Raw genomic sequence first — 55342 nt, 5'->3', positions numbered from 1 at the left:
CGCCAAACACATCGTCGCCCAGCGGCGCCGCCAGCATCGCCGCGCGCATCGCCGCGGTGGGCTGCGTGACCGTATCGCTGCGCAAATCGACTGTTTTATGCATGATTTAGGTCTTTTGCGCATACTGCACGGTCGCAAGCAGCTATCAAATAAATAGCATTCTTCATGCCCGCTGTTCCAGGAAGTTTTTCAGCATCGCATGGCCGTGCTCGGTCAGGATGGATTCTGGGTGAAATTGCACGCCCTGGATAGCCAGCGTTTTATGCCGCACGCCCATGATTTCGCCGTCGTCGGTCCAGGCGGTGACTTCGAGCACGTCGGGACACGTCGATTTTTCAATCGCCAGCGAGTGGTAGCGGTTCACGGTGAACTGCTCGGGCAGGCCGGCGAACACGCCCTGCTGCGTGGTCGTGATGACGCTGGTCTTGCCATGCATCAGTTCCTGCGCCCGGATGATCTTGCCGCCAAAAGCGCTGCCTATCGCCTGATGGCCCAGGCAGACGCCCAGAATCGGCAGCTTACCGGCAAAGTGCTGGATCGCCGCCACCGAAATCCCGGCCTCGGCTGGCGAGCACGGGCCGGGCGACACCACCAGCCGGTCGAGCTGGCCCGCGTCGAGTTTGGCGGCAATCCCGGCCACGGAAATCTCGTCGTTGCGAAACACCTCCACCTCGGCCCCCAGCTCGCCAAAATACTGGACGATGTTGTAGGTGAAGCTGTCGTAGTTATCGATCATCAAGAGTTTCATGCGTGACATGGTTCAGCCTTCCTGGCGCAGGCGCTGGAATTCGCCGCGCTCAAATTCGATGGATGCGTCGATCATGGCGCGGTAGGCGGCCTCGATCACGGACTCTGGCGCGCCCTGCGCGGCCGCCATGGCCGTGACCCGCTCGACGATGAAGTCGATGCGCGCCTGGTCATGCACCTGATCAGCGCTTTGCTTGATGCGCGCGGCCTGGGTCATGTAGCCGCTGCGCTCGGCCATCAGCGCGACGATGCGCTCGTCGAGCGCGTCGATATGGCGGCGCACATCGGCCATGGTGTGGCAATGCGCCACCTTGTGAATCAGCGTTGTCATGGCTTACTCCAGCCCTTCTTCAACCAGTTCGCTGGCGCGCAGCAAGGCGCGCGCCTTGGCTTCGGTTTCTTTCCATTCCAGTTCAGGCACCGAGTCGGCCACCACGCCGGCGGCCGCCTGCACATAAAGCATGTTGTCCTTGATGATGCCGGTGCGAATCGCAATCGCAACATCCATGTCGCCGGCATAGCTCAGGTAGCCGCAGGCGCCGCCGTACAGGCCGCGTTTGGTCGGCTCCAGCTGGTCGATCAGCTCCATCGCATGCACTTTCGGCGCGCCGGTCAGCGTGCCGGCCGGAAAGGTGGCCTTGAGCACATCCATGCTGGTCATGCTGTCGTTCAAAATGCCCTCGACATTGCTCACGATGTGCATCACATGGCTGTAGCGCTCGACGGCGAAGGCTTCGGTCACCTTGACCGTGCCGGTTTGGGCGATGCGGCCGATGTCGTTGCGCGCCAGGTCGATCAGCATGACGTGTTCGGCGCGCTCTTTCGGGTCGTTGATGAGTTCGTGCTCGGCGGCCTTGTCGGCTTCCAGCGACGCGGCGCGGGGCCGGGTGCCGGCCAGCGGGCGGATGGTGATCTTTTGCCCCTCTTCCACCTGCTCCTGGCGCACCAGAATCTCGGGCGACGCGCCGACCACATGGAAGTCGCCGAAATGGTAGTAATACATATAGGGCGACGGGTTGAGCGAGCGCAGCGCCCGGTACAAACTCAGCGGCGACTCGGTGTAGCGCTTCCTGATGCGCTGGCCGACCTGAACCTGCATGAAGTCACCGCCTTCGATCAGCTTCTTGGCGCGCTCGACGGCGGCGATGTAGTCGGCCTTGGCGAATTCGCGCTCGGCCGGGTAGCCTTGACTCGGCTTGACGATGGGCGCGCTGACCGAATACTTGAGCTGCTCTTTCAGCTCGCGCAGGCGTTTCTTGGCATTCGCATAGGCTTCGGGCCGGGCCGGGTCGGCATAGACGATCAAATACAGCTTGCCCGACAGGTTGTCGATCACCGCCAGTTCCTCGCACTGCAGCAGCAAAATGTCAGGGCAGCCCAGCGTGTCGGGCGGGCAGGTGCTTTCCAGCTTTTTCTCGATGTAGCGCACCGCGTCGTAGCCAAAGTAACCCGCCAGGCCGCCGCAAAAGCGCGGCAGTCCGGGCCGCAGCGCGACCTTGAAGCGCTTCTGGTAGTCGCTGATGAAGTCGAGCGGATTGACTGTTGAGGTTTCAACCACCTGGCCATCGGTCACGACCTCGGTCAGCACGTCTGCGCCAAAGCCCGACGAGCGCAGCAGCGTGCGCGCCGGCAGGCCGATAAAGCTGTAGCGGCCAAAGCGCTCGCCGCCGACCACCGATTCGAGCAAAAAGCTGAACTTGCCGCCGTCCTTCGCATGGGCCAGCTTGAGGTAGAGCGACAGCGGGGTTTCCAGGTCGGCAAAGGCCTCCAGCATCAGCGGAATGCGGTTGTAGCCTTGCACCGCAAGGCTCTTGAATTCAAGTTCGGTCATCACTGTATGTCCTTTTCCGGAAAAAGCGCTGCGTGTCAGAAACGCGGTCTTCCGTGATTCAAATACCCCGGAGTTTGGGGCCGAAATACTCTTGCGCAGGGCAGGAGCGCATCAACTCAAGAGGTGGCAGCGGTGCCGGAGCAATGCGCAGGCTCGGGGCAATGAGCGGAGCGCGCCTCAGGCGTGCCGTGAACGACAGGGGCGCCAAAGCCAGGCTCCCCGGCTTGTAAAAGCTGTTTGAACGATGCGTTGGATGGACATGTTGGCCAAAGTGTAGCAAACAGCCACAGACCCCGGTCAAGCGTTAAAAAAGTCACAGGGCCGCGCTGCGCGATCAGCCATAGTCATGGCAAACCCTTCTTGCCGACAGGCTGGCCCGAGCCGCACAATAGCCTCGCAAGCGAACGATCGTTCTATTCATAATTCTTAGGGGACTCTTCATGACTTTGACCAATCGATGCCTGGCGGGCCTGGCCGCTTTGATGATGTCGGCAAGCCTTCTGGCGGCCCCGGTGGAGGTATCAAGCATTAAGCTGGCCGATCCGGTGGAACTGGCGGGCTCCAGGCTGCAACTCAATGGCGCCGGCATTCGCTACAAGGCCGTCTTCAAGGTCTACGTCGCGGCGCTGTACCTTGAAAAAAAGGCCGCCACCCCGGAGGAGGCCTTTGCGGTCCCGGGCGCCAAGCGCATCAGCATCACACTGCTGCGCGAGATCGATTCGAATGAACTCGGCAAGAGCTTTACCAAGGCGTTCGAGGAAAATGCCCCCAAGACGGAGATGTCCAGGCTGATTCCGGGCCTGCTCAAGATAAGCCAGGTGTTTTCAGACCAGAAGAAAATGCTGCCGGGTGAAAGCCTCACCATCGACTGGATCCCCGGCACCGGCACGGTGTTCTCGGTCAAGGGCAAGCCGCAGGGCGAGCCGATCAAGGAGGTCGAGTTCTACAACGCCATGCTGCGCATCTGGCTCGGGCCCAAGCCGGCCGACTGGAAGCTCAAGGACGAACTGCTCGGCAAGGCGGCCTGAAGCCGCTTGGCTCCGGCGGTCCTGAAAGCTCAGCGCCGTCCGGACAGTTCAGCCAGCGAATTGACAAAGCCGTCAGCATCCACGCCGCGCACCGGCGCGCCATGGTTGTAGCCGTAGGTTACCAGCAGCACCGGACAGCCAGCCGCCCGCGCCGCCCGGGCGTCGTTGCTGGAGTCGCCAATCATCAAGGTGCGCGCCGGCAGCGTTCCCAGAAACTCGCAGGCCTTGCGCAGCGGCAGCGGGTCGGGCTTTTTGCGCTCGAACGAATCACCGCCAAAGACTTCGCAAAAAAATCCGTCCAGTTTTTTGAGCCTGAGCAGGGAACGGGCAAAGGCCAGCGGCTTGTTGGTCAGGCAGACGAGCGGTAGACCGCTCTTTTGCAGGCTGTCCAGGCCTTCGAGCACTCCCGGATAAAGCGTTGAATGCTGGCCGTTGATGGCCGCATAGTGGCGCTGGTAGCTGGCCTGGGCGCAGTCGTAGATTGCTACTGAATCAATAGCCGCATCCGCCCGCCCTGATTGCGCAAACACATGATTTAGCACTGATTTCACAAGGTGCTCGGAGCCTTGGCCGACCATGCGGCCTACGGCGGCGGCATCGAGCGTTTCGCCGGCCGATTCCCAGGGCAGCACTTCGGCCAGCATCAGCCTGAGCGCCACCACGAAGTCGCCCAGGGTGTCGACCATCGTGCCATCGAGATCGACGATAGCCGCATCAAGCTGGCCGAAGTGCAGGCGAACAGGTTTCGTCATGGAGAAAAATGAGGGTTTGAGGTGAGGGCTGATTGTGCCCCCCGCTTGAGGCCGCGATGCACCGGCCGGCGCTTTAAAAGCGCTCCTTGACGCCGGTGAACATCGCCCGGATCAACCGGGTTCGCTCCAGGCGGCCCATGACAATCGCGGCCAGGGCATGCAGCGTTGCCAGACCAATCAGCAGGTTGCCCAGCACTTCGTGGACTTCCATCAGCAGCTCGTCACCCCAGAAGGCGTCCAGCGTCTGCATCCATCCGGTGACGCCCAGCCCCAGCACCAGGCTGATCAGGGCCAGAATCATCAGCGCGCCCACGGGGTTGTGGCCCCAGTGCATCTCGGGCTTGCCGGACTTGAGCTGGCGAATGTGCCGCCCCAGCCGGGCGGGCGTGGGAAAAAAGCTTGAAAACCGCGCGTAGCGAGAGCCGATAAAGCCCCAGACGATGCGCGCCAGCACCAGCGCCAGTGCCAGATAACCGACCCACTGGTGCAGCGCCTTGCCGTCGCCCAGCACGAAGTAGTTCACCAGCACGCACGAAACCAGCGACCAGTGAAACACCCGCACGAAGCGGTCCCAGACGGGCTGGGCCGCCCCCTGCATGCTCACTTGCTTTCCATCGGGGTGCCGGTGGCTGGATCAAAGTAGATTTCAACCTTTTTGCCAGCCTTGTCGAGGCCGTAGATTTCGTAGCATTTGCCCTTGCTGACCTTGAAGGTCTTGATCTGGTAGCCCTGCACTTCAAGGTTTTTCTTGAAGTCGGCCTCTTTCATCCACTTGTCCTGGGGGACGCTGCAGGTCGGACCGGCGAATGCGACGCTGGACAGGGCAATCAGAAGGGGGGCGAGAAAAATGGATTTCATGGGGTGCTCACTGGTAGGTTGAATGCCAGCACTTGCTGACCCCTCGTATTTCACGCCAGCCAGATTAAGGGTTGCTGAAGGCCGCCCTTCAGCCCTTGAGCGCGGCCCGCATCGCGTCGATCACCGCCCGGTAATCGGGCTTGCCGAAAATCGCGCTGCCCGCCACAAAGGTGTCGGCGCCGGCATCGGCCACGCGGCGGATGTTGTCAATCTTGATGCCGCCATCGACTTCCAGGCGAATGTCGCGGCCCGAAGCCTCGATGCGCTTGCGCGCCTGCTCGACCTTGCGCAGCGCCGAGTCGATGAAGCTCTGCCCGCCAAAGCCGGGGTTCACGCTCATGATCAAAATCAGGTCGATGTCGTCGACGGTCCAGTCGAGCACGTCCAGCGGCGTCGCCGGGTTGAACACGAGGCCGGCCTTGCAGCCCTTGGCCTGGATCGCCTGCACGCTGCGGTGGACATGGCCGGATGCTTCGGGGTGAAAGCTGATCAGGTCGGCGCCGGCATCGGCAAAGGCGGCGGCCAGGGCGTCCACCGGCTGCACCATCAGGTGTACATCAATCGGCACGGCCGAGCCGTCGGCGCGCACGCAATGGGGCTTGAGCGCCTGGCAGACCATTGGCCCGAAGGTCAGGTTGGGCACGTAATGGTTGTCCATCACGTCAAAGTGAATCCAGTCGGCGCCGCCGGCGATGACGGCTTTGAGCTCGTCGCCCAGGCGGGCAAAGTCGGCGGACAGCAGGGACGGGGCGATGCGGTAAGTGGGCGTGGTGTTGGGCATGCGCCGGATTGTCGCAGCAAGCAGGAGCGGCGCCCCGAGGGCAAGGCCGGCGGCCTGACAGCGTCACACCGGGCGGTTAACATCACGGCCAACCGATGTTTCTGCTGCCAACGCCATGCCCAAATACCAATTTTCCTGCCAAGTCACCCCCCAATACCTGCCTGAACAGTCAGCGCCGGAACAGGGAATCCATGGCTTTTCCTACACCGTGACCGTGACCAATACCGGCGAGGTCGCGGCCCAGCTGATTTCACGGCACTGGATCATCAGTGACGCCAACGGCCATACCGAAGAGGTCAAGGGCCTGGGCGTGGTCGGCCAGCAGCCGCTGCTCAAGCCCGGCGAGTCCTTCCAGTACACCAGCGGCTCGCGCCTGCGCACCGCCACCGGCACCATGCACGGCAGCTATTTTTGCGTGGCCGAGGACGGCGAGCGCTTCGAAGCGGCGGTTTCGCTGTTTGTACTGGAAGCCATCGACGACAACGGCCCTGCCGGGCGCGTCCTGCATTGACCGGATGGCAGCGGCGCCTGCAATGAAGGACCTGACCCGGCTGCTGGGAGCGCTGGACCCGGCCGCCGGACTGGCTGACCGGCATGTCTGGCTGATCAGGCTTTTCGTATGGATTCGCGGCGACCGGACCTCGGTCCAGACTGCCGTGGCGCGGGTGCAGGCCTTCATCGACGCGGTGCAGCGGCAGCCGGAACTTCAGACCCGCCTGCAAGCCTGGTGGGCAACCTTGACCCGCACGGTGGACATCACGCCGCTGCTGGCGGATTTCGGCTTTGCGCCACGCACCGCCTTTGTCAGCGAACTGGCCGAGCGCCTGCGCCGCAAGCTGCTGCCCGGCACCCCGGAGACGCTTGACGCCTCCGAGCTGTTTCCACTGGTGGCGACCGCGCGCTTTGATGTCCAGTGGATGAGCGCCCTTGAAGAGTCGCAGGTCGACCAGCTCACCGCGCTGCTGTCGGCCGACCCGGCGCGGGACACGCTGGACTGGCACCACAGCCTGATGGACGCGCTGACTTACTGCACAGCGCAGATCCGCGCCACCGGCTTTGCGCCGGAATTGCGGCTTCGCATGAACCGGGCCAGCCCGCATGCCAGAGCCTTTCACGCCCTGCCCGCCGATGTGCAGGAGCTGCGCACGGCCTTTTTCCAGCCCGCGCCTAGCGAGGCTGCGCTGCAGCACGCCGTCAGGCAATACCGCGAACGGTTAGACGCCTGCCGCCAAGCCGTGGGCAGCATTTATGCGCATCTGGAGGAAAACGGCATTTCCCTGGGCATGGTGTTCCGGCTGCGCCAGCTGCGCGCCCGCATGCTGCGCCAGCGCGAACTGCTCGAAGCCCTGCTGTCGGCCAAACCGGCGATGGCCGCGCTCAAGCTGCTGGCGCGCCGCGTCACGCTCGCGCAGGAAAGCAAGAGCATCGGCGCCTTGATCAGCGCCAATTCGACCCTGCTGTCGGCCAAGATGGCCGAGCGCAGCGCCGAGACCGGCGAGCACTACATCACGCGCAACCGCGCCGACTACAAGGAAATGCTCGGCAAGGCGATGGGCGGCGGCGCCGTCACCGCGCTGACGACGCTGCTCAAGTTCATGGTCGTGGCCATCGGACTGTCGGCGTTCTGGAGCGGCTTCTGGTCGGGCGTGGCCTATGCCGCCTCGTTCATCCTGATCCAGCTGCTGCATTTCACGCTGGCCACCAAGCAGCCGGCCATGACCGCGCCGGCCATGGCCGCCAAGCTCAAGAACATCGACTCGGACGACTCCGTCACGACGCTCGAAGACTTCGTTGACGAGGTCACGCACCTGGTGCGCTCGCAGGTGGCGGCGGTGTTTGGCAACGTCTTCATGGTGGTGCCGGCGGTGCTGCTGGTCAATGTGGCGATCGAGCTCGCGCTGGGCCGACCGATGATCGGCGCGGACAGTGCCCGGCATGTGCTGGAATCGCTCACGCTGCTCGGCCCGACGCTGCTCTGGGCGGCGTTCACCGGCGTGGTGCTGTTTTCTTCGAGCATGATTGCCGGCTGGGTCGAGAACGGGTTCGTGCTGCACCGCCTGGACTCGGCGATGCGGCACAACCCGCGCTTTACCGCCGTGCTGGGCAACGAGCGCGCGGCCCGCTGGTCGATCTTCATGCGTGAACATATTTCGGGCTTTGCCTCGAATATTTCCCTGGGCTTCATGCTCGGCCTGATTCCGGCCTTCACCGGTTTCTTTGGCCTCGAACTCGAATTGCGCCATGTCACGCTCTCGACCGGGCAGCTGGCCGCCGCCGGCGCGTCGCTCGGGCTGGAGGCGTTCCGGCAGACGGCTTTCTGGTGGAGCGTGGCGTCGATTCCGCTGATTGGCGCGCTCAACCTGGGCGTGAGTTTTTACTTTGCCTTCCGGCTGGCGCTGCAGGCGCACAACGTCAGCAAGCTCGACCGTGCCCGCATCCGGGCGGCCATTCTGGCGCGCTGGCGCCGCCATCCGCTGAGCTTTTTCATCCCCCGCTGACCCAGGTGTTTTCATCCTTTTCCTACATGAAAATTCGGCAAAGGACGGTAAATTCAAGAAACATCGTTGTTTCTCCCCCCGGCACAAACCAATTTTTTGCCCGGCTTGAGGCCTTTCCAAGACCGGGCCTGCCGTCGGCCACCCGCCCTACCCGGGCAGTTCGGCCCCAATCCTCGCGTGGAGACATCACCCTATGAATGAACTCATGGCCATATGGGCCGAATGGATCAAGCCTTCGGCCGGGCTGCCCACCGTGCAATGGTCCATCCTGCTGGCGCTGGCCGCCGCCGCCGGCCACCTGGTCAACCGCTATACCGGCCTGCCCAAGGTCATCGGCTATTCGGCCGTCGGCACCTTTGCCGGCCTGGCCGGCTTCACCGGCGCGGCCTGGCCGCTACAGGGAACAGGCCTGTTTCTGCTTGAACTGGGCGTGGCGGTGGTGCTGTTCGAGGCCGGCGGGCGCATCTCGCTGCGCTGGTTTCGCCACAACCCGATGCTGCTGGTGCAAAGCGTGGCTGAGTCGGCGTTGACGTTTTTTGGCGTGCGCTGGCTGCTCAGCCTGCTCGGCATGCCACCGGTGGTGGCCGAGTCGCTGGCGCTGGTGGCCATGGCCGCGTCGCCTGCGGTGCTGTCGCGCGTGGCCATCGACACCCGGGCCGCCGGGCCTGTCACCGAGCGGGCGCTGGCGCTGTCCACGCTGAGCAGCCTGTACGCGCTGACGCTGTGCAGCGCCAGGGCCGGCATGCTGCCGCGCGGCGAGGCCGGCCTGTCGAACACGCTGCTGCCGGTGATGGTGGTGCTGGGCCTGTCGGTGGTGGTCGGTGCGGTGCTGGCGCTGGTGCTGCGCGCAGCCTTGCGGGTGATGAGCCCGACCAGCGAGAACACCGCCATCTTGCTGCTTGCCGTGATTGCCGCCGGCGCTGCGCTGGCGGCCAACTTTGGCGGCTCGGCGCCGCTGGCGGCGCTGCTGGGCGGCATGCTGCTCAAGCAGCTCAACCCGCGCCCCTGGTCTTGGCCCCGGCAGATGGGCACCGCCTCGTCGATGCTCACCATGCTGATGTTCGTGCTGGTGTCGGTGGTGGCCGCGCAGGCCGACTGGAGCCGGCCGGTCGCCGGCCTGGTGATGGGCCTGGTGCTGATGCGCATGATCGCCAAGGTGGCCGGCGTGTCGCTGGGCAATGCCGGCAGCGGCGCCAGCTGGAAGCAAGGGCTGTGGGTGGGCTGCGCCATGTCGCCGATGTCGTCGGTGTCGCTGCTGCTGGTGTCGCAGTACGTCGCCGCGTCCGGCCCCATTGGCGGCCAAGTCGCCATGGTCGCGCTGCCGGCTATTCTTTTGATGGAAATACTCGGCGCGGTGCTTGCCACGCTGGCGCTGTACCGCGCCGGCGAATGCTCCCGGCCCTGGGCGCCGGTGGTGCGCGGCGCTTCAACCGGACCTGTCCATGAGTCTTGAACATTTCGAAAAATCGGCCGCCCTGTCGCTGGGCGTGGAGCTGGAAATGCAGCTGGTCAACACCCACGACTACGACCTGGCGCCCTACGCCGAGGACATGCTGCGGCTGATGAGCAAGATCCCGCTGCCCGGCGCGGTGGTACCCGAGATGACGTCAAGCATGATCGAGGTCTCGACCGGCGTGTGCCATTCGTCCTCCGAGGTGCTGGGCCAGCTCACGCAGATCCGCGACGCGCTGGTCAAGAGCGCCGACAAGCTCAACATTGCTATCGTCGGCGGCGGCACGCACCCGTTCCAGCAGTGGCACGAGCGGCGCATCTACGACAAGCCGCGCTTTCGCGAGCTTTCCGAGCTCTACGGCTACCTGTCCAAGCAGTTCACCATCTTCGGCCAGCACGTGCACATCGGCTGCCCTGACGCTGACACCGCGCTGCTGACGCTGCACCGCATGTCGCGCTACATCCCGCACTTCATCGCGCTGTCGGCGTCCAGCCCCTACGTGCAGGGCCAGGACACGGCGTTTGACTCGGCGCGCCTCAACTCGGTGTTCGCCTTTCCGCTGTCGGGCCGCGCGCCGTTCGCGCTGACCTGGGACGAGTTCACGGTGTACTTCAACAAGATGGCGCGCACCAAGGTGGTCAAAAGCATGAAGGATTTCTACTGGGACATCCGGCCCAAGCCGGAATTCGGCACGATTGAGATCCGCGTTTTTGATACGCCGCTGACCATCGAGCGCGCCACGGCGCTGGCCGGCTATGTGCAGTCGCTGGGCTGCTGGTTCATGAACGACGAGACCTTCATGCCGGCGGAAGACGATTACCTGGTCTACACCTACAACCGCTTCCAGGCCTGCCGTTTCGGGCTGGACGCGGTGTATGTCGATCCGGCCACCGGCGGCCACATGCCGCTGCGCGAACACATCCTCATGACCATGGACCGCATCGAACGCCACGCCGCCAGCGTGGGGGCCAGCGCGTCCATCGACCTGCTCAGGCGCAGCGTCGAGCACGGCGACAACGACGCGCGCTGGCTGCGCGAGCGGCAAGGCGAGGAGCGGCTGCTGGCCGAGGTCATCCGGCAGGCGGCCGAACGCTTTCGCGGCGGCGTGGGCCATGCGCCGGGCTGATTTTTCGTAACTGTTTGGGGTTCTGGGTTTTGCTTGGCTTTGGTTGGCTTTGGTTGGCTTTGCTGGGTTGGGCTGGCCGGGGGTTGCCCGGCGGCAAGTAACTTTCTTTTGCTGCGCCAAAAGAAAGTCACCAAAGAAAAGGCGACCCGACTGTCTGGGTCCCTGCGCTTCGCTTCGGGTAACCTGTGCTGGCTGGCAAAAGCGGGGGTCGGCGCAAACTCGCTTCACTGCGTTGCGCTCAAACAACGCGCCGCCCTAATCCCGCTTTTGCCAGCCATCACAGGCCCAGCCAGAACGGGACTTGCGGGAACGGATTCGGGGACAGATGCGGTCACTTATGCATCAAAAGTGACTCTTGCGCTTGCTACGCCTGCGTGAGCAGCTATTTAATTAGTAGCGTTTGTTATTTAGAACTCGGCGCGGTGGCTGTTTGGCTGTTTGGCTGTTTGGCTGTTTGGCTGTTTGGCTGTTTGGCTGTTTGGCTGTTTGGCTGTTTGGCTGTTTGAATTTTCATTCCCCGCCTGTCCCGTTCTGTATGGGCCTGCGCTGCCTGAGAAAAATGAGATCAGGGCCGCGCGCTGTTTGAGCCGCAGGCGAGTTTGCGCGGACCCCCATTTTTCTCGGGCAGCGCAGGTCGCCCGAAGCGAAGCGCAGGGACCCAGACAGTCGGGTCGCCTTTCTTTTGCTTACTTTTCTTTGGCGAAGCAAAGAAAAGTGAGTTGCCGCCGGGCAACCCCCGGCCAGCAAAACCAAGCAGAGCCAACCCAGCCACAGATATCGCAAAACCCAAGCAGCAGCAGCGCAAGCGCTATGCTAGCCATCATGGGTGAATTCGACTTGATCGCGCGTTATTTCACGCGCCTCGCCGCAAGGGCGGTACTTGGCGTGGGCGACGACTGCGCGCTGCTCCAGCCCGCGCCCGGAACGCAACTGGCCATTTCCAGCGACATGCTGGTCGAAGGCCGGCATTTCTTCGCCGATGTCGATCCGTTCACACTCGGCCACAAGGCGCTGGCGGTCAACCTGAGCGACCTAGCCGCGTGCGGCGCCACGCCGCTGGCCTTCACGCTGGCGCTGGCGCTGCCCCGCGTGGACGAGGCCTGGCTGCAAAGCTTTTCGCAGGGACTTTTCAAGCTCGCCGACGCCCACGGCTGCGAACTCGTCGGCGGCGACACCACGCGGGGGCCGCTGAACATCTGCATCACCGTGTTTGGCGAAGTGCCGGTGGTCCATGGCAAAAGCCAGGCGCTGCTGCGCTCGGGCGCCCGGGCCGGCGACGACGTGTATGTCAGCGGCACGCTGGGCGATGCCCGGCTGGCACTCGAAGCGCTGCGCGGCAGCATCGCCTTGCCGGCCGAATTGCTGGCGCAGGCCCGGCAGCGGCTGGAGCAGCCGACGCCGCGCATCGCGCTGGGCATGGCGCTTCGGGGCGTGGCCTCGGCGGCGCTGGACCTCAGCGACGGCCTGCTCGGCGACCTGCGGCACATCCTGGAGGCGTCCGGCGTCGGCGCCACGCTAAACACCTCGATTGCTATTAAATTACTAGCTTCAAATGACCATCCAGCCTGCGCAACAGCCCTTATTTCCTTGAAAAACCGGCTGGACTACGTGCTTGCGGGCGGCGACGACTATGAACTCGCCTTCACCGCCCCGGTGTCGGCCCGCCAGGCGGTGCAGGCCGCAGCGCGACAGGCCGCGACGCCCGTGACCCGCATCGGCTGCATCGACGCTGAACCCGGCCTGCGATTGCAGGACGCCGACGGCCAGCGCCTGTCGGGCGCGTTTTCTTCCTTCGACCACTTCGCCTGAACCCGGAACCCCACGCATGACCGATCTTCCCCTGTCGCCCCTGCCCGCCAGCGCCGGCCCCCGGCAGCCCACGGCCAAATTCCTGCTGGCGCATCCGGCGCACTTCATCGCCCTGGGCTTTGGCTCGGGCCTCAGCCCGGTCGCCCCCGGAACCGCCGGCACGCTGTGGGCCTGGCTGTCGTTTTTGCTGCTGCAGCGCTGGTTCTCGCCTGCCGGCATTGGCTGGCTGATTGCCGTGTCGGTTCCGCTGGGCTGGTGGGTCTGCACCGTCACCGCGCGCAACCTGCGGGTGTTTGATCCCGGCAGCATTGTCTGGGACGAGATCGTCGCCTTCTGGGCGGTGCTGTGGCTGATCATGCCGGCGGGCCTGCTGGGGCAGGCCATTGCCTTTGCGCTGTTTCGCTATTTCGATGCCGCCAAGCCCGGCCCGGTCGGCTGGGCCGACCGACTGTCGCACGGCGTTAACCCGGCCACCCACCGCAACGCCTGGACCTGGGCTGGCTTTGGCATCATGTTTGATGACCTGGTGGCGGCCGGCTGCACGCTGCTGGCAATCGCCCTGTGGAGGTTTTTCGCATGACCGGAGCGCTATCTAAAAAAGAGCTGCAAGCGCCCACTATTGTTGCGCAAACGGCCGATTTGGCTGATATTCTTCAAAAGAAGGGTTGGTGCATGGCAACCGCCGAAAGCTGCACCGGCGGCCTGATCGCGGCGGCCTGCACCGACCTGGCCGGCTCCAGCAACTGGTTTGAGCGCGGCTTTGTCACCTATTCGAACGCTGCCAAGACCGAACTGCTGGGCGTTGATGCGGCACTGATCGGCCGTCACGGCGCCGTCAGCGAAGCAGTGGCGCGCGCCATGGCGCAGGGCGCGGTGGCGCATTCACATGCGCAGGCGGCGGTGGCGGTGACAGGCGTTGCCGGCCCAGGCGGCGGCAGTGCGGACAAGCCGGTCGGAACAGTGTGGTTCGGCTGGGCCACGCCACGCGGCACGGTCACTGAAATGAAGCGCTTTGACGGGGACCGCGCCAGCGTGCGCCAGGCCACCGTGGCGCATGCGCTGGCGCGGCTGCTGGAACTGCTGGCCCTGCCCGCGTGAAGCCGTCCCCTACTCGAACGCCCTCACGCTGACGCCGTGCTGCTCGGAAAACGCCTTGAGGATGCCGGCCAGGTGCGCATCCGTTAGGGTGGTGGTCAACTCGACCAGCTTGTTGCCGCTGCCCTTTTGGCTGTCGCTGACCAGCACTTCCGCTTCGGGGTCCTGCGCCGCGAGCAATTGCTGCAAGGTGGTTTGCAGCGAGCCCATGACCTCGCCCTGCTGCGCCTGGCTGCGGTCTGAGTCGGCCGGATACTGCACTTCAAACGAGAAATTGGTTTTTTGCGCCATGGCGTTCAGCGCGCGTTTTCAAGCCTGGCCGACAGCGTGATCTCGGGCACGCTGACCAGTGCCTTGGACAACGGACAATCCTTCTTGGCACCCTCGGCGATTTCCTGGAACTGCGCTTCGGTGATGCCGGGGACCACGGCGGACAGCGTCAGCGCGATGCGGTCGATCACAAACCCGTCGCCCTGCGTCACCAGTCGCACCTTGGCCTCGGTGTCGACCAGTTCGGTGGCAAAGCCGGCCTTTTCGCAGGCAAACGAAAACGCCATGGTGAAGCAGGCCGCATGCGCGGCGCCCAGCAGTTCCTCGGGATTCGTGCCGCGCCGGTCGTCCTCGAAACGACTGCCAAAGCCGTAGGGGTAGGCCTTGAGCGCGCTGGTTTCGGTGCTGATCTGACCCTGGCCCTTTTTGCCTTGGCCTTGCCAATGAACGGATGCGGTTTTTTCAGTCATGGATATCTCTTTTCGGTTGAAAAAGCGCGCTTGGGCGCGCTGCTGCCCCAGTGTGCGCGCCGGTCTGCGGCCAGAGCGTCAGACAAGGCCGCAAACGCCGCTTGCAGGCTTCCTACACCCGGCCCCGCCCTGCCCGCTGGCGAAAGCACGGCTTTCAGCGGTCGTCGCCGGTGTCGAGGTTTTTCATCTGCCAGAGCATGCGCGCCAGTTCAGGCTTCAAGGTCGCCCGCGCCTGGGCATCGAGCCCCGCCAAGCTGCCCGCCAAGTTCAGGGCCTGCGGGGAAATCGGCGCGCCTTTGCGGGCAAAGACGACGGAGTTGCTCTTTTCCAGCGTCACGATCTCGACCGCGTTGCCGCCAAAGCTGCGGCGGATGCGTTCGAACAGCAGCGGGTAGTCGGGATGGTCGTAATGCAGGTTGACCGCCAGCACGCCGCCGTCCGGCAACGCCGCCAGGCAGTCGTCGTAGAAGCGCTGGCTGCACAGCGCGGCGGGCTGGCCGTCGAGGTCAAAGCCATCGACCAGCAGCACCGCATAGCATGGCGCCTGGGACTGCAAATACAGCGCGCCGTCGGCCGCCACGACCTTAAAGCGCTCGTCGTCAGGCGGCACCTGGAAGTCGCCGCGCAGCGCGATCACATGCGGGTTGATCTCCAGCACCGTCATGCGGCTGGCGGGCAGGAAACGGTGGCAGAACCTGGCGATCGAGCCGCCGCCCAGGCCAATCATGCCGATGTGCGCGGGGGCCGGGTTGAACAGCAAAAAACCCATCATGGTGCGGGTGTAGTCGACCTCCAGAGCGCAGGGGCTGTCCAGGCGCATGCGGCTTTGCAGCTCGCCCAGCGTGAAATGCAGCGACCGGGACGCGCCGTCATCGAGCACGAAAGGCCGGGCATATTGCAGCGACAGGAAACCGTCCGGCAATGGCGGTTCAGCAGGCATGTTGCAGGGGATGGGTCTTCAGGGGCATCGGGTCTTTCTGGGTCGGCGGGCAGGCTGCTGACACGATGATGATTATCGGCGCGCCGCCAGCGTACACGCGGGGGTTGGGCTGCTTGCACGGGCTGCGCTTTGGTAGCAGACTGGCGGGACCGCAATCCACCCGCAGGAGATCCGCATGACGCCAGCCAGTCCCGAACAATTCAAGGATGCCGTCCGCCAGGCGTGGGACGAGTCGGCCAGCGGCTGGAACCACCAGACGCCGGCGATCCACGACTGGCTTGCCGCCCCCACGGCGGCGCTGCTCGATGCGGCGCGGATCGGCCCGGGCATGCGCGTGCTCGACATTGCCGCCGGCGCGGGCGACCAGACGCTGGACATTGCCCACCGGGTGGGAGACAGCGGCCGGGTGCTGGCCACCGACATTTCCCCGGCTATTTTGCAGTTCGCTAGCAAGAATGCGCATCAAGCCGGGCTGGCGCAGGTGCAGACGCGGGTCAGCGACGCCGAGGACCTGGCGCTCGACGAAACCGGTTTTGACGCGGCCTTGTGCCGGCTCGGCCTGATGCTCTGCCCCGACCCGTTGCGCGCGCTGCGGCAGATGCACCGGGTATTGCGGCCGGGCGGGCATGCCGCCGTGCTGGTCTTTTCGGAGCCGCAGCGCAACCCGTGCATCGGCATCCTGATGACCACCGCGTGCCGGCATGCGGGCCTGGGGCCACGCGATCCGTTTGCGCCGGGCGGGCTGCTGAGCCTGGGCAAGCCGGGACTGCTGCAAGACTATTTCAGCCAGGCCGGATTCACCGATGTGGCCACGGAGCGAATCTACGCGCCGTTCCAGCTGCCTTCGGCGCGCGATTATTTGCACTTCGTGCGCACCTCGGCGTCGCCCATCCTGCAGATCCTGGGCCATCTGAACCCGGAAGCCCGCGAACTCGCATGGGAAGACATGGAGGAGCAGCTGGAGGTCTTCCAGCTGCCTGATGGGGGCTGGGAAGGTCCGAACGAATTGCTGCTGGTCCATGGCATGCGGCCGGTCGGTTAAGCGGGGAAAGCGGTAGCTGGGACACGGCTACAGGACCTTATATTGCAACATTGCCCGCCATGCGGGTGCCGAAAAAGATACCGCGCAGCCGGCTTGCTGCACTGAGCGCGACTTGTTCAGCCTTGCCGCGGCATGGGCTGCGCTGCCAGCCGCAGACCCAGGGCATTCATCACCTTCAAAATGGTGGCAAAGCTGGGGTTGCCCTGTCCTGACAGCGCTTTATACAGGCTCTCGCGCCCCAGGCCGGTGTCCTTGGCCAGTTGCGTCATGCCACGCGCGCGGGCAATGGTTCCCAGGGCCGTGGCAAGAAAGGCGGCATCGTCGCCCGCCTCTTCCAGACAGGCCGCAAAGTAGGCGGCAATGTCTTCCTCGGTCTTGAGGTACTCGGCACTGTCGTAAGGGGTGGTTTTTGTCTTGGTTTCCATGATGGACTCCTAAAGGTTTTGCGCCAGTTGCAGCGCTGTCTGAATGTCCTTTGCCTGGCTGCTCTTGGGACCGCCGGCCAGCAAAATCACCAAAGCGCCGCCGCGCTCGGTGTAGTACAAGCGCCAGCCGCTGCCAAAGTGCAGCCGCAACTCGCTCACCCCGGCGCCCACGGGTGCCACGTCACCGGGGCTGCCGTCCTGCAGGCGGTCAATGCGCACCTGAATCCTTGCCCTGACCTGACGGTCGGACAAGGATTCGAACCACACCTCGAACTCGTCGGTTTTCTCAAGCTGCATCACGGTCTTACTGTATCCCATTTTATACAAAACAGGAGGGCAAAACGGGCTTGCCCGGTCGCTTTCCCTGGAAATCCTACGCCGGCATCACGCCATCAATTTCAGCCCCGGCGGCAGCGATTCGCCGAGCATGCGGCGCTTGGTGGCTTCGTCGAGTTCGACCTTCTTTGCCACCATCGCCAGCCACGGCGCGGGCGCCTGAACCGCCCTGAGCCGCGCCAGCACCTGCTCGCGCAGCGCCGGCGGCAGGTCCCGGGCCCGGTCGTTGGTCACGCGCGCCAGGTTGACGGCGGCAAAGGCGGCGGCCTCCAGGCGCTTCCAGTCGAGCGCCAGCAAGGCGTCAATCCAGGCCGAGGCAGTCGCTGCCGGCACCACGTCATGCGGACTGCCATGAAAAGGCTCGCGCGCGCCGATGCGGCCCAGCGCCCACAGGCACAGGCTGTCGTCGGCGCTGCCGTCGTGGCCTGCGCGCTGCCGGGCCGGCGGCGCGGCGGATTTATTGATCCGCCCCAGCAGCCATTCGCCGACCTCGGCCTTGTAAGCCGACGGAATCCGTTCCAGCGATGCGCCTAGGCGCAGCATGTCGCCCTGGCTGCCGCTGACCGGCCTGGCGCCTTCCAGGCCGTCCGCGCCGTCTTCGCTGATCTGCAGGTTGAAGGCAAAGTCATCCAACAGGCGCAGCTGCCCGGCGGTGTCCAGCCCCCCTGCCACGCGCCGCCACAGCGTCCACCATTCGGCGCCCACCTGCCGGTCATTCGGATGCTGCACGCCCAGCGGCAGCAGCATCCAGAGTTGCTGCACCCGCCAGGCGTCGAGCGGGTCGCCAAAGCCGGGGCGCAGGCCGTAGCCTGCCAGGTTCAGCCAGACGCGCTCATGACCAGCGCTGCGGCGCCGGCCGCGTTCGCGCTGCCACAGGGCGTCGAACAGCTGGCGCAGCACCGGCGTTGTCCATTGCGCGCGGTCGCCGAGCAGGCGTTCGAGCTGCGCGCGCAACTGCGTGACCTCTTTCGGGCTGACCTGCTGCTTGTTCGTGCCGAAGATGCGGTCGATCTGGCCGATGGCCTCCACCATGCGCGCAGCCAGCCGGCGGTCTGGCGCGTCAGGGCCTTCGGCATCGCCTTGCGGCTGGCGCAGGTCGAACGCCAGCAGCCAGCGCTGGCGCGCGTCGGACTGGGCCACGCAGTGCAGCTCCAGCGTGCCGACGTCGGTCAGCACCACGGCCAACTGCACGGCAATGTCCTGCCGCGCCGGCGGGCCGCTGGCGGCGGCGGCGCCCGGGCCGGCGGGCAGCACCATGACGATGGGCGGCAGGCGCTCCAGCGCGGCCTCGTCGAGCGTGACCAGCTCGCCGGCTTGAGGCGGCGCCTGGCCGGCGCCTTCGGCCACGGCGCTGAACAGCTGAAAGCGCACCGGCTGGCCGACGCGCAGGGCGAAGCTGCGGCCGGCCAGCAGCGCCTCGTGCCCGGGCTCGCTGCCGCGCGGCAGGATGCAGATGCCGCGCGCCTTGCCGGCCTGCTGGCCCGTCGCTTTCGCGTCGTCAAGCCGCAAAAAGTAGCTGCGCGCCGAACCACCGCCGATGCGCGGCGCCAGGCCACGCTGCGCCAGCGCATGGGCGACCGCGCCGCGTGCCACCGCCACGTCGGGGTTGTCGTTGTGCAGCAGGCGCAGCGGCGCGCCGCGCCAGTCGCCCAGCGTCTCGGCCAGCCGCCGCGCCAGCGCATCGGCGCGGAACACGCCGCCATTGAGCAGCAGCGTATCGGGCAAGTCCGGGCCGTGCTGGCGCAGGAAGGCGGCGATGTGGCGGGTAATGGCCGCGTCGCGCGCATACGGCAAGCCAAAGGCGACAATGCCGCCGCGCGCCTGCACCGGCTGCGCGTCCAGCCCGACCTGCGGAAAAAAACCGTCCACGATCAGGCGCTCGACCTCTTCGCGCTTGAGCATCACCGTGCGGCTGCCGCCAATCAGTTTGGCGCCACCGCCCAGCAGCGTGACGGGCGCCTGTTCGGGCGCGTCATGGGCGAGCAACACTTCCTTGGCGGCGCGGCAGCGGTCCATCAGCTGCGCCAGCCGGCTGGCCGACAGCGGCGCGCCCGACGAGCCGCCCATGCGCGCTTCCACGGCATGCGCCAGCGCCAGGTCCATGTTGTCGCCGCCCAGCATCAAATGGTTGCCCACGCCGATGCGCGTCAACCGGGGCTGGCCACTGGAGCCATCCAGTTCCACGTCAATCAGGCTGAGGTCGGTGGTGCCGCCGCCGACATCGCAGACCAGCACGCGCCGGGTCTGCGCCAGTTCCCCGGCCAGCCGGCCCTGGTGGCGCAGCAGCCAGTCGTGGAACGCCGCCTGCGGTTCTTCGAGCAAGCGAAGAGCAGGCAACCCAGCCAGCCGGGCGGCGTCAAGGGTCAGTGCGCGGGCGCCTTCGTCGAAGGATGCCGGCACGGTCAGCCTGATTTCCTGCCGTTCGAGCAGGCTGTCCGGAAAGCGCGCATTCCAGGCCGAACGCACATGGCGCAGGTAGCTGGCGCTGGCCTGGACCGGCGAGATTTTCGGCACATCGTCGGGCGCGCCCCAGGGCAGGATGGGCGCCAGCCGGTCCACCGCCGCATGCGACAGCCAGCTCTTGGCGCTGACCACCAGCCGGCCCGGCACCTGCGCGCCCAGCCGGCGCGCGAGTTCGCCGATGACCACCGGCGGCTGGTTGGCGTTGCCGCTTTCGGCGGGCCACGGCAATTGCAGCGCGCTAGGCGCCAGTTCGCCTTCGGCAGGGTGAAAGCGCACCGAGGGCAGCAGCGGCAAGGCGGCCACTTCGCCCGGTGCAACCAGTTGCTCGATGTCGAACACGCTGATTTCGGCCGCCTCGCCCTGCCCTGCCGCGACCGGCGCATAGGCGACAACCGTGTGGGTGGTGCCGAGGTCGATTCCGACGATGTAGTGGTTCATCAGGTGGGGCGCTTCAATTCAATCTTCAGGTTGTGTTTGTCAATACTCAGCTCGCCCCATCTGCGCATAACTCCTTCCCCCGCTGGGGGAAGGTTGGGATGGGGGCTGGCGGAGCTGGCTCGAAAACCGCTATTTATTTCGTAGCTGCCTGCACCCGTCCCTGCTGAATTGCAGGCATGCACGACCGCTGAAAGCCCCCATCCCGGCCTTCCCCCAAAGGCGGGAAGGAGCAACCCCGGGGAGATTTAGCCCTCCTGCCCGCCGCCGCGCACATCGAACTCCACCTTCCAGTGCTCGCCGCCCTGCGTGGCCACGGCCGTCAGCGCCAGCGTGCCGGTGTCGGTGGCTACGGCGCGCAGCCTGACCTGCACGATCTCGCCGGCGGGCCGGCCTTCGGCGAGCAGGGTCGCCTGGATTTCGCCGAGTTCCTGCAGTTCTTCGGGCTGCCAAAAGTCGAGCAAGACGCCCAGCGCGTCCTGGCGCCGCACCGACGAGCCGAAAAAGCGCAGGTGCATCGGCTCGCCGACAACCAGGCCGAATTCCTGCGTCTGCAGCTCGGCCTCGATGCCTTCCTCCATGCCGAAGGGCGCAATGCACAGCGCCTGGATGGGCGGCTCGAAGCCCGGAATCGCCGGCATCGCCGACTCGACCGCGACGTAATAAGCGCGCGCCGTGCCGCCGCGAATCCGCACGCCCTGGCCGCGCCGCACATAGCCGTAATACGCGGCGCCGCGCGCCACCGCCAGGTCCATGTCGGCGCCAGCGAGCGCGCGCGCCGGCGCGGCCTGCTCGGCCGCCAGCCAGCCGTTGAGCGTGTCCAGCGTGCGCTCGATCAGGATGCTGGATTTGAAGACGCCGCCGTTGAACAGCACCGCCGTCGGATGCAAAAAGCTAGCGGCCGCATCGGTCTGGCCGGCAAAGCCTTCCAGCTCGGCCGTGGCGCCGGCCTGGCGGCCCAGCAAGGCGGCCAGATGACGCGTCACGCCGGCGTCCTGCGCATACGGCAGGCCGAGTTGCGTGAGGCCGCCGCGCGCGCGGTTCACCGGCCGGGCGGCAGCATCCACCTCGGGGAAAAAGCCTTCGAGCAGCGCGCCGCGCACCTCGGCCTGGGTCAGCTCGGTGCGCACCGAGCCGCCAATCAGCTTGGCGCCCCGGCTGGGAACGACGATGGGCTGTACTTCGAGCGTTGCATCGCCCAGCAGGCTTTCCTTGGCGCTGCGGCAGGCATAGGTCAGTGCGCGCATCTGCCACGGGTCGAGCTGCTTGCCCTCGGCGGCCAGCTTGCGCGCCACGACGTGCGCCAGCATCAGGTCCATGTTGTCACCGCCGAGCAGAATATGGTCACCCACGGCGACGCGGTGCAGTTCCAGGTTGCCTTCGCGTTCCAGCACCGCGATCAGCGAAAAGTCGCTGGTGCCGCCGCCGACGTCGATGACCAGGATGATCTCGCCCGGCTTGACGTCCTTGCGCCACTGGCCGGCGCTGCCCTGAATCCAGTGGTAAAGCGCGGCCTGCGGCTCTTCGAGAAGCGTCAAGGATTGATAACCGGCGGCGCGCGCGGCCTCGGCGGTCAGTTCGCGCGCAGCCGGGTCGAACGACGCAGGAATCGTGATGGTCACGTCTTGCTGGTCAAACGGTGCTTCGGGATGCGCATGGTCCCAGGCCTGACGCAAATGCGCCAGGTAGCGGGTCGAGGCTTCGAGTGGCGAGACGCGCGCCACTTCGGGCGGCGCGTCGTTCGGCAAAATCGCCGCGCGCCGGTCCACGCCGGGGTGGCAGAGCCAGCTTTTGGCGCTGGACACCAGGCGGATCGGCGTCTGCGCGCCGCGCGAGCGCGCCATCTCGCCGACGGCGAAGCTTTGCTCGCCGGTCCACGGCAGCGCCAGGTCATCGGCGGCCAGTTCGCTTTCATGCGGCAGGTACAGGAACGACGGCAGCAGCGGCAGGTTGCCGACGCTGCCGGGCGCGGTCAGCTGCGGAATGTCAAGCACGCCATAGCTGGTCTTTTCGCCATCGCTGGCGCCAATGTCAACATATGCCAGCGCGCAATGCGTGGTCCCCAGGTCGATGCCGATGGAAAATTGCGGCTCGGCGGCCGTGCCTGGCGCGTCGGCGGCCTTGGCGGCGTTCACAGTTCCACCTCGGCCTGGGCCAGCACGCTGGCGTCGTGGCCGGCGGCCAGACGCGGCAGCCGGGTGTCGGTGGCGCGCCAGCCCCGATGGCTCAGGGCGCCATGGAACGGCGCCTGGCCGACCACGTTGCCGGTCAGGCGGACGGCCCGGGCGTCAAAGCCGCCCTGCAGCGTGATGCGGCTGCCCTCGGCTTCGGGCCGAACCGGCGCCAGCGTGAAATGCTCGCGTAGCACGCGGGCGCAGCCCTCATGCACCAGCCGCGCCGGGCCGCCGATCTCGGCGTCGGTGTAGCCGCTCAGGTCTTCCTGCACGAAGTCGATCAGGCGCGCCTCGCGCTGCAGCAGGGCCAGCAGCTGCAGCGCCGCATCGGGCGTGGCATCCTTGAACGCGGCCGGAGCGACGGGCACCGGCACGGCGGCAGGCGCAGGCGCTGCCGGCGTTTCCCCATGCTCGCGCAAGTCCTGCACGCGGGCGGCATAGCCGGGGTTGGACAGGGTGCTGAAAAAGCTGCCAAAGGCGAGCGAAACGCGTTTGAAAAAGGAAGGGGTCGGGTCGGTCATCAAGGCTCCTGATGGCGTCGGCCGGGGGCCGAACATGAAATGAAGGGATGGGGGCTTGCAGGAAAACCCGTGCCGGGCGGCACGGGCTGCCCGCAGGCGCGGACCGGGGAAAAGGCTGCAGCGCCCTGGACTCGAAAGCCTTCCCGGGTCTGGGCTCCTGTTGCAAAACGCTATTGTCCATAGAAAAACCGCGCCCGCAGGCCATGGCGGGTAGTTTTTAAGGGTAAAAAGTGCCTTTTGCGCATATCCCACATGCGCAAGCAGCTATTTAATTAATAGCATTTCGAGACCGGCGCGAAAAAGCCGCATGCCTTCTTGCAACGGCATGCGGCCCTGAAAGACCGGCCTTTGGGCCAGCCTACGGCTTTTAGCCTGGCACCGCGCTCAGCGCGGCATTGAAGGTCGCGCTCGGGCGCATCACAGCCTTGACCTTTTCCGCATCCAGCAGGTAGTAGCCGCCGATGTCGGCCGGCTTGCCCTGCACTTCTTTCAGCTCGGCGACGATTTGCGCCTCGCTCTCGGCCAGGGTTTTGGCCAGCGGCGCGAACTGCGCCTGCAGCGCGGCGTCTTCGGTCTGCTCGGCCAGCGCCTGCGCCCAGTACATCGCGAGGTAGAAATGGCTGCCCCGGTTGTCGAGTTCGCCGGTACGGGTCGAGGGGCCTTTGCTGTTGTCCAGCAGCTTGCCGGTGGCGGTGTCCAGCGTTTTGGCCAGCAGGCTGGCCCTGGCGTTGCCGGTCTTCAGGCCCAGGTCTTCGAGCGACACGGCCAGCGCCAGGAACTCGCCCAGCGAGTCCCAGCGCAGGTGGTTTTCTTCCACCAGCTGCTGCACATGCTTGGGCGCCGAGCCGCCAGCGCCGGTTTCGTACATGCCACCGCCAGCCATCAGCGGCACGATGGACAGCATCTTGGCCGAGGTGCCGAGCTCCATGATGGGGAACAGGTCGGTCAGGTAGTCGCGCAGGATGTTGCCGGTCACCGAGATGGTGTCCAGGCCGCGCGCCACGCGCTCCAGCGTGAAGCGCATGGCGCGCACCTGGCTCATGATCTGGATGTCCAGGCCGCTGGTGTCGTGATCTTTCAGGTAGAGCTTGACCTTCTTGATCAACTCGTTTTCATGCGGGCGGTAGGGGTCGAGCCAGAACACGGCCGGCATGCCCGAGTTGCGCGCGCGCGTCACGGCCAGCTTGACCCAGTCGCGAATCGGCGCGTCCTTGACCTGGCACATGCGCCAGATGTCGCCGGCTTCGACGTTTTGGCTCAGCAGCACTTCGCCGGTGGCGATGTCCACGATGTTGGCCACGCCGCCCTCGGCAATCTCGAAAGTCTTGTCGTGCGAGCCGTATTCCTCGGCCTGCTGGGCCATCAGGCCGACGTTGGGCACGGTGCCCATGGTCTTGGGGTCGAAGTTGCCGTGCCACTTGCAAAAGTTGATGATCTCCTGGTAGATGCGGGCAAAGGTCGATTCGGGCATCACGGCCTTCACGTCCTTCAGGCGGCCGTCGGCGCCCCACATCTTGCCGCCGTTGCGGATCATCGCGGGCATGGACGCATCGACGATGATGTCGTTGGGCGAGTGGAAATTGGTGATGCCCTTGGCCGAATCGACCATGGCCAGCTCGGGGCGGTGCTCGTGGCAGGCGTGCAGATCGCGCTTGACCTCGTCCTGCGTGCTTTGCGGCAGCGTGGCGATCTTCTCGTACAGGCTGGCCATGCCGTTGTTCACGTTCACGCCGATTTCATCAAACAGCGCGCCGTGCTTGGCAAACGCGTCCTTGTAGAAAATCTTCACGCAGTGGCCGAACACGATGGGGTGCGAGACCTTCATCATCGTCGCCTTGACGTGCAGCGAGAACATCACGCCGGTCTTGTAGGCGTCGTCGATTTCCTTCTCGTAGAACTCGACCAGCTCTTTCTTGCTCATGAACATGGAATCGATGATCTCGCCGGCCAGCAGCGACACCTTGGGCTTGAGCACCAGGGTCTTGCCGCTTTTCGTGCTCAGTTCCATCTTCACGTCGCGGGCCTTGCTAAGTGTCAGCGACTTTTCGCCGTGGTAGAAGTCGCCGTGGTGCATGTGCGAGACATGCGAGCGCGACGCCTGGCTCCACTCGGCCATCGCGTGCGGGTTCTTGCGCGCGTATTCCTTGACGGCTTTCGGCGCGCGGCGGTCCGAGTTGCCTTCGCGCAGCACCGGGTTGACGGCGCTGCCGATGCAACGGGCATAACGCGCGCGGATGTCCTTTTCGGCGTCGGTCTTGGGGCTTTCGGGGAAGTCGGGAATGTTGAAGCCCTTGGACTGCAGTTCCTTGATGGCAGTCACCAACTGGCCGACCGAGGCGCTGACGTTGGGCAGCTTGATGATGTTGGTGTCGGGGTCCTGCGTCAGCTGGGCCAGTTCGGCCAGCGTGTTGGGCACGCGCTGCGCCTCGGTCAGGAATTCGGGGAATTCGGCCAGAATCCGCGCTGCGACCGAGATGTCGCTCTCGGCGACTTCAATGCCGGCCGGCGCCGTGAAGGTGCGCACGACGGGCAGAAAAGACCAGGTCGCCAGCAGCGGCGCCTCGTCGGTGAGCGTGTAGATGATTCTTGATTTCTTGTCTGTCATTTTTATCCTCTTGCTTTCGGGTGGTTGAGCTGACCTGGCAATATAGGGGATGGGCCTGTCGCCAAACTGAAGGGCGCGCCAGGAAAACGCTGTCGGGAACGTCAAGTCATCTCAGGATGTGAATTTTACGCCCGGCATATGCAAACGTTCAGGTGTAGGGATGAACAGACGCCTGACGGTGGCGCGTGAACCAGGTGTGCAAACGGCGGACGGAACGCAAAAACGGCACCCGAAGGTGCCGTTTAAGGTTTATATTGCCAAATAGGCTTCCAGCGCATATCCAGCAAGCGCAAGCAGCTATTGAATTCATAGTAAAAGTCAAGCAAAAAAAAGCTCCAAATCCTCCCATTGCCTGTTTTTGAGGTTCCATGTTTTTTGTCAAGCTTTTGGGTCAAGCCGGGCTGGGTATTAACCTGGCCGGCGCACTGGCAAGCAGCGCGCAATGTATATCGTGTATATACTTTGAATTTTTCAAGGAGGCACCCATGCGGACCCGAGTCTTCAAAAGCGGCAATTCGCTGGCCGTGCGTATTCCCAAGGAGTTGGGCTTCGTTGACGCGGCGCAAGACGTTGAAGTCGAGCGTGTCGGCAACACGCTGGTGCTGCGGCGGGTGGCGCAGGAAACCATTGGGGACCTGACGGAAATTCTGGCCGCTTTCCCCCCAAGTTTCATGGCTGGAGGCCGTGAATTCCATGATGAGCAGGAGCGCGACTGGAGCGGATTTGGCAGCGCAGGCGCCCACAAAGCGCAAGACTAAGCCATGCGTTTCCTGCTCGATACCAATATCTGCATTTACGTGCTCAAGGCGCATCCGCCGCAAGTGCTGGAGCGCTTCAAAACCACGCCTTTGGGCGACGTTTTGATGTCGGTCGTGACCTATGCCGAACTTCGGCATGGCATCGAACGCTGCCCCGAGGAAGACCGCGAGGCAGCCGACCAAGCCTTGCAACGCTTTATTGCACGCGTGCCGGTGCTGCCCTTTGATGAACGCGCAGCTCAAAGTTATGGCGTGCTGGCCGCCGCCGTGCGCGACCGCCGCCGGGACGCCATGGACCGCCTGATTGCCGCCCACGCCCTGAGCGTCGGCGTCACCCTTGTCACCCACAACGAAGCTGATTTCAGCAGCTACCCCGGACTGGTGATTGAGAACTGGGCGCGCGCCGCATGAACGCAGGCGGGCAACGCCTCTTTTATCGCGGGCCGGAAAACGAAAACGGCGCCTGACGGCGCTATTTTTACATCCAGCAGCGGCAGCGGCGTCACGTCGCCCAGCGCCGGATTTCCCGTTTTCAGCCAGGCCAGGGCGGGCGGGCCGTCCTCGAATACTTCTTCGGCGCGCTCCACCACGCGGGCAAACCGGACGAACTTGGCCGACTCTTCGGCCGACAACAGGCCCTCGCGCTTGCGCCTGGCCAGCGTGCGCTCGGGAATAGCCAGCGCGTGCGCCAGCTCGGACTGGGCGGTGCGGGTTAGGCGGCTGATGGCCTCGACCGATGCGGCCGGCAAGCCGCGCCGGACCAGCGGAATCCAGTCCATGACCGTGCGGGCTGGGCCTGCAGCACCTCGGCGCCGCCAAGCAAGGTGAAAGCGGATACAGGCGTGCGGCGCGCGGTGAACCATGTGATGGTGCAGGCCTACTGGGAGATCGGGCGCCTGGTTGTTGAGGGCGAACAAGGAGGCGAAAGCCGTGCCGAGTATGGCAAGGGCTTTTCAAGCACCAACCTCAAGCTGTTTCGGCAGTTCTATCTCGCCTATCCAATAAGTCACACAGTGTGTGACCAATCCGGTTTGGGGCGTTTGAGCTGGTCGCACTTTCGCCAATTGCTGCGGGTGGAGAGTGTGCCGGCCCGCACCTGGTACGCCAGCGAAGTCGCCGCCCAGGGCTGGAGCGTGCGGGCGCTGGACCGCCAGATCAGCACCTTGTTTTACGAGCGGCTGCTGGGCAGCCAGAACAAGGCCGGCGTTCATGCCGAGGCTAGCGCGCTGATCAGCCGCGACGCCCCGGCCGATCCGCGCGATTTCATCCGCGATCCTTATGTGCTGGAGTTCCTCGGCGCGCAGCCCGATGCCGGCCTGTATGAGCTGGACCTGGAGCAAGGGCTGCTGGACCAGCTGCAAAAATTTCTCATGGAACTGGGCAAGGGCTTTGCGTTTGTCGCCCGCCAGAAGCACCTGCGGGTCGAGGGCGAAGACTGTTTCGTGGACCTGGTGTTTTACAACTACCTGCTCAAGTGCTTTGTGTTGATAGACCTGAAGGTCGGCAAGCTGGCGCATCAGGACGTGGGCCAGATGGACATGTACGTGCGGGTGTTCGAGGAACAGTTTCGCGGCGAAGGCGACAACCCGACGCTGGGGCTGATTTTGTGTTCGGAGCGCAATGCCGCCGTGGCCAAATATTCGCTGCTGGCCGATAACGCACAGCTGTTTGCCAGCAAATACCAGTGGCTGGTGCCGTCCGAGGACGAGTTGCGGACCGAGCTGGAGCGGGACCGGGCCATGCTGGAAAATGCGCGGGGCACGGCTGATTGAGCTTGTGACAACCCGGAAAGCGAAAACGGCGCCCAAAGGCGCCATTTTATTTTTTACAAGCCAAATAGGCCTCTTGCGCACACCTGACGGGCGCAAGCAGCTATTCAATCCATAGCAACTCGCGCCACTAAACTCAAGCCGTCCCCGCCTTCACCTTCAAGCGCCACGCATGCAGCAGCGGCTCGGTGTAACCGCTAGGCTGGGCCAAGCCCTTGAACACCAGGTCGCAAGCCGCCTTGTACGCAGCCGACGTATCAAAATGCCCGGCCATCGGCTTGTACAGCGCATCGCCCGCATTCTGGCCATCGACCACGGCGGCCATGCGCTCGAAGGTTTCGGTGATCTGCGCTTCGGTCACGACGCCATGGTGCAGCCAGTTGGCCATGTGCTGGCTGCTGATGCGCAGCGTGGCGCGGTCTTCCATCAGCGCGATGTTGTGGATGTCGGGCACCTTGGAGCAGCCCACGCCCTGGTCAATCCAGCGCACCACGTAGCCCAGGATGCCCTGCGCGTTGTTGTCGAGTTCCTGCTGCTTTTCGGCGGCGGACCAGCCTGGATTGACGGCGACAGGAATCGTCAGCAGGCCGTTGAGCAGGTTGTCGCGCTCAGCGTTGACGTCGATCTTTTCGAGTTCCTTTTGCACATCCGACACCAGAATCTGGTGGTAATGCAGCGCGTGCAGCGTGGCGGCGGTCGGGCTGGGCACCCAGGCGGTGTTGGCGCCGGCTTTCGGGTGGCCGATTTTCTGCTCCAGCATGGCGGCCATCAGGTCGGGCATGGCCCACATGCCCTTGCCGATTTGCGCCTTGCCGCGCAGGCCGCAGCTCAGGCCGGTCAGCACGTTGTTTTTCTCGTAGGCGGCAATCCAGGCGCTGGTCTTCATGTCGCCCTTGCGGATCATCGGGCCGGCCTGCATGGCGGTGTGCATCTCGTCGCCGGTGCGGTCCAGGAAACCGGTGTTGATGAAGGCCACGCGCGCTTCGGCTTCGGCAATGCAGGCCTTGAGGTTGACGCTGGTGCGGCGCTCTTCGTCCATGATGCCGAGCTTCACCGTGTTGGCCGGCAGGCCGAGCAGGCTTTCCACGCGGCCGAACAGTTCGGCGGCAAAGGCGACCTCAAACGGGCCGTGCATCTTGGGCTTGACGATGTAGACGCTGCCGGTGCGCGAGTTCTTGATACCCGGCTGATCTTTGCGCTTGAAGTCGTGCAGGGCGATGGTCGTGGTGATGACCGCATCCAGAATGCCTTCGGGAATTTCCCTGCCGCCTGCGTACAGGATGGCCGGATTGGTCATCAAATGGCCGACATTGCGAACGAACATCAGCGAGCGGCCGTGCAGCGTGACGGGCTGGCCGTTGGCGCCCGTGTAGTCGCGGTCGGGGTTCAGGCCGCGCGTGAAGGTTTTGCCGCCCTTGCTCACTTCCTCGGTCAGCGTGCCTTGCAAAATGCCGAGCCAGTTGCCGTAGGCCAGCACCTTGTCTTCGGCATCGACCACGGCGACCGAGTCTTCCAGGTCAAGGATGGTCGACAGGGCCGACTCGATCACCAGGTCGCTGATACCGGCCGAGTCCGTCTTGCCGATGGTCGTGGCGCGGTTGATGATGATGTCGATGTGCAGGCCGTTGTGCACCAGCAGCACCGACGACGGGGCCGCAGCGTCGCCCTGGTAGCCGACAAAACCGGCCGGGTCCTGCAGGCTGGTCATGCCGTTTTCCATGGAAATGACCAGCTGGCCGCCCTCGATGCTGTAGCCGGTCGCATCCTTGTGCGAACCCGAGGCCAGTGGCGCGGCCTGGTCGAGCAGCTTGCGGGCGAAGGCAATCACCTTGGCGCCGCGCACCGGGTTGTAGCCCTTGCCTTTTTCAGCGCCGTCAGTTTCGGGAATGGCGTCGGTGCCATACAGCGCGTCATACAGCGAACCCCAGCGCGAATTGGCGGCATTCAGCGCGTAACGCGCGTTCAGGATCGGCACGACCAGTTGCGGGCCGGCCTGCACGGCCAGTTCGGCATCGACATTGGCGGTGGTGATGGCGACGGTGTCGGGCTGCGGCACGAGGTAGCCGATGCCCTCTAAAAAAGCGCGGTAGGCGGACATGTCGGCGATGGGACCGGGATGGGCGGTGTGCCAAGCGTCCAGCTCGGTCTGCAGGCGGTCGCGCTCGGCCAGCAGGGCGATGTTTTTCGGCGCCAGGTCGGCGACGATGGCGTCAAAGCCGGTCCAGAATGGGCTGCTCTCGACGCCGGTGCCGGGCAGTACCTTGTCTTCGATGAAGCGGTAGAGTTCGGTCGCGACCTGCAGGCCGTGACAGGCGGTGCGTTCGGTGGAGTTGGTCATTTGAAAATTCCTTTGAAAAAAAAACAAAAAAGCGAAATGGATACGGATGCGCCAGCGGCCCGCTCAAGCCAGCGCTTTGAAAAAATAATAAACCGTCAGCGCGCAGCCCACGGCAATCACCATGCGGCGCAGCCACGGCCCCTGGATTTTGCGCGCCATGCGCGCGCCCCAGTAGCCGCCCAGGCTGGCGGTGACCAGCATGACCAGCGTGTGCGGCCAGCTGACCGCGCCGGCGACCACGAAGGTCATCACGGTGACGCTGTAGATCACCGCCGACAAAATGTTTTTCAGCGCATTGATGTGCTGCACGTCCTCATGCCCGCCAATCGCCAGGCTGGCCATCATCAAAATGCCCATGCCGGCGCCAAAAAAGCCGCCGTAGACCGACACCAACAACTGCACAAGCCAGCCGACGGGCGAGCCGGCGCCGTGATCGCCGCCTGCGGGCTGGGCAGTCGCCGGGCGCATCCGCCGCAAGGCGCTGGAGAGTTGCGGGCTGAAGGCGAACAGCCCGGTGGCAAAGGCCAGCAGCCACGGAATCAGGGCGGCAAAGCGTGCATCGCCGGCCAGCAGCAGCAGCAGTCCGCCCGCCGCCCCGCCGATGAACGAGGCGATGCCCATGGGCAGCAAATAGCGTTTGTAGCGCGCCAGTTCCCGCCGGTAGGCCCAGGCGCCGCTCAGGCTGGCCGGCCACAGCGCGACCGAGTTGCTGGCGTTGGCCACTACCGGGCTCAAGCCGACCGCGAGCAGCGCCGGAAACGAGAAAAACGTTCCACCGCCGGCCATGGCATTGACCGCGCCGGCGGCGAACCCACCCACACCGATCAGCAGCACGTCCCAAAGCGTCATGCGGGCGCGCCGTCGCCAAAGGGCAGCGACAGCACGTCGCGCAGGCTGCATCCGGTGTGGATCGGCTGGGTGCCGAGTTCCTCGAACGGCAACTGGCTGCGGTTGACCCACAGCGTCTGGTAGCCGAACCAGGTGGCAGCCAGCGCGTCCCAGCTGTTGCTGCTGACAAAGGCGATCTGCCGCGCCGGCAGGCCGGTGGCTTGCAGGCCGAGCGCGTAGGCGTCAGGGTGGGTTTTGTACCTGCGGATGGCGTCCGTGCTGATGACGTGGTCGAACAGGCCGCCCAGCCCGGCCGACTTGACGGCGACTGCCAGCATCGCCGGGTCGCCGTTCGACAAGATGCCGGTGACCACGCCCCGGCGTTGAAGCGCCTGCAGCACCTCGCGGTTTTCAGGAAAAGCCGTCAGGCAGCGGTACTGGTTCATCAGCTGCTCGATTTGGGCATCAAACCGGCCGTTTGCGCTATCGGCGCGGGCATCAGGCACTATTTTTTTAATAGCATAGACCAGCGCCGCGCGGGTCAGCTCCCAAAAGGGCCGGTAGTGCGCGCCATGGCTGCTGGTGCTGACCAGGTGGGTGTATTCGATCTGCTTGTCGCGCCACATCAGGCTGAGCGCCTGGCCGCGACCGGGAAACAGTTGCTCGGCCAGCAGAGCGACGCTGTACACGTCAAACAGCGTGCCGTAGGCGTCGAACAGCACGGCGCGCAGGGGCTGGGCGATGGCGGGGCGGGTTTTTTCCATGCCGCTACTTTATTTGATCCTTGCGCAAAGATTAATGACCTGAAATGCGATGTATCCATGACCTAAAGCGATGCAATCTGGTTTCCGGTCCAAGGGGTTCGCGTCGATCGCCGCTTTCCATGCGGCCCAGGCCAGGCCTTGAGGCCAGCATCGCCGATGGCACGAAGGGTTGGCCGCCGCGCCGCATAATTCGCGTCCATGGCCAAACTCAAGCAGCTCGAATCCTTTGTTTCCGTCGTCGCGCGCGGCAGCCTCACGGCGGCGGCGCTGGCCGAGGGCGTGGCGCCGGCCATCATGGGCCGGCGGCTCGATGCGCTGGAAGAGCGCCTGGGCGTCAAGCTGCTGGTGCGCACCACCCGGCGCATCACGCTGACGCACGAGGGCAGCGCCTTTCTGGAAGACTGCCAGCGCCTGCTGGCTGACCTGGCCAATGCCGAGGCCAGCGTGTCGGCCGGTGGCGTGAAGGCCAGCGGCCACCTGCGCATCACCGCGCCGGCCGGTTTTGGCCGGCGCCATGTGGCGCCGCTGGTGGCCCGGTTCCGCGAGCAGCATGCCGACGTGACCATCACGCTGAACCTGAGCGACCGCGTGGTGGACCTGGCCGGCGAGGGCTTTGACTGCGCGGTGCGCGTCGGCGACATGCCCGATTCCATGCTGGTCAGCGTGCGCCTGGCCGACAACCGGCGGCTGTGCGTGGCCACGCCGCAGTTCCTGAGCCGGCACGGCACGCCGCTGCATCCGGGCGACCTGGCGCGGTTTGACTGCCTGAGCCTGTCGAGCGATGCCTCGCAGACGCGCGGCTGGGCGTTTCGCGTTCCGCGCAATGCGCTGGTTGATGACGGCGACACCGAGATCATCCACCTCAAGCCCGGCGGTCCGCTCGACTGCTCGGATGGGCAGGTGTTGCACGACTGGTGCCTGGCCGGCTACGGCATTGCCTGGCGCAGCACCTGGGAAGTCGAATCCGAAATTGCCGCCGGCCGGCTGGTGGCGGTGCTGGAAGACTTTGCCGCCCCGGCCAACGGCATTTACGCCGTGTTTCCGCAGCGCAAGCACCTGCCGCTGCGGGTGCGGCTGTGGATTGATTTTTTAAAGCACCACTATAGCCAGCCGGAATTCTGGCGGCAGTGAGGCAACAGGACGCGCCGAAAAGCAATTTCATGCATCAAACAAGCCTTTTGCGCTTGACCGTGTTGCATAAGCAGCTATTAATAAAGTAGCGTTTTTACCTTGAAAACCTAGAACAACCCGGCCACCAGCCACAGCGCGGTGCCCCACATCATCAGCGCCACCAGCCCGTCCAGCGCGCGCCAGACCCACGGCGCCTTCAGCCGGCTGCCCAGGCTCCACATGGCCAGGCCCAGGGCCACGAACCACAGCAGCGAGCCAGCCGCCGCGCCCAGGCCGAACACGGCGTTGTCGGGCCGGGCGTAGGCCAGCGACGCAGTGCCCATCAGCACGGCGGTATCAAGCCAGGCATGCGGATTGAGCCAGGACATGGCCAGCGCCAGCCCGACCGCCCGGCGGCGCGACATGCCGGTTTCGGCATCGTCCCGCGCATCTGGCACGGCCGGCGCGGCAGGCCGCACCAAGCGCTGCATCGCCTGCGCGCCATACAAAAACAGCAGCACGGCGCCGCCGCCCGTCAACGCGCCCAGCACCTTGCCCGACAAGCCGCCGAGCTGCGCCAGCCCGCCGACGCCCACGGCAATCAGCGCCACATCGGTGGCGACGCAAATCGCCACCGTGAGCCACAGGTGCTCGCGCCGCAGGCCCATGCGCATGACATGCGCGTTTTGCGGGCCGATGGCCATGATGAGCGACAGGCTCAAAGCCAGGCCAGCGAAGAAAGCCGGGGCGGTCAGGATATTCATGAGGAAACAAAGCCAGAAATGGGTTGCGGGAATGCCAAAGGTGCAGGCGACCAGCCAGTGTCGCCATTCCGGCTGATAAATTAAATGGATTTAATTAAAATTGGCTTTACTCAATAAAAACTAAAGCAAACAGATGCTCGATGCCCGGCAACTTGAAGCCCTCGCCGCCGTGATTGAAGGCGGCAGTTTCGGCGCGGCCGCCAAGGCGCTGAGCCTGACGCTGGCGGCGGTGTCGCTGCGCATCAAGTCGCTCGAAGCCGCGCTCGGCCAGCGCCTGCTGGTGCGCGGCAAGCAGGTCCGGGCGACGCCGGCCGGCCAGGCGCTGGCCGGGCATGTCCGGCAGCTGCGTCTGATGGAGGCCGACCTGATCGCCGGCCTGCCGGGCGCCGATGCCGGCGCGGCGGCGGGCATGCAGAGCCTGAGCGTGGCGGTCAATGCCGATTCGCTGGCCAGCTGGTTCTTGCCGGGTGTGGCGCCGGCGCTGCAGCAGCACCGCCTGCTGCTCGACGTGGTGGTCGATGACCAGGACCACACGCACGACGCCCTGGCCAGCGGCGACGTGACCGGCTGCGTCACCACGCTGGCACGCGCCATGCGCGGCTGCGTGGCCGAGCCGCTGGGCATCATGCGCTACCGCTGCGTGGCCGCGCCTTCGCTGCTGGCCGAATGGGCCGGCGCGCTGCCGCACCGCCTGCTGCGCAGCCCGGCGGTGATCTTCAACCGCAAGGACGCGCTGCAGGACGCGTGGCTGGCGCAGCATTTCAATTTGCACGGTGCGCTGTACCCGCGCCACTTCGTTCCTGCCGTCGATGCGTTCGAACTGGCGCTGGAACTCGGCCTGGGCTGGGGCATGGTGCCCGACCTGCTGCTGCGGGCCCGCGCCGGGCGGGCGCCGCTGCAGGAAGTCGTTCCCGACCGGCCGGTCGATGTGGTGCTGTACTGGCAGCACTGGGCGCGCGAGCCGCTGGCTGCCGGGTGCCTGACACAGGCGATCAAGCGGGCCGCGCGGGAATGCCTGCTGCAAGGCTGAAGCGGCGGACTGGCGGCGTCAGCACAGGCCGAAATTCACATCGAAAAACGGCTCTAGCGCTTTCCAAGCATGCCTTTACAGCTATGCTTTCAATAGCTGGAAGCGGGTCAGGACTTATTGGCCTTTTTAGCTGCCCAGGCACGTCTTCATGAAGGCCTTGCGTTCGTCGCCGGTCTTGCCCTTGGCGTCGGCATTGCAGGTTTTCATCTTGCTCTGCTGGGGAGTGCCCTGCGCCACCGTCTTGGCGCTCAGGCATTCCTTCATGAAAGCTTTTCGATCGTCGCCCTTCTTGCCGCTGGCGTCCTGGTTGCAGGCCGCCATCTTGCTTTGCTGGGCGGTCTTGGCCGGCGGTGCCACCGTGGCGGCGGCAGGCGACACCGCTGCCGGTGCGGCCTTGGCCGGCGCAGGCGCGGCCGATGCGGCTTTTGCCGGGGCGGCCGGTGCGCTTTGGGCGCGGGCTCCGGCGGACAAGCCCATCGTCAGGGCAAAGGCAATGGCGATCAGGGACAGCGGTTGGTTCATGGTGGCTCCAATAGGTGAAATGGACGTGATTTCCGGCCGGAAATCCAGTCCATAACGCAGACGGCGTCCGATTCGATGACCGGGTTTGCGCCGGGCCGCGCGCCAATTCGGGCCGAATGGGCTTGACCGTAAAATCCGGCGATGCTTTCGATTAAAAAAGACCTGCTCTCCGCCTTGGCTGGCGCCTTGGAACAACTCGCTCCTGGCGCCGGCGACAAAGCCGCCTTCGAGTCGCCCAAAGTCGCCGCGCATGGCGATTTCGCCTGCACCGCTGCCATGCAGCTGGCCAAGCCCCTGAAACAAAACCCCCGGCAGACGGCCGAAGCGCTGCGCGCCCTGCTCTTGCTGTCGCCGGCCTTCGAGCGCTGGGTTGATGCGGTTGAAATCGCCGGCCCCGGCTTCATCAACATTCGGCTCAAGCCCGCCGCCAAGCAGGAAACCGTTCGCGAGGTGCTGCAGGCCGGCAGCGCGTATGGCAGTCAGCCGCTTGAGCATGGCCGCAAGATGATTGTCGAGTTCGTCTCGGCCAACCCGACCGGCCCGCTGCATGTCGGCCATGGCCGGCAGGCGGCGCTGGGCGATGCGATCTGCAACCTGTACGCCACGCAGGGCGCGCAGGTGCACCGCGAGTTTTACTACAACGACGCCGGCGTGCAGATCCAGACGCTGGCGAACAGCACGCAGCTGCGGGCCAAGGGCTTCAAGCCGGGCGACGACTGCTGGCCCACCGACCCCGACAACCCGGCCAGCAAGGCGTTCTACAACGGCGAATACATCGCCGACATTGCCAGCGACTTCCTGACCGGCAAGACCGTCAAGTCGGACGACCGCGAATTCACCGCCTCGGGCGACGTGGACGACCTGGACGCCATCCGCCAGTTCGCCGTGGCTTATTTGCGCCACGAGCAGGACCTGGACCTGCAGGCGTTTTCTGTCCGGTTCGACAACTACTACCTCGAATCCAGCCTGTACAGCGAGGGCCGGGTCGAATCGACGGTGCAGCGCCTGAAGGACGCCGGCAAGACCTACGAGCAGGACGGCGCGCTCTGGCTCAAATCGACCGACTACGGAGACGACAAGGACCGCGTCATGAAAAAGAGCGACGGCACCTACACCTACTTCGTTCCCGACGTGGCCTACCACCTGGCCAAATGGGAGCGCGGCTTTACCAAGGCCGTCAACATCCAGGGCATGGACCACCACGGCACCATCGCCCGGGTGCGCGCCGGGCTGCAGGCGGCCAACGCCGGCATTCCCCTCGGCTACCCCGACTATGTGCTGCACACCATGGTGCGCGTGGTGCGCAACGGCGAGGAGGTCAAGATTTCCAAGCGCGCCGGCAGCTACGTCACGCTGCGTGACCTGATCGAGTGGACCAGCGCCGACGCGGTGCGCTTCTTCTTGCTCAGCCGCAAGCCCGACACCGAGTACATCTTCGACATCGACCTGGCCCTGGCCAAGAACAATGAAAACCCGGTGTACTACGTGCAGTACGCGCATGCGCGCATCTGCTCGGTTCTCACGGCCTGGGGCGGCGATGAAAGCGCGCTCAAGGCAGTGGACCTGTCGCCGCTGGACAGCCCGCAGGCGCAGGCCCTGATGCTGCTGCTGAACAAGTACACCGACATGCTCAGCCATGCGGCGGCCGGTTTTGCGCCGCACGACGTGGCGTTTTACCTGCGCGAACTGGCCGCCTGCTACCACAGCTACTACGACGCAGAGCGCATTCTGGTCGATGACGAAGCCGTCAAACTGGCGCGCCTGGCACTGGTCGCGGCCACCGCGCAGGTGTTGCACAATGGCCTCGCGGTGCTGGGCGTCAGCGCGCCGCGCAAGATGTAATCGGCTTGAAAACTTCACCCTTTAAAAAGCATCCAACTCATATGCAAGTTACGGTCAAGTCGTGGGAATACGGTATGAAAAAGCAACGCGGTGGCACCCTGCTGGGTCTGGTGATTGGCGCGCTGGTCGGCCTGGGCATTGCGCTGACGGTGGCGGTGTACATCACCAAGGTGCCGGTGCCTTTCATGAACAAAGGCCCGTCGAGCACGCCGGAAAGCGACGCCGCCGAAGCCCGCAAGAACAAGGACTGGAATCCGAACGCGCCGCTGGCCGGAAAGAACCCTGCGCGCGCAGCAGCGCCGTCCGCATCGGGCGAGCTGAGCCTGCCGGCCGAGCCACCCACCGCCAGCGACGTGCCAGACCCAGTGCTGGCGCCCGAAGAGCCCAAAAAACCTGAACGCGTCGTGAAACCGCCAAAAACCGCCACGGCGCCCGCTACGCCAGTTGCGCCCGCCGCTCCGGCGGCGGCACCGACGCCTGCTCCCACAGCCGTGGCCAAACCGGCCCGTCCCCCGTCCGCCGACCCGCTGGGCGACCTGGCCAAGGCCCGGTCTGAAAGCCCGGCCGTCAGTTCGGGGACTTCGGACCCTTTCAACTACTTCATCCAGGCTGGCGCCTACCGCACGCCTGAAGACGCCGAACAGCAGCGCGCCCGGCTGCTGCTGCTCGGCATGCAGGCCAAGGTCACCGAACGTGAGCAGGCCGGCCGCACCGTGTACCGGGTGCGCGTCGGTCCGTTTGACAGCAAGGACGATGCCGACCGCATCAAGGACCGGCTGGACAACAGTTCGATCGAAACGGCACTGGTCCGGGTGCAGCGTTAAGTGCTAAATCCGGCGCCGGCTGAACTTTTCCGGCCTGCCGTGTCCAATAGTCGTACCTACTGATCAGGAGAAAAATTCAATGCAACGTCGCGCGTTTTCAATTTCAGCCGTCACGCTGGCTGCGGCCACCGGCATTTCCGCCCTTCCCACGCTGGCGCAAGCCCAGGCCAGGGCCTTTCAAAGCGGCTCCGACTACCTCACGCTGGACAAGCCGGCCGCCACCGAGGCGCCCGCCGGAAAAGTCGAGGTGGTCGAATTCTTCTGGTACAACTGCCCGCACTGCAATTCCTTCGAGCCGATGTTCGATGCCTGGGCCAAGAAACAGTCCAAGGACGTGTCAGTGCGCCGCTCGCCGATTGCCTTTCGCCCCGACTTCGAGCCGCAGCAGCGCCTGTATTACGTGCTGGAAGGCTTGGGAAAAATCGACGAACTGCACAAGAAGGTGTTTTACGCCATCCATGTCGAAAAGCAGCAGCTCAACACAGCCGACCAGATCACCGCCTGGGCCGACAAGCAGGGCATTCCCAAGGCGAAGTTCCTTGAAATGTACAACTCGTTTTCAGTCAGCACCAAGGTGCGCAAGGCCACGCAACTGCAGGACGGCTATGCGCTCGACGGCGTGCCTGCCCTAGGCATCAATGGCCGTTATTTCACGTCTGGCACGCAGGCCAAAACGCTCGAACGCTCATTGCAAGTGGCCGACTCCCTGATCGCGCAGTCCCGGCCAAACGCCAAATAAGTCCCCGCTGGAGAAGGGGCGCGCAGCCTTGCGTGCCCTCCAAAGCCCTGATCAGCGGCAGATCGGGCTCTGTCTTCTTGCTATTTATTCAATAGCTACCTGCGTCCGTCCAGCTTGCGCAAATGGCCTAAAAGGCAATAAATTTCCTGGTTTTCGGCGACCCTGAAGCTTCAGGGCGGGACACCCCTTCCCGCCTTTTCAGATCCGCTGGCTTACCGATACATGCCCATCCAGACCCGACCTCCCGGCCCTCTCCGGGCCTGCGCCGTGTTACGTTCGGTCACGATTTTCCCGCTCCCGAATACAAGCTTTCATCCTACATATCAATGTAAAAAAATACGACTTTTAGTGTCTAATTGAACCGTACCCTGAAATTGATAAAACTATCAATAAAGCATCACCGGGTGTTTCTTTCTTGCCCGCCAGCCTCAAGACGACGGGATCCGGCTCGGCAACTCTTTCTCTTGAAAGGCGACTTGTGTTCAACAATAAATTCGTTCCGTTTGCGCTTCTGGCCCTGAGCCAGGGCGTGTTTGCCCAGCAGCCCCCGAGCGCTGGTAGCCAGATCCAGCAGATTCCGCCGGCGCCCACGCCGCAAAAAGCAGCGCCCGCCCTGCGCATAGAGCCCGCTACCTCCCCCGCCACACCAGCATCCGACGCCGCAAAAATCACCGTCAACCGCCTGCAAGTGACAGGCGCGCGCGTCTATCCCGAAGCAGAACTGCTGGCGCTGACCGGCTTCAAGCCCGGCAGCGAACTGTCGCTGGGCGACCTGCGCGCCATGGCCTTGAAAATCACCCAGCGTTATCGCAACGCGGGCTACTTCGTGGCCCAGGCTTACCTGCCCGCGCAGGAGATCAAGGACGGCGCGGTCACGATTGCCGTGATCGAAGGCCAGTACGGCCAGGTCGCCGTGCGCAACCAGAGCAATTTGGCGAACGATCTGGTCCAGAGCCAGCTCGGCGGCCTCAACCCCGGCGACACGGTGGCGATTGCGCCGCTGGAAAGCCGGCTGCTGCTGCTGTCGGACATTCCCGGCGTGAACGTCACCTCGACCTTGGCGCCCGGCGCGTCCTTAGGCACGTCCGACCTGATCGTTGACGTCGCGCCCGGGCGGCGCGTCACCGGCAGCATCGATGCCGACAACGCCGGCAACCGCTACACCGGCGAATACCGCCTCGGCGCCACGGTGAACCTGAACAATGCGGCAGGGCGCGGCGACGTGGCCTCGCTGCGCGTGCTGACGTCGGGCTCGGGCCTGAACTATGCCCGGGCGTCTTACCAGATGCAGTTCGGCAAGGCGACGGCGGGCGTGGCGTACAGCTGGCTGGGCTATGAGCTGGGCCGGGAATATGAAAGCCTGCAGGCCAACGGCACGGCAAAAATTGTGAGTGTTTATGGCAGCTACCCCTTGATCCGTTCGCGCGAGACAAACCTCTACGCCAGTCTTGCCTTTGACGCCAAGACCTTCCAGGACCGGATCGACTCGATCTCGACAGTCGCTGACAAGAAGGCCCAGGTGTTGATGGCAAGCCTGCGCGGCGACCACCGCGACAGCCTTGGCGGCGGCGGGGTGAGCAGCTACTCGCTGACCGGGACTGCCGGCAATATCGACATCCAGACCCCCGCGATGCAGGCTTGGGACGCGGCGCGTGCCCAAAGCAACGGCCACTACACCAAGCTGGGCTTTAGCGCCATGCGGCTGCAAAGCGTGACCGACAGCGTGTCGCTGTACGCCGGTCTCAGCGGCCAGGTCGCCTCGAAAAACCTCGACGTTTCGGAAAAAATGGAGCTTGGTGGCATGTACGGCGTGCGCGCCTATCCCGCCGGCGAAGCCTATGCCGACCAAGGCTATGTGCTGACGCTGGAAGCCCGCCTGCGGCTACCCACCCCCATCCAGCTTCCCGGGCAGGTGCAATTGATCGGCTTTGTCGACACCGGCAGCGTGACCATCAACAAGAACCCTTGGCCGCAAGCCGGGCCGAACCGCAGAACCCTGAGCGGCGCGGGCGTGGGACTGAACTGGTCGGCCGCCAACAATTTTCTGGTGCGTGCGTTTTACGCCCACAAGCTGGGCAACGAAGCGGCCAAGTCAGCGCCCGACAAGTCGGGCCGATTCTGGATTCAGGCTGTCAAATATTTTTGAGCCTTTTTTAAGCAGGTTTGCCTGCCATGACCCCGGACTGAACCCGCATTTTCGAAGAACACGCGAAAGCTATCCATGAACCTCATTCACCGCTCCATCTGGAACGACCAGACCGGCACCTTTGTGGCCGTTTCCGAAAACACCCGCAGCGCCGGCAAAAGGGCGTCGTCCTGCACCACGGCCGTTGGCGGCCATGCCCGCTTCGGGCTGAATATTCTGGCGGTTTCCCTGATGATGGCCTGCGGGGCGAGTGTATTTGCCCAGCCTGTAGGCGGCGTCGTGTCGGCTGGCAGCGCCACCATTGGCGGCACGTCCGGCAACATGACAATTACCCAGACCACGCCCAACGTGGCGATCAACTGGCAGAGCTTTGGCATCAAGGCTGGCGAGTCGGCTCAGTTTGTGCAGCCGGGCAGCAGTTCGGTCGCGCTGAACCGCGTCATCGGTTCCGATCCTTCCAGCATCCTGGGCAGCCTCACGGCCAACGGCAAGGTGTTCCTGGTCAACCCCAACGGCATCCTGTTCGGCAAGGGCGCGTCGGTCAATGTGGGCGGACTGGTCGCCTCCACACTGAACATCACCGACAGTGATTTCATGGCCGGCAACTACAAATTTTCCGGTGCGGGCGGCGGTTCGATACTCAACCAGGGAAACATCAACGCCGACGGCGGTTATGTTGCCTTGTTGGGTGCCAGCGTCAGCAACGAAGGTGTGATCTCGGCCAGACTCGGCACGGTGGCGCTCGCCGCCGGCAACGCCATCACCCTCGACCTGGCCGGGGACAGTCTGCTCAATGTCACGGTGAACGAGGGCGCGGTGAACGCGCTGGTGCAGAACGGTAGCCTGATCCAGGCCGACGGCGGCCAAGTGCTGCTGACCGCGCAGGCGGCGGGGAGCCTGTTGCAGAGCGTGGTCAACAACACCGGCGTGATTCAGGCGCAGACCGTCGAGAACCACAATGGCACGATCAAACTGCTGGGCGGCATGCAAAGCGGCACTGTGAATATTAGTGGCACTTTGGATGCCTCCGGCACGGGCGCAGGGCAAACCGGCGGCAACGTCACGGCTACGGGCCAGCACGTGGGCCTGTTCGGCGGGCACATCAATGCCTCTGGCGACGCCGGCGGCGGGACCGTACTCGTCGGCGGCGGCTTCCAGGGCAACAACCCTGCCGTACAGAATGCTTCCGCGACTTACATGAGCGCGGACTCCACGATTACGGCTGACGCCATCACCAATGGCAGCGGCGGCACCGTCGTGCTGTGGTCGAACGACTCGACGCGCGCTTACGGCAGCATCACGGCGCGCGGCGGCGCGCAGGGCGGCGACGGTGGCCTGATCGAAACCTCCGGCCATTGGCTGGACGTTGGGGGCATCAAGCTCAGCGCCGGTGCGCCGCACGGCCAAAACGGCACCTGGCTGCTCGACCCTGCCGACGTGACCATCACGGCCGCGGCAACGTCTAACGATACGAACACCGGCGGCGTCTTCTCACCGACTCCCGGCGCGAACTCGTCCAATATAGCTGTATCCGACATCACGACCATCCTCAGCGGCGTCGGACTACTGGGCACCGACGTCACGATCACTACGACGAACACCGGCGCGAGCGGAAGCGAATTCGGTGATATCACCGTAGGTGCGGCGATCACGTGGAACGGAGCCGCGAGCGCGAAAGGTGCGACGACGCTGACCTTGAACGCCGCCCGGGACGTGAACATCAACGCGGCGATCACCGCCACCAATGGAAACCTGGTGGTGTGTTGTGGCCGGGACATCAACGTGAACGCGCTAATTACGACGACCGGTGTTGTTGCCACGCCTAATACCGGTGGCAACGTCTTATTGAGCGCCGGTCACGATGTGAACGTCTTGAGGACTGCTCTCAACACGCTCTCGGGCATTACGACCACCAGCGGCAATATCGAAATATGTGCCGGAAACAATATCAACCTGAGCAATTCGTTCAACGGGGCGGCACTTCTTACACTGAGTGGTAGCGTCGCCGACTCCTCCCCCCCCACCGGTCCGGTTACGCCGCGCGGCTTGACACTGATTGCCGGCACTGCGGGTACCGGGCCGGGTACTGCGGGTGGCACCGTGGCCTTTACTACTGGCACGTACATTACCACCACAGGGCCGGCTGGCGTTACACCGACCAACATTTTTTACAATCCGAGCTCGTACGCAACGCCGACAAATTATTCGACTTTCTTCACCGGCACCGGCGGACCGCTGACGCAATACATGCTGGTGTTCCCGGACGGAGCGAACAAGACTTTCGATGGCACGACCACGGCAACATTCACCGGGTTGAAGGGCACCCCTGCCGGTGTCACCTTGAATACCGCTGGTGGTACTGCCAATTTCGATGCTGCGGACGTAGGAACGGACAAGACGATCAGCTTTACCGGCTTTACCCTTACGAAAGGCCCGATCTTGACTGGCGGAACCGCAACTAACTTTGCCCTCCCGCTTACTTGCTGCTCGCCTATTGTTGGGAAAACAACCGCGAATATCACAGGCACAGGCACAGGCACAGGCACAGGCACAGGCACAGGCACAGGCACAGGCACAGGCACAGGCACAGGCACAGGCACAGGCACAGGCACAGGCACAGGCACAGGTACAGGTACAGGTACAGGTACAGGTACAGGTACAGGTACAGGTACAGGTGGAGGCCCAGCTGTGTCTCCGCCGGTTGTTTCGGTTCCGGAACAGACGCCATTGCCTCCCGTGTTGACGCCGTCAACACCGCCTGCCGTCGTTCCGCCCGGATACGTTTTTACAGTCGTTCCGCCAACGCCAATGCCGCCTCCTGTCCTGGTCGTTGTAACGCCACCAACACCACTGGTCGTGGTGCCTGTAGCGGTGCCGGTCGAAACGCCGCCCGAGAAATACGAGGCGCCAGTACGCAAGCCCAAACCGGAACGCAATTAATAAAGCGGTTATGAGAAAACCCGAAAAAATACTGGCGCTCATGCTCCGAGAAATTTTCCTGGGCTTGCTGGCCACAGGATTGATTTGCACCCAGGCGTATGCATCGCATGAGGCTGCGCATTTGCCAGGCTCTGGGTTGGCATTTTCTGCGCTGGCAGGTGACGGCAACTCCCTGCCAACGGTCACGCAAACGCAATCCACAGTAGCGGGAAAAAGCTCAAAACGCGCCAGCTTCGGACAGGCCAGCGCCTCCAAGGAAGCCCGACATGTGGCCCATTGGGTGGTGGATTCTGGCGACAACCTCAACAAGCCCTTTGTCATCGTGGACAAGCGAGACGCAAAGGTCTTCGTGTTCGATGCGCAGGGCAAGCTGCGCGGAGAATCTTCCGCGCTGCTCGGACTGGCCATAGGTGATCACTCCGTTCCTGGCATTGGAACCAAAAAGCTGTCAGCCATTGGCCCGGAGGAACGCACCACGCCGGCAGGCCGTTTCGTGGCTAACCTGGACAAGAACCTCAAGGGCGACGAGATGCTCTGGGTGGACTACGACACTGCCATTTCCATGCACCGTGTCGCCACTGGCACAGCCAAGGAACGCCGCGCCGAAAGGCTGGCCAGTTCGTCGCCGTCAGAGCGCCGGATTTCTTACGGCTGCATCAATATTCCCGTCAAGTTTTACGACAACGTGGTGAGTCCTGCGTTTACCGGAACGGACGGCATTGTTTATGTGCTGCCCGAAACCCGCTCGGCCCGTGAAGTCTTTGGGTCGTACGACGTCGGGGAAGAAGCCAGCCTGCAGGCCATAAGCCCGGAAGCGCCGGCGCCGGTGGTATCCCACACAACCAGATGATGATGCGCCTTGCTCTGCAACTAGCGACGGTCCGCACGCTGGGCAGAGCACTCCGCGTGGGAGGAACTGCCCGGTGCAGCGCGTCTTGCGAAGGAAAGGCACGCTTCGTCGCAACGCGTGCCGACAGGAAAGAACTTTTAGTGTTCCGCTGGCCGCCGGTTATGCCGTCCAGCCATGATGTTTCGCAGGAAGTGCCTGGCAACGCAACGAAATGACCGTTTCCAACGCGAATTGGAATAACAGCCAGGGCAGGAAAACTTTGCAATGGGCCGTCCAGGTCATGCAACTCTGTTTGCGCGCTCCTGCGATTCTTGCGACCGGCGTGGCTACAATGGCAGAACCCATAGCTGCAAGATTCGTGCCTTATGAAACGCTCCTTTTGTTCTTTCCTCTTGATGGCCTTCCTCGCCGCAGGCGTGGCGCTGCCCGCTGCAGCCGAGAAGGCCGACCGCGACAAGCCGATGAATGCCGAGGCCGATGCCCTGCGCTATGACGACCTCAAGCAGACCAGCGTGTTCACCGGCAATGTCGTCATCACCAAGGGCACGACCATCATCCGCGGCGCACTGGTGGAGGTCAGCCAGGACCCCGAGGGCTACCAGCTGGCCGTGGCCACGGCGGCGCCGGGCAAGCTGGCCTACTACCGCAAGAAGCGCGACGGCGTCGATGAGTACATCGAAGGCGAAGGCGAGCGGATCGAATACGACAGCCGCGCCGACCTGGTGAAATTCATCAAGCGCGCCGTGGTGCGCCGCTTCAAGGGCGCGACGCTGAGCGACGAAACCACCGGCGGGCTGATCGTGTACGACAACAACACCGATGTGTTCACGGTCGACGCCGGCGCGCAAACCCGCACCGCCGACAATCCCGGCGGACGGGTTCGCGCCATGCTGTCGCCGCGCGGCACGGTGTCTGGCGCCACCGCCGCCCCGCCAGCCGGCGGACCGGCGCCCGTTTTACGCCCCAGCACCACGCTGGGCACGGGCGCAGCCCCGAAAGCACCTTGACCCCATGAATCGAGCGATTGAAAAAATACCTCCGCAGGAGGGCGCGGTTCGCCTCGACACGTCCAGCAGCCTGGTTGCCCACGGATTGCGAAAGTCCTACGGCAGCCGCCTGGTGGTGCAGGACGTGTCGCTGTCGGTGCAAAAAGGCGAGGTGGTCGGCCTGCTGGGCCCGAATGGCGCGGGCAAGACCACCTCGTTCTACATGATCGTCGGCTTGGTGCGCGCCGATGCGGGCGAGATTTCCATCGACGGCCAGCCGGTCGAGCACATGCCGATCCACAAGCGCGCGCGCCTGGGCCTGAGCTACCTGCCGCAGGAAGCGTCGATCTTTCGCAAACTCACAGTCCAGGAAAACGTTCGCGCCGTGCTGGAACTGCAGCGCGATGCCGCCGGCAAGCCGCTGGGCCGCGCCGAGCTGGAGTCGCGGCTCGATGCGCTGCTCAAGGACCTGCGCGTCGACCATCTGCGCGACTCGCCGGCCTTGTCGCTGTCGGGCGGCGAGCGCCGCCGCGTCGAGATTGCCAGAGCCCTGGCCACCCAGCCGCGCTTCATCCTGCTCGACGAGCCGTTTGCCGGCATCGACCCGATTGCCGTGATCGAGATCCAGCGCATCATCGGTTTTCTCAAGTCGCGCGGCATCGGCGTCTTGATCACCGACCACAACGTTCGCGAGACGCTGGGCATTTGCGATCACGCCTACATCATCAGCGACGGCCATGTGCTGGCCAACGGCACGCCGGCCGAGATCGTGAACAACACCGAGGTACGCCGGGTGTATTTGGGCGAACACTTCAAGATGTGATGCGCCAGTCATGAAACAAGGACTTTCACTGCGCGTTTCGCAGCACCTGGCGCTCACGCCGCAGCTGCAGCAGTCGATCCGGCTGCTGCAGCTCTCGACGCTGGAGCTGAGCCAGGAAGTCGAGCAGATGCTCGATGAAAACCCGTTTCTCGAACTGGCGGACGACAGCGCGCCGCGCGAGGAATTTGGCCTGGACCAGACCGACACCCCGGTCAGCCAGGACAGCCGCGAATTCGAGTCTGCTACGGATTCAATAGCTGTAAGCGCAGACACAGCAAGCGCAAGCGCATCAAAAGAGTCTGAAACCACAGCAGAGGCCGGCACCGAGGCCGCGCTGGAAGAAAGCTGGGAAGGCGATGGCTCGGTCGAGTCTTCGCCCGACGACAGCGAATGGGGCGGCGACGCACCAGCGCGCAAGAACAACCTGGACGACAGCAACGCCGAAGCGTCCGACCTGACCGGCGCGCACGAGTCGCTGCAAGACCACCTGCACCGGCAGGCGCTCGGCCTGCGCCTGTCCGAACTCGACCGCGCCGCCCTGCACTTCCTGATCGAGTCGCTCAACGACGACGGCTACCTCGAAGACAGCCTGGCGTCGCTCGCCGCCGGACTGGCCAGCGGCGACCCGGAGCAGGCCGAAGAACTGGAAGAGCAGTTCGCCATCGCCTTGCAACTGCTCCAGCACATGGAGCCTGCCGGCGTCGGCGCGCGCACCCTGGCCGAATGCCTGCGACTGCAACTGTTTGAGTGCAAGAACAGCCTGGAGTCGTGCGCCGCCATGGCGATCTGCCAGCAGCCGATGGAGTTGCTGGCCAAGCGCGATGTCAAGCGCCTGTCGCACCTGTGCAAATTCCCCGAAGACGCCATCAAGGGCGCGATTGGCCTGATCGCCCGGCTCGACCCCAAGCCCGGCCGGCGTTTTGCCAATGTCGAGCGCAACCTGATCGTTCCCGACGTGATCGTCGTCAAGGCCGGCCGGGGCTTCAAGGTCACGCTCAACAGCGACGTCATGCCCCGGCTGCGGGTCCACGACATCTACGCCAGCGCCCTGCGCCAGCACGGCGGCCGGGGCGGCGGCCAGGCGCTGCAGCAGCGGCTGCAGGAAGCGCGCTGGTTCATCAAGAACATCCAGCAACGTTTCGACACCATCCTGCGCGTCAGCAACGCCATCGTCGAGCGGCAAAAAAACTTCTTCACCCACGGCGAGCTCGCCATGCGGCCGCTGGTGCTGCGCGAGATCGCCGACGAACTGGGCCTGCACGAATCGACGATTTCGCGCGTCACCACCGCCAAGTACATGGGCACGCCGTTTGGCACCTTCGAGCTGAAGTATTTCTTTGGCTCGGGCCTGGGCACCGAGAGCGGCGGCAATGCGTCCAGCACCGCCGTGCGCGCGCTGATCAAGCAGTTCATAGCAATCGAAAGCCCGAAAAAGCCGCTCAGCGACAGCCAGATTTCCGAAATGCTCAAGGAGCAAGGCATCGAATGCGCCCGCCGCACGGTGGCCAAATACCGCGAGGCGTTGCGCATCGCGCCCACGAATTTACGCAAAGCGCTGTGATGTTGCCCCCACGGTCGTTCGCTTCGCGTAACTCCCTGCCCCCCCGAGGGGGCCGCTGCGCCTGCGGTCTGGCAAAGCCAGTCCCGCGGCCCCTGCTGGTGGGGAGCGACACGCTGCATCCTTGCCACTGCGTGTGGTTCGCTCTTTATCCGTTCGCCCTGATGTAGATACGGGTTCTACCCAACAAAGCTGCGGCTCCTCACAATCAGCCCAGCACAGTGAGATAACTTATGAACCAACTCCAACTCTTCCTCCCCTGCGCCGCCGGCGTCGAGAACCTGCTGGCCGCCGAAGTCCGGCGCATCACCGGCATCGAGGGCAAGGCCTGGCGCGCCGGCGTGCAGCTGCAGGGCTCGTGGCGCGAAGCGCTGCAGCTCAACCTGCACAGCCGCCTGGCCCAGCGCGTGCTGATCGAGCTGCAGCACGGCACCTACCGCAGCGAGCAGGACCTGTACAACGCGGCGGCCAGCGTCGCCTGGGAAATCTGGTTCACGCCCGCGCAGACCTTCAAGGTCGAGATCACCGCCCAGCACAGCCCGCTGCAAAGCCTGAACTTTGCCGCGCTCAAGATCAAGGACGCGATTGCCGACCGCTTCCGGCACAAGTTCAACGACGTGCGCCCCAGCGTCGATACCCGCTGGCCCGACGTGCGCGTGTATGTGCACCTCACCACCGACACCGTGACGGTGTACATCGACACCTCGGGCGAGCCGCTGTTCAAGCGCGGCTGGCGCGAGGACAAGGGCGACGCGCCGCTCAAGGAAACGCTGGCCGCCGCGATGATCGCCGCCAGCGGCTGGGACCAGCTGTGCAAGGACGGCGTGCCGCTGTACGACCCGTGCTGCGGCTCGGGCACCATCGTCATCGAGGCGGCGCAGATCGCCTGCAACATCGCGCCGGGCATCAACCGCCGCTTTGCCTTCCAGAAGTATTTGCCCTTCCAGGGCCACGTGTGGGAAGGCCTGCTCGACCAGGCCGAAGCGGCGATTACCGAACCCACGGCGCCGGTGTTCGGCAGCGATGTGTCCTTCCGCATGGTCGATTTTGCCGAGCGCAATGCCGAACGCGCCGGCGTCGCGCATGCGGTGCAGGTGCGCGGCGGCGACGCGCTGCAGCGCATGCCGCCCGCGCCGAGCGGCGTGATGCTGGTGAACCCGCCGTACGGCGAGCGCATCGACGTGGCGGGCGTGGCTGGCACCAGCGGCGTGCAGCAGCGCGAGCAGCGGCGTTCGCAATTCCAGGGTCAGAGCGTTGATGAATTCGGCCAGCCGGTGGTGCGCCAGGAACGGGACAGCCGCCAGGGCCGCAATGAACGCAACGAGCACGACAGCCGCGATGAAACAGGCTTCGAGCCGCCGCGCGACCGCTCGGCCAACCCCGGCCGCGAGCAGGCGCAAAACGCCTGGGGCGAGGAAGCCTCCGACTTCTTCCCGCAACTGGCCGCGCACTGGAAGAAAAACTACGCCGGCTGGACCGCCCACGTGCTCACGCCCGACCTGAAATTGCCCAACAAGATGCGCCTGAAGGAGTCGCGCCGCGTGCCGATGTGGAACGGCCCGATCGAATGCCGGCTGTTCCGCTTCGACATGGTGGCCGGCTCGGCGCGCGGCAAACCGGCGGATCAGCCCAAAGCGTGACGATGAACCTGATCGCGGCGCAGAGCGATGCCGGATTCACAGAATCGCTGGCCGAGCCCGGCAAGCAGCCGGTCGTCATCGACACCAACATCATTCTGGACATCTTCGTTTTTGCCGATGCAGCTGCAAAGCCCGTCAGGCGCGCGCTCGAAGCCGGCACACTCGACTGGATCGCCACCCAGCCGATGCGCGACGAGCTGGCCCGCGTGCTGGACTATCCGCAGATCGTGCCGCGCCTGGCGTTCTACCGTTTGAGCGCCGATGACGTGCTCGCCTCGTTCGACCGCCACGCCCGCCTGCTCGACGTCGCCATCAAGGCCAAGCTGAACTGCAGCGACCCCGACGACCAGAAGTTCATCGACCTGGCTGTGGCCGGCCAAACCCTGCTGCTGAGCAAGGACCGGCATGTACTTTCGATGTCAAAAAGGCTGCTGGCGCATGGTGTGCTTGCGCGAGCAGCTATTTAACCAATAGCAATCTGGATAACCGCCGATAACGGGCAAGGTCAAATTCCAGATTGCGGTGGCATCCTGAAGCCGCGCTGAAAGTCTCCACCTGCAGCCCCGCAAACCGCCTGACGCGCGAAAGCTACACTTTAATCATAAGAGCCTTGCCCAAGGCTCAGGAGCGAACACCATGACACACCCTGACCTTGACCCCGTGAAGCCGCTAGATACCCCGTGGATGGAAACCGAGGCCTTCGACGAACTCGACGCCATCCTCGACGACCTGCGCGGGCGCTACGACGAAACGCCGCAGTGGGAATTTTGCGAAGGCTTCATGGCCGCCGTGATCTGCTCGCGCCGCCCGATTCCCGCCTACGAATACCTGGGCGTGCTGCTCGGCCTGCCAGTCGAGGGCGAAGAGCCCGACGAGGACAGCGGCTCGTTTGCCAGCGACGAACAGCGCGAACGCTTCATGGCGCTGTGGAATCAGCGCTGGACCGAGGTCGAAACCGCGCTTGACGCCGAAGTCGATTCGCTCGAAGACGACGCCTGCTACCACCCCGAAGTCATGGACATTCGCGGCGTGGTGGCCGACCTGCCGCCCGAAGAGCAGGCCGCGTTCGCGAAAGAAGACCTGCCTGCATTTGCGCAGGTATGGGCGCTGGGCTTCATGTTCGCGGTCGAAAGCTGGCCCGACGAATGGGCCGCCCCGCGCGACAAGGACGCCGCCAAGTGGCTCGACGGCGCGCTGCAGGCCATCGTCGCCATGACCGAAGACGACACCGGCGCTTGCGAAGTCTCGCCATTGAGCGAAGAAGGCACGCCCAGCACCAGCATCGCGCGGCTCAACGCCTTTGGCGAAGCCATCTGGGCCGTGTACGACCTGCGCGAGCTGTGGAAAACCATGGGGCCGAAGGTCGAAACCATCCGCAAGGAAGCCACGCCGGGGCGCAATGACCCCTGCCCTTGCGGCAGCGGAAAGAAATACAAGAAGTGCTGCGGGGCTTGACGCTTGAGCGCATGGCAGGCCGCGCCAATCCTTGCGCGGCGGGAGTTACCTTGTATTCATGAGCTTGCTGGTTAACCAGGGGTTAGGACATTTGGCCCATTGCTGTTGGCTGATATGGATTGCAAGCTCATGGTTAAGTCTCTGACATGACGTTAAACATCATTGCCAGAAGATTGGGCACCTCCTTCTTCAACCGGCCAGGAAAAAACCATGCAAACCCATTCGCCAAGCGTTGCCCCGGACGTTCATGCGCTGTCCAACCCGCCGATCAACATCAATGAGCCGGCTTCGGTGAATTACTGGCTGGCTGCCTTGCGATGCAGCGAACTGGAGTTGCGCATGGCCGTGGCGGAGGTCGGGACAGGCGCCCGGGATGTCGGGACCGAACTGGGCCGGGCGGTATGACGGCGCGTTCGGAGATTTCTTCCGGAGCGCTCAATCTGCGCGTGGAAGAGTCGTCGCCTGGGCTTTTTTGCTGGGTGGTCACGCAGCTGTCGCCGCAGGAGCAGACCGGCGAGGTGTGCATCGACGCGTCGGACCATCCCTATCCCACCCGCGAGGCGGCCATGAGCGTGGGAACGGCCTGCCTGAAAGCGTACAAGGCGGCTGCTGCGGGCCTGATGTCCATGCTGGCGTCCCGACCCACGACGCCGTTATGAGCATTGACCGGGTTGCCGGGAGCACATTTCAAGCGTTTTAGGGCTCTTGCGCAACAGGCACGGGCGCAACCAGCTATTTATTCAATAGCATCGACTTGAGTTGCCGGTCATGCCAGCGCAGCAGCAGCGTGACCGCCACCGTTGCACCGATCAGCGCCCAGAACATGTCCGACTGCGTGTCCCACGGGTCGCCCTGGGTGCCCAGGAATTCATCGGCACCCTGCCCGAGCGCCAGCGCGGCGGCCCATTCGACGAGCTCGTACACCGCGCTGATCGCCATGGCGACGCACACCGACAAAACCGCCGCCATGCGCCGGCTGGCCAGGTAGCCGCGCTGCAGCAGCACCTCGCGCGCGACCATCGCCGGTACCAGCCCCTGCATGAAGTGGCCGATCTTGTCGTAGGGATTGCGCTCCAGCTGCAGCGCTTCCTGCAGCCAGAAGCCCGGCGGCACGCGCGCGTAGGTGAAGGCGCCGCCCAAAATCAGCACCAGCGCATGCAGCGCGATCAGCCCGTAGAGCAGCGTGGTCAGCGGGTAGCGGCGCCAGGTAGCCAGCAGCACCGGCGCGGCGATCAGCACTGGCGCGACTTCGAGCAGCCAGGTGCCCCGGTCATAGGGCGCCACGCCCGACCAGAGCAAAGCGGCCAGCACCAGCAAGCCCCAACCGGCCAGCAGGCGGCCACGCAGCCCCAACCCCGGCGCGTCAGTGCGGGCCATGGACAGGCTCGCTCAAGCAGTCGACGCCGCTGCGCAGCCATGACACTTCTGCGGTGCAGATGGACATGACTCAGTTCCTGCGCGCTTGCAGGTAGTTTTCCAAATTGACCGTAGCCTGGCGCTTGACCATGGTGCGGAACGACGGGTTCCAGCCGAGCAGGATGCCGGGCAGACCCAACGCCTGGCGCGACCAGGTCCAGAAGTTGAAGCGGTCGCGCTGGCGCCGGATCAGCCCGGCCTCGTTGAATTCAAACACGCTGTCGATGACGTTGTGCACCTTGCGCCGGGCGGCGCTGAACTGGTAGTCGGCTTCCCAGTGGGCCTTGCCCCGGAGGTCGTCGGCTTCCAGGCCGCTGTAGCGCAGCTTCCAGGCTTCGCGGTTCTTCGCCTGGGTAGCTTCGCACAGCATGCGCCACATGCCGCTGACCTGCTCGTGGCCGCTGAGGGAAAACACCTCGTCCTCGAACTGCACATCGGGCGCATAGCAGGCGGCCATGGCGTCGGCGTCAAGGCGCGCAAAGGCGGCGTAAAAATGGTCGAGCCGGGTCTGGTTGGGATGCATGGTTTTCCTTGGGGCGGGCTGCGGCGGGTGCGTGAAGATTGTTTTTGTTGACAGCCGTGGCGAACTCTAACCCAGTCGCCGGGCGCCTTGGCGAGCCGCACTCCCCATGCAGCCATTGGGCGCGTATTGACCTGACGCATTGATTTTTTGCCTGCCGCACGGCATGCTGTCGCCCATGACCACATCCACTGCCAACACCCCAGGATTCCTGTCGTCGCCCACGCGCTTTCTGTTTTTTACCGGCAAGGGCGGCGTCGGCAAGACCTCTCTGTCCACCGCCGCCGCCATCGCGCTGGCCGATGCCGGCCGGCGCGTGCTACTGGTCAGCACCGACGCGGCGTCGAATCTTGACGAAATGCTGGGCGTGCCGCTGCGCAACCAGGCCCAAGCCGTTCCCGGCGTGCCGGGCCTGGAGATGCTCAACATCGACCCGGACGCCGCCGCCGAGGCCTACCGGCAGCGCGTGCTGGCGCAACTCGAAGCGGATGCCAGCGATGACGAGCGCCAAACGGTGCGCGAGCAGCTTTCGGGCGCCTGCACCACCGAAATCGCCGCGTTTGACGAATTCGCCGCGCTGCTGGCCGGCGAAGGCGAGGTCAGCGGCGGCTACGACCACATCGTTTTCGACACCGCGCCGACCGGCCACACGCTGCGCCTGCTCAGCCTGCCCAAGGCCTGGAGCGGCTTTCTGGCCGGCAACGACCGGGGCGCGTCCTGCCTCGGTCCGCACTCGGGGCTGAAGATGCAGGAAGCACGCTTCAATGCCGCGCTGGCCGCGCTGGGCGACGCCAGCCTGACGACGGTGCTGCTCGTCACGCGGCCCGACCCGCGCCCCATGCAGGAGGCGGCGCGCACCGCCGAGGAACTGCGCACGCTGGGCCTGTCCAACCAGCGGCTGGTCGTCAACGGCGTGTTTTATGCGAGCGCACCGGGCGATGCGACCGCCCGCGCCATCGAGGCGCTGGGCAAGGAGGCGATTGACACGATGCCCGATGCGCTGGCCGGCCTGCCGCGCGACGAAGTGCTGCTCCGCGCCTTCGACACCGTCGGCTTGAGCGCCCTGCGCGCGCTGCTTGGCAGCGGCCCCGCGCCGGCTGCGCTGGTGGACGCCGGCCTTGCAGCCGCCGATCTGCCCGCCGAGCCCCTTAGCCGCCTGGCCGATGAACTTGCGGCGCTCGGCCATGGGCTGATCATGGTCATGGGCAAGGGCGGCGTCGGCAAGACGACGATTGCCGCCGCGCTGGCCGTCGGCCTGGTGCAGCGCGGCCACGGCGTGCACCTGACGACCACCGACCCGGCCGCTCATGTAGCGCAGACGCTGAACGGCAGCTTGCCAAACCTGAAGGTTGGCCGCATCGACCCCAAGGCAGAAACCGAAGCCTACATCGCCAAAATGATGGCCGCGCGCGGCAAGGACCTGGACGCGGCGGGCCAAGCGCTGCTGCTGGAGGATTTGCAATCGCCCTGCACCGAGGAAGTCGCCGTGTTCCACGCCTTCAGCCGCGTGGTGAACGAGGCGCGCAGCGCCTTCGTGGTGCTCGACACCGCGCCCACCGGCCACAGTCTGTTGCTGATGGACGCCACCGGCGCCTACCACCGGCAGATGCTGCAGCAGTACCAAGGCAGTTCTAACGCCATGCACCTCATCACGCCGCTGATGCGTCTGCAGGACGCGTCGATGACGCACGTGATTCTGGTCACGCTGCCCGAAGTCACGCCCGTCAGCCAGGCCGCTGCGCTGCAGGACGATTTGCGCCGCGCGAAGATCGAGCCGTGGGCCTGGGTCATCAACAAGAGCATCGCCGCCACCGGTACGACCGACCCGCTCCTAAAGGCCCGGCTGGCCGGCGAACACCGCCAGACCGCGCGCATCGCCAAGGGGCTGGCGCGCCGAACCTTCGTGCTGCCGTGGCTGCCCGAGCCGCCCGTGGGGGTGGCGGCGCTGGGCGCGCTGGCAACTTCCGGTCAAACCTGAACGCTATTAAAAAAGGGGCTTAGGAAGCAGAGGCGATTAAAGCGGGTTGCTTCTGAGCAAGGCCAGCAGGGCATGATAAAGGC

Annotated in this window: 54 protein-coding genes (1 of these 54 cut by a window edge); 29 read left to right on the top strand and 25 right to left on the bottom strand. The window is 64.6% G+C overall.

All coding sequences use genetic code 11. The features are described 5' to 3' along the window. The 4 genes in view from ltaE to trpE are tightly spaced (at most 60 nt apart) and all read right to left on the bottom strand, a layout consistent with a single transcriptional unit that may run on beyond the window. Positions 1-103, bottom strand: the 5' end (the start) of a protein-coding gene (gene ltaE, locus ACP7AD_RS15915; protein WP_426148682.1) for a low-specificity L-threonine aldolase. It extends 944 nt beyond the left edge of the window; 103 of the gene's 1047 nt are visible here — the first part of the coding sequence; the start codon lies at positions 101-103; its stop codon lies beyond the left edge, outside the window. 60 nt (positions 104-163) lie between these two features. Further along, positions 164-748, bottom strand: coding sequence for an aminodeoxychorismate/anthranilate synthase component II (locus ACP7AD_RS15910; protein WP_426148736.1), 585 nt, complete (start codon positions 746-748; stop codon positions 164-166). A 12-nt stretch (positions 749-760) separates the two neighbouring features. After that, positions 761-1078, bottom strand: coding sequence for a chorismate mutase (locus ACP7AD_RS15905; RefSeq protein ID WP_426148683.1), 318 nt, complete (start codon positions 1076-1078; stop codon positions 761-763). Positions 1079-1081: 3 nt separating this feature from the next. Further along, positions 1082-2581, bottom strand: a complete 1500-nt coding sequence (gene trpE, locus ACP7AD_RS15900) for an anthranilate synthase component I (RefSeq protein ID WP_426148684.1) — start codon at positions 2579-2581, stop codon at positions 1082-1084. Between the two features lie 437 nt (positions 2582-3018). Between trpE and ACP7AD_RS15895 the strand changes: the two genes are divergently transcribed. Then, a complete protein-coding gene (locus tag ACP7AD_RS15895; protein WP_426148685.1) occupies positions 3019-3606 on the top strand; it encodes a chalcone isomerase family protein in 588 nt (195 codons plus the stop codon). Between the two features lie 29 nt (positions 3607-3635). On the opposite strand, the gene ACP7AD_RS15890 is transcribed toward ACP7AD_RS15895, so the two are convergent. From ACP7AD_RS15890 to rpe, 4 genes are all read right to left on the bottom strand, one after another. Then, positions 3636-4358, bottom strand: coding sequence for an HAD-IA family hydrolase (locus ACP7AD_RS15890; protein WP_426148686.1), 723 nt, complete (start codon positions 4356-4358; stop codon positions 3636-3638). A gap of 73 nt (positions 4359-4431) precedes the next feature. After that, the gene (locus ACP7AD_RS15885; RefSeq protein WP_426148687.1) at positions 4432-4956 is read right to left on the bottom strand and encodes a cytochrome b/b6 domain-containing protein; all 525 of its coding nucleotides are present in this window, start codon (positions 4954-4956) and stop codon (positions 4432-4434) included. A gap of 2 nt (positions 4957-4958) precedes the next feature. Next, positions 4959-5216 carry a PepSY domain-containing protein gene (locus ACP7AD_RS15880; protein ID WP_426148688.1) on the bottom strand — a complete coding sequence of 86 codons (258 nt, stop codon included), beginning with the start codon at positions 5214-5216 and terminating at the stop codon, positions 4959-4961. An 88-nt stretch (positions 5217-5304) separates the two neighbouring features. Further along, complete coding sequence (rpe, locus tag ACP7AD_RS15875) at positions 5305-5997, bottom strand: ribulose-phosphate 3-epimerase (RefSeq protein ID WP_426148689.1); 693 nt, start codon at positions 5995-5997, stop codon at positions 5305-5307. A 115-nt stretch (positions 5998-6112) separates the two neighbouring features. On the opposite strand from rpe, the gene apaG reads away from it, so the two are divergent. The 7 genes from apaG (at position 6113) to ACP7AD_RS15840 (ending at position 13981) form a co-directional block, all read left to right on the top strand. Continuing rightward, a complete protein-coding gene (gene apaG / locus ACP7AD_RS15870; RefSeq protein ID WP_426148690.1) occupies positions 6113-6508 on the top strand; it encodes a Co2+/Mg2+ efflux protein ApaG in 396 nt (131 codons plus the stop codon). A gap of 22 nt (positions 6509-6530) precedes the next feature. Further along, positions 6531-8495, top strand: a complete 1965-nt coding sequence (locus ACP7AD_RS15865; protein ID WP_426148691.1) for a site-specific recombinase — start codon at positions 6531-6533, stop codon at positions 8493-8495. A 193-nt stretch (positions 8496-8688) separates the two neighbouring features. Further along, positions 8689-9948, top strand: coding sequence for a cation:proton antiporter (locus ACP7AD_RS15860; protein ID WP_426148692.1), 1260 nt, complete (start codon positions 8689-8691; stop codon positions 9946-9948). Next, positions 9938-11074: a YbdK family carboxylate-amine ligase gene (locus tag ACP7AD_RS15855; RefSeq protein ID WP_426148693.1), complete on the top strand. Its 1137-nt coding sequence runs from the start codon at positions 9938-9940 to the stop codon at positions 11072-11074. The genes ACP7AD_RS15860 and ACP7AD_RS15855 overlap by 11 nt, the downstream gene beginning before the upstream one ends. A gap of 810 nt (positions 11075-11884) precedes the next feature. Beyond that, positions 11885-12883 carry a thiamine-phosphate kinase gene (gene thiL / locus ACP7AD_RS15850; RefSeq protein ID WP_426166215.1) on the top strand — a complete coding sequence of 333 codons (999 nt, stop codon included), beginning with the start codon at positions 11885-11887 and terminating at the stop codon, positions 12881-12883. Between the two features lie 16 nt (positions 12884-12899). Further along, a complete protein-coding gene (locus tag ACP7AD_RS15845; protein WP_426148695.1) occupies positions 12900-13463 on the top strand; it encodes a phosphatidylglycerophosphatase A family protein in 564 nt (187 codons plus the stop codon). Beyond that, positions 13460-13981: a CinA family protein gene (locus ACP7AD_RS15840; RefSeq protein WP_426148696.1), complete on the top strand. Its 522-nt coding sequence runs from the start codon at positions 13460-13462 to the stop codon at positions 13979-13981. Before ACP7AD_RS15845 ends, ACP7AD_RS15840 begins: the two co-directional genes overlap by 4 nt. Positions 13982-13990: 9 nt before the next feature. Here ACP7AD_RS15840 and ACP7AD_RS15835 read toward each other — a convergent pair whose 3' ends face one another. The 3 genes from ACP7AD_RS15835 to ACP7AD_RS15825 form a co-directional block, all read right to left on the bottom strand. Beyond that, positions 13991-14269, bottom strand: a complete 279-nt coding sequence (locus tag ACP7AD_RS15835) for a hypothetical protein (RefSeq protein WP_426148697.1) — start codon at positions 14267-14269, stop codon at positions 13991-13993. Positions 14270-14274: 5 nt separating this feature from the next. Further along, complete coding sequence (locus tag ACP7AD_RS15830) at positions 14275-14718, bottom strand: OsmC family protein (protein WP_426148698.1); 444 nt, start codon at positions 14716-14718, stop codon at positions 14275-14277. 154 nt (positions 14719-14872) lie between these two features. Then, positions 14873-15658: a transferase gene (locus ACP7AD_RS15825; protein WP_426148699.1), complete on the bottom strand. Its 786-nt coding sequence runs from the start codon at positions 15656-15658 to the stop codon at positions 14873-14875. A 175-nt stretch (positions 15659-15833) separates the two neighbouring features. Here ACP7AD_RS15825 and ACP7AD_RS15820 point away from each other — a divergent pair, with 175 nt between their 5' ends. Beyond that, the gene (locus ACP7AD_RS15820; RefSeq protein ID WP_426148700.1) at positions 15834-16700 is read left to right on the top strand and encodes a class I SAM-dependent methyltransferase; all 867 of its coding nucleotides are present in this window, start codon (positions 15834-15836) and stop codon (positions 16698-16700) included. A gap of 116 nt (positions 16701-16816) precedes the next feature. On the opposite strand, the gene ACP7AD_RS15815 is transcribed toward ACP7AD_RS15820, so the two are convergent. The 6 genes from ACP7AD_RS15815 to ACP7AD_RS15790 form a co-directional block, all read right to left on the bottom strand. Beyond that, the gene (locus tag ACP7AD_RS15815; RefSeq protein WP_426148701.1) at positions 16817-17125 is read right to left on the bottom strand and encodes an addiction module antidote protein; all 309 of its coding nucleotides are present in this window, start codon (positions 17123-17125) and stop codon (positions 16817-16819) included. A 9-nt stretch (positions 17126-17134) separates the two neighbouring features. Continuing rightward, positions 17135-17422, bottom strand: a complete 288-nt coding sequence (locus ACP7AD_RS15810) for a type II toxin-antitoxin system RelE/ParE family toxin (protein WP_426148702.1) — start codon at positions 17420-17422, stop codon at positions 17135-17137. A gap of 87 nt (positions 17423-17509) precedes the next feature. Further along, positions 17510-20362, bottom strand: coding sequence for an Hsp70 family protein (locus tag ACP7AD_RS15805; protein WP_426148703.1), 2853 nt, complete (start codon positions 20360-20362; stop codon positions 17510-17512). 245 nt (positions 20363-20607) lie between these two features. Continuing rightward, entirely contained in the window at positions 20608-22494 is a 1887-nt protein-coding gene (locus tag ACP7AD_RS15800) for an Hsp70 family protein (RefSeq protein WP_426148704.1), read from the bottom strand. After that, positions 22491-23054 (bottom strand): DUF2760 domain-containing protein, encoded by a 564-nt coding sequence (locus tag ACP7AD_RS15795; protein ID WP_426148705.1) that lies wholly within the window; start codon positions 23052-23054, stop codon positions 22491-22493. The genes ACP7AD_RS15800 and ACP7AD_RS15795 overlap by 4 nt, the downstream gene beginning before the upstream one ends. 367 nt (positions 23055-23421) lie before the next feature. Continuing rightward, complete coding sequence (locus ACP7AD_RS15790) at positions 23422-25659, bottom strand: NADP-dependent isocitrate dehydrogenase (RefSeq protein ID WP_426148706.1); 2238 nt, start codon at positions 25657-25659, stop codon at positions 23422-23424. Between the two features lie 485 nt (positions 25660-26144). On the opposite strand from ACP7AD_RS15790, the gene ACP7AD_RS15785 reads away from it, so the two are divergent. Together ACP7AD_RS15785 and ACP7AD_RS15780 are read left to right on the top strand one after the other, a co-directional pair. Next, a complete protein-coding gene (locus ACP7AD_RS15785) occupies positions 26145-26417 on the top strand; it encodes an antitoxin (RefSeq protein ID WP_426148707.1) in 273 nt (90 codons plus the stop codon). Positions 26418-26420: 3 nt separating this feature from the next. Next, entirely contained in the window at positions 26421-26828 is a 408-nt protein-coding gene (locus ACP7AD_RS15780) for a type II toxin-antitoxin system VapC family toxin (RefSeq protein ID WP_426148708.1), read from the top strand. Here the strand turns inward: ACP7AD_RS15780 and ACP7AD_RS15775 are convergent. Further along, a complete protein-coding gene (locus ACP7AD_RS15775) occupies positions 26786-27196 on the bottom strand; it encodes an antitoxin Xre-like helix-turn-helix domain-containing protein (RefSeq protein WP_426148709.1) in 411 nt (136 codons plus the stop codon). The genes ACP7AD_RS15780 and ACP7AD_RS15775 overlap by 43 nt on opposite strands. Positions 27197-27241: 45 nt before the next feature. On the opposite strand from ACP7AD_RS15775, the gene ACP7AD_RS15770 reads away from it, so the two are divergent. Next, entirely contained in the window at positions 27242-28189 is a 948-nt protein-coding gene (locus ACP7AD_RS15770; protein ID WP_426148710.1) for a PDDEXK nuclease domain-containing protein, read from the top strand. Positions 28190-28322: 133 nt separating this feature from the next. Here the strand turns inward: ACP7AD_RS15770 and ACP7AD_RS15765 are convergent, their stop codons facing one another. The 3 genes from ACP7AD_RS15765 to ACP7AD_RS15755 all read right to left on the bottom strand — a co-directional run bounded on the left by ACP7AD_RS15765 (position 28323) and on the right by ACP7AD_RS15755 (position 32116). Continuing rightward, positions 28323-30524 (bottom strand): malate synthase G, encoded by a 2202-nt coding sequence (locus ACP7AD_RS15765; RefSeq protein ID WP_426148711.1) that lies wholly within the window; start codon positions 30522-30524, stop codon positions 28323-28325. Positions 30525-30587: 63 nt separating this feature from the next. Then, a complete protein-coding gene (locus tag ACP7AD_RS15760) occupies positions 30588-31373 on the bottom strand; it encodes a sulfite exporter TauE/SafE family protein (RefSeq protein ID WP_426148712.1) in 786 nt (261 codons plus the stop codon). Continuing rightward, on the bottom strand, positions 31370-32116 hold the full coding sequence (locus ACP7AD_RS15755) for a haloacid dehalogenase type II (RefSeq protein ID WP_426148713.1): 747 nt from the start codon (positions 32114-32116) through the stop codon (positions 31370-31372). The genes ACP7AD_RS15760 and ACP7AD_RS15755 overlap by 4 nt, the downstream gene beginning before the upstream one ends. Before the next feature lie 198 nt (positions 32117-32314). Between ACP7AD_RS15755 and ACP7AD_RS15750 the strand changes: the two genes are divergently transcribed. After that, positions 32315-33247 (top strand): LysR family transcriptional regulator, encoded by a 933-nt coding sequence (locus tag ACP7AD_RS15750; protein ID WP_426148714.1) that lies wholly within the window; start codon positions 32315-32317, stop codon positions 33245-33247. Between the two features lie 107 nt (positions 33248-33354). Here the strand turns inward: ACP7AD_RS15750 and ACP7AD_RS15745 are convergent, their stop codons facing one another. Beyond that, complete coding sequence (locus ACP7AD_RS15745) at positions 33355-33990, bottom strand: LysE/ArgO family amino acid transporter (protein WP_426148715.1); 636 nt, start codon at positions 33988-33990, stop codon at positions 33355-33357. Positions 33991-34123: 133 nt separating this feature from the next. Here ACP7AD_RS15745 and argP point away from each other — a divergent pair, with 133 nt between their 5' ends. Then, the gene (gene argP / locus ACP7AD_RS15740) at positions 34124-35020 is read left to right on the top strand and encodes an HTH-type transcriptional regulator ArgP (RefSeq protein WP_426148716.1); all 897 of its coding nucleotides are present in this window, start codon (positions 34124-34126) and stop codon (positions 35018-35020) included. A 126-nt stretch (positions 35021-35146) separates the two neighbouring features. Here argP and ACP7AD_RS15735 read toward each other — a convergent pair whose 3' ends face one another. Next, positions 35147-35542: a PsiF family protein gene (locus ACP7AD_RS15735; protein WP_426148717.1), complete on the bottom strand. Its 396-nt coding sequence runs from the start codon at positions 35540-35542 to the stop codon at positions 35147-35149. A gap of 141 nt (positions 35543-35683) precedes the next feature. Here ACP7AD_RS15735 and argS point away from each other — a divergent pair, with 141 nt between their 5' ends. The 14 genes from argS (at position 35684) to ACP7AD_RS15665 (ending at position 52004) form a co-directional block, all read left to right on the top strand. Next, positions 35684-37384 (top strand): arginine--tRNA ligase, encoded by a 1701-nt coding sequence (gene argS / locus ACP7AD_RS15730; protein ID WP_426148718.1) that lies wholly within the window; start codon positions 35684-35686, stop codon positions 37382-37384. Between the two features lie 74 nt (positions 37385-37458). Next, complete coding sequence (locus tag ACP7AD_RS15725) at positions 37459-38208, top strand: SPOR domain-containing protein (RefSeq protein ID WP_426148719.1); 750 nt, start codon at positions 37459-37461, stop codon at positions 38206-38208. 79 nt (positions 38209-38287) lie between these two features. Further along, complete coding sequence (locus ACP7AD_RS15720; protein WP_426148720.1) at positions 38288-38947, top strand: thiol:disulfide interchange protein DsbA/DsbL; 660 nt, start codon at positions 38288-38290, stop codon at positions 38945-38947. A 478-nt stretch (positions 38948-39425) separates the two neighbouring features. Next, positions 39426-41093, top strand: a complete 1668-nt coding sequence (locus ACP7AD_RS15715) for a ShlB/FhaC/HecB family hemolysin secretion/activation protein (protein ID WP_426148721.1) — start codon at positions 39426-39428, stop codon at positions 41091-41093. A 75-nt stretch (positions 41094-41168) separates the two neighbouring features. Beyond that, positions 41169-44033: a filamentous hemagglutinin N-terminal domain-containing protein gene (locus ACP7AD_RS15710; RefSeq protein ID WP_426148722.1), complete on the top strand. Its 2865-nt coding sequence runs from the start codon at positions 41169-41171 to the stop codon at positions 44031-44033. Positions 44034-44043: 10 nt separating this feature from the next. Further along, the gene (locus tag ACP7AD_RS15705; protein ID WP_426148723.1) at positions 44044-44883 is read left to right on the top strand and encodes a hypothetical protein; all 840 of its coding nucleotides are present in this window, start codon (positions 44044-44046) and stop codon (positions 44881-44883) included. Between the two features lie 365 nt (positions 44884-45248). After that, a complete protein-coding gene (gene lptA / locus ACP7AD_RS15700; RefSeq protein ID WP_426148724.1) occupies positions 45249-45890 on the top strand; it encodes a lipopolysaccharide transport periplasmic protein LptA in 642 nt (213 codons plus the stop codon). Between the two features lie 4 nt (positions 45891-45894). Next, entirely contained in the window at positions 45895-46692 is a 798-nt protein-coding gene (gene lptB, locus ACP7AD_RS15695) for an LPS export ABC transporter ATP-binding protein (protein ID WP_426148725.1), read from the top strand. A gap of 10 nt (positions 46693-46702) precedes the next feature. Then, a complete protein-coding gene (locus tag ACP7AD_RS15690; RefSeq protein WP_426148726.1) occupies positions 46703-48253 on the top strand; it encodes an RNA polymerase factor sigma-54 in 1551 nt (516 codons plus the stop codon). Between the two features lie 230 nt (positions 48254-48483). Next, the gene (locus tag ACP7AD_RS15685; RefSeq protein ID WP_426148727.1) at positions 48484-49890 is read left to right on the top strand and encodes a THUMP domain-containing class I SAM-dependent RNA methyltransferase; all 1407 of its coding nucleotides are present in this window, start codon (positions 48484-48486) and stop codon (positions 49888-49890) included. A 2-nt stretch (positions 49891-49892) separates the two neighbouring features. Beyond that, positions 49893-50357 (top strand): putative toxin-antitoxin system toxin component, PIN family, encoded by a 465-nt coding sequence (locus ACP7AD_RS15680; RefSeq protein WP_426148728.1) that lies wholly within the window; start codon positions 49893-49895, stop codon positions 50355-50357. A 169-nt stretch (positions 50358-50526) separates the two neighbouring features. Then, positions 50527-51345 (top strand): UPF0149 family protein, encoded by an 819-nt coding sequence (locus ACP7AD_RS15675; protein WP_426148729.1) that lies wholly within the window; start codon positions 50527-50529, stop codon positions 51343-51345. 210 nt (positions 51346-51555) lie between these two features. Continuing rightward, positions 51556-51750 carry a DUF3606 domain-containing protein gene (locus ACP7AD_RS15670; RefSeq protein ID WP_426148730.1) on the top strand — a complete coding sequence of 65 codons (195 nt, stop codon included), beginning with the start codon at positions 51556-51558 and terminating at the stop codon, positions 51748-51750. After that, complete coding sequence (locus ACP7AD_RS15665) at positions 51747-52004, top strand: hypothetical protein (RefSeq protein WP_426148731.1); 258 nt, start codon at positions 51747-51749, stop codon at positions 52002-52004. Before ACP7AD_RS15670 ends, ACP7AD_RS15665 begins: the two co-directional genes overlap by 4 nt. A 73-nt stretch (positions 52005-52077) precedes the next feature. Here the strand turns inward: ACP7AD_RS15665 and ACP7AD_RS15660 are convergent, their stop codons facing one another. Next, positions 52078-52722: a DUF2238 domain-containing protein gene (locus ACP7AD_RS15660; RefSeq protein ID WP_426148732.1), complete on the bottom strand. Its 645-nt coding sequence runs from the start codon at positions 52720-52722 to the stop codon at positions 52078-52080. A gap of 70 nt (positions 52723-52792) precedes the next feature. Then, positions 52793-53284 (bottom strand): nuclear transport factor 2 family protein, encoded by a 492-nt coding sequence (locus ACP7AD_RS15655; RefSeq protein WP_426148733.1) that lies wholly within the window; start codon positions 53282-53284, stop codon positions 52793-52795. Positions 53285-53459: 175 nt separating this feature from the next. Here ACP7AD_RS15655 and arsA point away from each other — a divergent pair, with 175 nt between their 5' ends. Beyond that, positions 53460-55259, top strand: a complete 1800-nt coding sequence (gene arsA / locus ACP7AD_RS15650; protein ID WP_426148734.1) for an arsenical pump-driving ATPase — start codon at positions 53460-53462, stop codon at positions 55257-55259. The last annotated feature ends 83 nt before the right edge of the window (positions 55260-55342 follow it).

Source organism: Polaromonas sp. DSP2-3-2b2, from assembly GCF_049895905.1.
In the GTDB taxonomy this organism is placed as follows: domain Bacteria; phylum Pseudomonadota; class Gammaproteobacteria; order Burkholderiales; family Burkholderiaceae_C; genus Polaromonas.
This window is presented reverse-complemented; position numbering and strand designations above follow the sequence as displayed.

Excerpts from the sequence above, each read along its gene's own strand:
- argS (WP_426148718.1), top strand. The coding sequence starts at position 35,684 with ATGCTTTCGATTAAAAAAGACCTGCTCTCCGCCTTGGCTGGCGCCTTG.
- ACP7AD_RS15890 (WP_426148686.1), bottom strand. The coding sequence starts at position 4,358 with ATGACGAAACCTGTTCGCCTGCACTTCGGCCAGCTTGATGCGGCTATC.
- ACP7AD_RS15670 (WP_426148730.1), top strand. The coding sequence starts at position 51,556 with ATGCAAACCCATTCGCCAAGCGTTGCCCCGGACGTTCATGCGCTGTCC.
- ACP7AD_RS15805 (WP_426148703.1), bottom strand. The coding sequence starts at position 20,362 with ATGAACCACTACATCGTCGGAATCGACCTCGGCACCACCCACACGGTT.
- ACP7AD_RS15885 (WP_426148687.1), bottom strand. The coding sequence starts at position 4,956 with ATGCAGGGGGCGGCCCAGCCCGTCTGGGACCGCTTCGTGCGGGTGTTT.
- ACP7AD_RS15910 (WP_426148736.1), bottom strand. The coding sequence starts at position 748 with ATGAAACTCTTGATGATCGATAACTACGACAGCTTCACCTACAACATC.
- ACP7AD_RS15685 (WP_426148727.1), top strand. The coding sequence starts at position 48,484 with ATGAACCAACTCCAACTCTTCCTCCCCTGCGCCGCCGGCGTCGAGAAC.
- ACP7AD_RS15830 (WP_426148698.1), bottom strand. The coding sequence starts at position 14,718 with ATGACTGAAAAAACCGCATCCGTTCATTGGCAAGGCCAAGGCAAAAAG.
- ACP7AD_RS15780 (WP_426148708.1), top strand. The coding sequence starts at position 26,421 with ATGCGTTTCCTGCTCGATACCAATATCTGCATTTACGTGCTCAAGGCG.
- arsA (WP_426148734.1), top strand. The coding sequence starts at position 53,460 with ATGACCACATCCACTGCCAACACCCCAGGATTCCTGTCGTCGCCCACG.
- ACP7AD_RS15855 (WP_426148693.1), top strand. The coding sequence starts at position 9,938 with ATGAGTCTTGAACATTTCGAAAAATCGGCCGCCCTGTCGCTGGGCGTG.
- ACP7AD_RS15675 (WP_426148729.1), top strand. The coding sequence starts at position 50,527 with ATGACACACCCTGACCTTGACCCCGTGAAGCCGCTAGATACCCCGTGG.
- argP (WP_426148716.1), top strand. The coding sequence starts at position 34,124 with ATGCTCGATGCCCGGCAACTTGAAGCCCTCGCCGCCGTGATTGAAGGC.
- ACP7AD_RS15845 (WP_426148695.1), top strand. The coding sequence starts at position 12,900 with ATGACCGATCTTCCCCTGTCGCCCCTGCCCGCCAGCGCCGGCCCCCGG.
- ACP7AD_RS15705 (WP_426148723.1), top strand. The coding sequence starts at position 44,044 with ATGAGAAAACCCGAAAAAATACTGGCGCTCATGCTCCGAGAAATTTTC.
- ACP7AD_RS15660 (WP_426148732.1), bottom strand. The coding sequence starts at position 52,722 with ATGGCCCGCACTGACGCGCCGGGGTTGGGGCTGCGTGGCCGCCTGCTG.
- ACP7AD_RS15880 (WP_426148688.1), bottom strand. The coding sequence starts at position 5,216 with ATGAAATCCATTTTTCTCGCCCCCCTTCTGATTGCCCTGTCCAGCGTC.
- ACP7AD_RS15750 (WP_426148714.1), top strand. The coding sequence starts at position 32,315 with ATGGCCAAACTCAAGCAGCTCGAATCCTTTGTTTCCGTCGTCGCGCGC.
- ACP7AD_RS15860 (WP_426148692.1), top strand. The coding sequence starts at position 8,689 with ATGAATGAACTCATGGCCATATGGGCCGAATGGATCAAGCCTTCGGCC.
- apaG (WP_426148690.1), top strand. The coding sequence starts at position 6,113 with ATGCCCAAATACCAATTTTCCTGCCAAGTCACCCCCCAATACCTGCCT.
- lptA (WP_426148724.1), top strand. The coding sequence starts at position 45,249 with ATGAAACGCTCCTTTTGTTCTTTCCTCTTGATGGCCTTCCTCGCCGCA.
- ACP7AD_RS15665 (WP_426148731.1), top strand. The coding sequence starts at position 51,747 with ATGACGGCGCGTTCGGAGATTTCTTCCGGAGCGCTCAATCTGCGCGTG.
- ACP7AD_RS15745 (WP_426148715.1), bottom strand. The coding sequence starts at position 33,990 with ATGAATATCCTGACCGCCCCGGCTTTCTTCGCTGGCCTGGCTTTGAGC.
- ACP7AD_RS15795 (WP_426148705.1), bottom strand. The coding sequence starts at position 23,054 with ATGACCGACCCGACCCCTTCCTTTTTCAAACGCGTTTCGCTCGCCTTT.
- ACP7AD_RS15825 (WP_426148699.1), bottom strand. The coding sequence starts at position 15,658 with ATGCCTGCTGAACCGCCATTGCCGGACGGTTTCCTGTCGCTGCAATAT.
- ACP7AD_RS15815 (WP_426148701.1), bottom strand. The coding sequence starts at position 17,125 with ATGGAAACCAAGACAAAAACCACCCCTTACGACAGTGCCGAGTACCTC.
- ACP7AD_RS15810 (WP_426148702.1), bottom strand. The coding sequence starts at position 17,422 with ATGCAGCTTGAGAAAACCGACGAGTTCGAGGTGTGGTTCGAATCCTTG.
- ACP7AD_RS15820 (WP_426148700.1), top strand. The coding sequence starts at position 15,834 with ATGACGCCAGCCAGTCCCGAACAATTCAAGGATGCCGTCCGCCAGGCG.
- ACP7AD_RS15735 (WP_426148717.1), bottom strand. The coding sequence starts at position 35,542 with ATGAACCAACCGCTGTCCCTGATCGCCATTGCCTTTGCCCTGACGATG.
- ACP7AD_RS15835 (WP_426148697.1), bottom strand. The coding sequence starts at position 14,269 with ATGGCGCAAAAAACCAATTTCTCGTTTGAAGTGCAGTATCCGGCCGAC.
- lptB (WP_426148725.1), top strand. The coding sequence starts at position 45,895 with ATGAATCGAGCGATTGAAAAAATACCTCCGCAGGAGGGCGCGGTTCGC.
- ACP7AD_RS15755 (WP_426148713.1), bottom strand. The coding sequence starts at position 32,116 with ATGGAAAAAACCCGCCCCGCCATCGCCCAGCCCCTGCGCGCCGTGCTG.
- ACP7AD_RS15790 (WP_426148706.1), bottom strand. The coding sequence starts at position 25,659 with ATGACAGACAAGAAATCAAGAATCATCTACACGCTCACCGACGAGGCG.
- ACP7AD_RS15840 (WP_426148696.1), top strand. The coding sequence starts at position 13,460 with ATGACCGGAGCGCTATCTAAAAAAGAGCTGCAAGCGCCCACTATTGTT.
- rpe (WP_426148689.1), bottom strand. The coding sequence starts at position 5,997 with ATGCCCAACACCACGCCCACTTACCGCATCGCCCCGTCCCTGCTGTCC.
- ACP7AD_RS15765 (WP_426148711.1), bottom strand. The coding sequence starts at position 30,524 with ATGACCAACTCCACCGAACGCACCGCCTGTCACGGCCTGCAGGTCGCG.
- ACP7AD_RS15775 (WP_426148709.1), bottom strand. The coding sequence starts at position 27,196 with ATGGACTGGATTCCGCTGGTCCGGCGCGGCTTGCCGGCCGCATCGGTC.
- ACP7AD_RS15690 (WP_426148726.1), top strand. The coding sequence starts at position 46,703 with ATGAAACAAGGACTTTCACTGCGCGTTTCGCAGCACCTGGCGCTCACG.
- ACP7AD_RS15710 (WP_426148722.1), top strand. The coding sequence starts at position 41,169 with ATGAACCTCATTCACCGCTCCATCTGGAACGACCAGACCGGCACCTTT.
- ACP7AD_RS15905 (WP_426148683.1), bottom strand. The coding sequence starts at position 1,078 with ATGACAACGCTGATTCACAAGGTGGCGCATTGCCACACCATGGCCGAT.
- ACP7AD_RS15680 (WP_426148728.1), top strand. The coding sequence starts at position 49,893 with ATGAACCTGATCGCGGCGCAGAGCGATGCCGGATTCACAGAATCGCTG.
- ACP7AD_RS15895 (WP_426148685.1), top strand. The coding sequence starts at position 3,019 with ATGACTTTGACCAATCGATGCCTGGCGGGCCTGGCCGCTTTGATGATG.
- ACP7AD_RS15865 (WP_426148691.1), top strand. The coding sequence starts at position 6,531 with ATGAAGGACCTGACCCGGCTGCTGGGAGCGCTGGACCCGGCCGCCGGA.
- ACP7AD_RS15760 (WP_426148712.1), bottom strand. The coding sequence starts at position 31,373 with ATGACGCTTTGGGACGTGCTGCTGATCGGTGTGGGTGGGTTCGCCGCC.
- thiL (WP_426166215.1), top strand. The coding sequence starts at position 11,885 with ATGCTAGCCATCATGGGTGAATTCGACTTGATCGCGCGTTATTTCACG.
- ACP7AD_RS15725 (WP_426148719.1), top strand. The coding sequence starts at position 37,459 with ATGAAAAAGCAACGCGGTGGCACCCTGCTGGGTCTGGTGATTGGCGCG.
- ACP7AD_RS15785 (WP_426148707.1), top strand. The coding sequence starts at position 26,145 with ATGCGGACCCGAGTCTTCAAAAGCGGCAATTCGCTGGCCGTGCGTATT.
- ACP7AD_RS15720 (WP_426148720.1), top strand. The coding sequence starts at position 38,288 with ATGCAACGTCGCGCGTTTTCAATTTCAGCCGTCACGCTGGCTGCGGCC.
- ACP7AD_RS15655 (WP_426148733.1), bottom strand. The coding sequence starts at position 53,284 with ATGCATCCCAACCAGACCCGGCTCGACCATTTTTACGCCGCCTTTGCG.